General features: G+C 71.8%; 54 protein-coding genes, 2 rRNA genes and 1 riboswitch (2 of these 57 only partly in view). Of the genes, 32 read left to right on the top strand and 24 right to left on the bottom strand.

All coding sequences use genetic code 11. The features are described 5' to 3' along the window. The 7 genes from OG422_RS18155 to OG422_RS18125 form a co-directional block, all read left to right on the top strand. Window positions 1-262, top strand: the 3' portion of a protein-coding gene (locus OG422_RS18155) for a DUF3099 domain-containing protein (RefSeq protein WP_143943863.1). 17 nt of this gene lie to the left of the window's left edge; the window shows 262 of its 279 coding nt (coding positions 18-279); the start codon falls outside the window, past its left edge; it ends in the stop codon at window positions 260-262. A 316-nt stretch (window positions 263-578) separates the two neighbouring features. Further along, the gene (locus OG422_RS18150; RefSeq protein ID WP_143943864.1) at window positions 579-1166 is read left to right on the top strand and encodes an FABP family protein; all 588 of its coding nucleotides are present in this window, start codon (window positions 579-581) and stop codon (window positions 1164-1166) included. Between the two features lie 84 nt (window positions 1167-1250). Then, window positions 1251-1334: riboswitch (cobalamin riboswitch) on the top strand. Window positions 1335-1450: 116 nt separating this feature from the next. After that, window positions 1451-2551, top strand: a complete 1101-nt coding sequence (locus OG422_RS18145) for an iron ABC transporter permease (RefSeq protein ID WP_143943865.1) — start codon at window positions 1451-1453, stop codon at window positions 2549-2551. Further along, window positions 2551-3417 carry an ABC transporter ATP-binding protein gene (locus OG422_RS18140; RefSeq protein WP_405743716.1) on the top strand — a complete coding sequence of 289 codons (867 nt, stop codon included), beginning with the start codon at window positions 2551-2553 and terminating at the stop codon, window positions 3415-3417. The genes OG422_RS18145 and OG422_RS18140 overlap by 1 nt, the downstream gene beginning before the upstream one ends. 7 nt (window positions 3418-3424) lie before the next feature. After that, the gene (locus OG422_RS18135) at window positions 3425-4438 is read left to right on the top strand and encodes an ABC transporter substrate-binding protein (protein WP_405743715.1); all 1014 of its coding nucleotides are present in this window, start codon (window positions 3425-3427) and stop codon (window positions 4436-4438) included. A gap of 36 nt (window positions 4439-4474) precedes the next feature. Then, window positions 4475-4939, top strand: a complete 465-nt coding sequence (locus OG422_RS18130) for a Fur family transcriptional regulator (protein WP_143944163.1) — start codon at window positions 4475-4477, stop codon at window positions 4937-4939. Window positions 4940-5095: 156 nt separating this feature from the next. Beyond that, window positions 5096-6061, top strand: a complete 966-nt coding sequence (locus OG422_RS18125) for a YgfZ/GcvT domain-containing protein (RefSeq protein WP_405743714.1) — start codon at window positions 5096-5098, stop codon at window positions 6059-6061. 82 nt (window positions 6062-6143) lie between these two features. Here OG422_RS18125 and dtd read toward each other — a convergent pair whose 3' ends face one another. After that, the gene (dtd, locus tag OG422_RS18120) at window positions 6144-6569 is read right to left on the bottom strand and encodes a D-aminoacyl-tRNA deacylase (protein WP_405743713.1); all 426 of its coding nucleotides are present in this window, start codon (window positions 6567-6569) and stop codon (window positions 6144-6146) included. 174 nt (window positions 6570-6743) lie between these two features. On the opposite strand from dtd, the gene OG422_RS18115 reads away from it, so the two are divergent. The 4 genes from OG422_RS18115 (at window position 6744) to OG422_RS18100 (ending at window position 9945) form a co-directional block, all read left to right on the top strand. Beyond that, window positions 6744-7430: an ABC transporter substrate-binding protein gene (locus OG422_RS18115; protein ID WP_405743712.1), complete on the top strand. Its 687-nt coding sequence runs from the start codon at window positions 6744-6746 to the stop codon at window positions 7428-7430. A gap of 54 nt (window positions 7431-7484) precedes the next feature. Further along, window positions 7485-8483: an asparaginase gene (locus tag OG422_RS18110; protein WP_143944167.1), complete on the top strand. Its 999-nt coding sequence runs from the start codon at window positions 7485-7487 to the stop codon at window positions 8481-8483. A 229-nt stretch (window positions 8484-8712) separates the two neighbouring features. Then, the gene (locus tag OG422_RS18105; protein ID WP_143944168.1) at window positions 8713-9144 is read left to right on the top strand and encodes an ankyrin repeat domain-containing protein; all 432 of its coding nucleotides are present in this window, start codon (window positions 8713-8715) and stop codon (window positions 9142-9144) included. A 222-nt stretch (window positions 9145-9366) separates the two neighbouring features. Continuing rightward, entirely contained in the window at window positions 9367-9945 is a 579-nt protein-coding gene (locus OG422_RS18100) for an NADPH-dependent FMN reductase (RefSeq protein WP_405743711.1), read from the top strand. A gap of 111 nt (window positions 9946-10056) precedes the next feature. On the opposite strand, the gene OG422_RS18095 is transcribed toward OG422_RS18100, so the two are convergent. The 9 genes from OG422_RS18095 to OG422_RS18055 form a co-directional block, all read right to left on the bottom strand. Next, complete coding sequence (locus OG422_RS18095; RefSeq protein ID WP_405743710.1) at window positions 10057-11043, bottom strand: aldo/keto reductase; 987 nt, start codon at window positions 11041-11043, stop codon at window positions 10057-10059. A 140-nt stretch (window positions 11044-11183) separates the two neighbouring features. Beyond that, a complete protein-coding gene (locus OG422_RS18090) occupies window positions 11184-11942 on the bottom strand; it encodes an SDR family NAD(P)-dependent oxidoreductase (RefSeq protein WP_143944603.1) in 759 nt (252 codons plus the stop codon). Between the two features lie 118 nt (window positions 11943-12060). Next, a complete protein-coding gene (locus OG422_RS18085) occupies window positions 12061-12918 on the bottom strand; it encodes a helix-turn-helix transcriptional regulator (RefSeq protein WP_143944602.1) in 858 nt (285 codons plus the stop codon). A gap of 106 nt (window positions 12919-13024) precedes the next feature. After that, on the bottom strand, window positions 13025-13807 hold the full coding sequence (locus tag OG422_RS18080) for an ABC transporter permease (protein ID WP_143943813.1): 783 nt from the start codon (window positions 13805-13807) through the stop codon (window positions 13025-13027). Then, the gene (locus OG422_RS18075; protein ID WP_405747858.1) at window positions 13804-14841 is read right to left on the bottom strand and encodes an ATP-binding cassette domain-containing protein; all 1038 of its coding nucleotides are present in this window, start codon (window positions 14839-14841) and stop codon (window positions 13804-13806) included. Before OG422_RS18075 ends, OG422_RS18080 begins: the two co-directional genes overlap by 4 nt. A gap of 82 nt (window positions 14842-14923) precedes the next feature. Continuing rightward, window positions 14924-15769 carry a DUF4097 family beta strand repeat-containing protein gene (locus OG422_RS18070; RefSeq protein WP_405743709.1) on the bottom strand — a complete coding sequence of 282 codons (846 nt, stop codon included), beginning with the start codon at window positions 15767-15769 and terminating at the stop codon, window positions 14924-14926. 167 nt (window positions 15770-15936) lie between these two features. Then, window positions 15937-16452 carry a hypothetical protein gene (locus tag OG422_RS18065; protein ID WP_405743708.1) on the bottom strand — a complete coding sequence of 172 codons (516 nt, stop codon included), beginning with the start codon at window positions 16450-16452 and terminating at the stop codon, window positions 15937-15939. A 372-nt stretch (window positions 16453-16824) separates the two neighbouring features. Beyond that, window positions 16825-17562: a DUF4232 domain-containing protein gene (locus OG422_RS18060; RefSeq protein WP_405743707.1), complete on the bottom strand. Its 738-nt coding sequence runs from the start codon at window positions 17560-17562 to the stop codon at window positions 16825-16827. A 102-nt stretch (window positions 17563-17664) separates the two neighbouring features. Further along, window positions 17665-18918, bottom strand: a complete 1254-nt coding sequence (locus OG422_RS18055) for an MFS transporter (protein ID WP_405743706.1) — start codon at window positions 18916-18918, stop codon at window positions 17665-17667. Window positions 18919-19058: 140 nt separating this feature from the next. On the opposite strand from OG422_RS18055, the gene OG422_RS18050 reads away from it, so the two are divergent. After that, window positions 19059-19511, top strand: coding sequence for a winged helix-turn-helix transcriptional regulator (locus OG422_RS18050; protein WP_405743705.1), 453 nt, complete (start codon window positions 19059-19061; stop codon window positions 19509-19511). A gap of 113 nt (window positions 19512-19624) precedes the next feature. Here OG422_RS18050 and OG422_RS18045 read toward each other — a convergent pair whose 3' ends face one another. After that, on the bottom strand, window positions 19625-19903 hold the full coding sequence (locus OG422_RS18045) for a hypothetical protein (protein ID WP_405743704.1): 279 nt from the start codon (window positions 19901-19903) through the stop codon (window positions 19625-19627). Window positions 19904-20144: 241 nt separating this feature from the next. On the opposite strand from OG422_RS18045, the gene OG422_RS18040 reads away from it, so the two are divergent. The 3 genes from OG422_RS18040 (at window position 20145) to OG422_RS18030 (ending at window position 21738) form a co-directional block, all read left to right on the top strand. After that, a complete protein-coding gene (locus tag OG422_RS18040) occupies window positions 20145-20576 on the top strand; it encodes a helix-turn-helix domain-containing protein (RefSeq protein WP_405743703.1) in 432 nt (143 codons plus the stop codon). 47 nt (window positions 20577-20623) lie between these two features. Continuing rightward, entirely contained in the window at window positions 20624-21295 is a 672-nt protein-coding gene (locus tag OG422_RS18035) for a hypothetical protein (protein ID WP_405743702.1), read from the top strand. Window positions 21296-21393: 98 nt separating this feature from the next. Next, window positions 21394-21738, top strand: a complete 345-nt coding sequence (locus OG422_RS18030; protein WP_185994021.1) for a DUF2516 family protein — start codon at window positions 21394-21396, stop codon at window positions 21736-21738. Between the two features lie 173 nt (window positions 21739-21911). On the opposite strand, the gene OG422_RS18025 is transcribed toward OG422_RS18030, so the two are convergent. Further along, window positions 21912-23210, bottom strand: coding sequence for a helix-turn-helix domain-containing protein (locus OG422_RS18025; protein ID WP_405743701.1), 1299 nt, complete (start codon window positions 23208-23210; stop codon window positions 21912-21914). Between the two features lie 233 nt (window positions 23211-23443). On the opposite strand from OG422_RS18025, the gene rfbB reads away from it, so the two are divergent. Genes rfbB through OG422_RS18005 form a run of 4 tightly spaced genes read left to right on the top strand, consistent with a single transcriptional unit; the run spans window position 23444 to window position 27028 of the window. Continuing rightward, entirely contained in the window at window positions 23444-24460 is a 1017-nt protein-coding gene (rfbB, locus tag OG422_RS18020) for a dTDP-glucose 4,6-dehydratase (protein WP_405743700.1), read from the top strand. Window positions 24461-24465: 5 nt separating this feature from the next. Then, window positions 24466-25461: an ATP-grasp domain-containing protein gene (locus OG422_RS18015; protein WP_405743699.1), complete on the top strand. Its 996-nt coding sequence runs from the start codon at window positions 24466-24468 to the stop codon at window positions 25459-25461. Continuing rightward, entirely contained in the window at window positions 25458-26597 is a 1140-nt protein-coding gene (locus OG422_RS18010) for a DegT/DnrJ/EryC1/StrS family aminotransferase (RefSeq protein WP_405743698.1), read from the top strand. Before OG422_RS18015 ends, OG422_RS18010 begins: the two co-directional genes overlap by 4 nt. Then, window positions 26594-27028: a low molecular weight phosphotyrosine protein phosphatase gene (locus OG422_RS18005; protein WP_405743697.1), complete on the top strand. Its 435-nt coding sequence runs from the start codon at window positions 26594-26596 to the stop codon at window positions 27026-27028. Before OG422_RS18010 ends, OG422_RS18005 begins: the two co-directional genes overlap by 4 nt. Window positions 27029-27033: 5 nt before the next feature. Here the strand turns inward: OG422_RS18005 and OG422_RS18000 are convergent, their stop codons facing one another. The 3 genes from OG422_RS18000 to OG422_RS17990 form a co-directional block, all read right to left on the bottom strand. Then, a complete protein-coding gene (locus tag OG422_RS18000; RefSeq protein WP_405743696.1) occupies window positions 27034-28215 on the bottom strand; it encodes a UDP-N-acetylglucosamine--N-acetylmuramyl-(pentapeptide) pyrophosphoryl-undecaprenol N-acetylglucosamine transferase in 1182 nt (393 codons plus the stop codon). Between the two features lie 112 nt (window positions 28216-28327). Next, a complete protein-coding gene (locus tag OG422_RS17995; RefSeq protein WP_185994153.1) occupies window positions 28328-29719 on the bottom strand; it encodes a PP2C family protein-serine/threonine phosphatase in 1392 nt (463 codons plus the stop codon). A 439-nt stretch (window positions 29720-30158) separates the two neighbouring features. Then, window positions 30159-31427: an NlpC/P60 family protein gene (locus tag OG422_RS17990; RefSeq protein WP_405743695.1), complete on the bottom strand. Its 1269-nt coding sequence runs from the start codon at window positions 31425-31427 to the stop codon at window positions 30159-30161. Between the two features lie 375 nt (window positions 31428-31802). Between OG422_RS17990 and pstS the strand changes: the two genes are divergently transcribed. The 4 genes from pstS (at window position 31803) to pstB (ending at window position 36043) form a co-directional block, all read left to right on the top strand. Then, the gene (pstS, locus tag OG422_RS17985) at window positions 31803-32930 is read left to right on the top strand and encodes a phosphate ABC transporter substrate-binding protein PstS (protein ID WP_405743694.1); all 1128 of its coding nucleotides are present in this window, start codon (window positions 31803-31805) and stop codon (window positions 32928-32930) included. 125 nt (window positions 32931-33055) lie between these two features. Continuing rightward, window positions 33056-34045: a phosphate ABC transporter permease subunit PstC gene (gene pstC, locus OG422_RS17980; protein WP_405743693.1), complete on the top strand. Its 990-nt coding sequence runs from the start codon at window positions 33056-33058 to the stop codon at window positions 34043-34045. After that, window positions 34042-35133: a phosphate ABC transporter permease PstA gene (gene pstA, locus OG422_RS17975; protein ID WP_405743692.1), complete on the top strand. Its 1092-nt coding sequence runs from the start codon at window positions 34042-34044 to the stop codon at window positions 35131-35133. The genes pstC and pstA overlap by 4 nt, the downstream gene beginning before the upstream one ends. Window positions 35134-35266: 133 nt before the next feature. Next, entirely contained in the window at window positions 35267-36043 is a 777-nt protein-coding gene (gene pstB / locus OG422_RS17970; RefSeq protein ID WP_143943699.1) for a phosphate ABC transporter ATP-binding protein PstB, read from the top strand. 139 nt (window positions 36044-36182) lie between these two features. Here the strand turns inward: pstB and OG422_RS17965 are convergent, their stop codons facing one another. Beyond that, window positions 36183-37181: an inorganic phosphate transporter gene (locus OG422_RS17965; protein ID WP_143943700.1), complete on the bottom strand. Its 999-nt coding sequence runs from the start codon at window positions 37179-37181 to the stop codon at window positions 36183-36185. A gap of 9 nt (window positions 37182-37190) precedes the next feature. After that, the gene (locus OG422_RS17960) at window positions 37191-37811 is read right to left on the bottom strand and encodes a DUF47 domain-containing protein (RefSeq protein WP_030286220.1); all 621 of its coding nucleotides are present in this window, start codon (window positions 37809-37811) and stop codon (window positions 37191-37193) included. A 194-nt stretch (window positions 37812-38005) separates the two neighbouring features. On the opposite strand from OG422_RS17960, the gene OG422_RS17955 reads away from it, so the two are divergent. Beyond that, entirely contained in the window at window positions 38006-38407 is a 402-nt protein-coding gene (locus OG422_RS17955) for a metal-sensitive transcriptional regulator (protein WP_405743691.1), read from the top strand. Between the two features lie 18 nt (window positions 38408-38425). Here OG422_RS17955 and OG422_RS17950 read toward each other — a convergent pair whose 3' ends face one another. Next, window positions 38426-38611 carry a hypothetical protein gene (locus OG422_RS17950; RefSeq protein WP_384598149.1) on the bottom strand — a complete coding sequence of 62 codons (186 nt, stop codon included), beginning with the start codon at window positions 38609-38611 and terminating at the stop codon, window positions 38426-38428. A gap of 317 nt (window positions 38612-38928) precedes the next feature. Continuing rightward, complete coding sequence (locus OG422_RS17945) at window positions 38929-39777, bottom strand: hypothetical protein (RefSeq protein WP_405743690.1); 849 nt, start codon at window positions 39775-39777, stop codon at window positions 38929-38931. Between the two features lie 201 nt (window positions 39778-39978). Here OG422_RS17945 and OG422_RS17940 point away from each other — a divergent pair, with 201 nt between their 5' ends. Beyond that, window positions 39979-40212, top strand: a complete 234-nt coding sequence (locus OG422_RS17940; RefSeq protein ID WP_405743689.1) for a hypothetical protein — start codon at window positions 39979-39981, stop codon at window positions 40210-40212. 228 nt (window positions 40213-40440) lie between these two features. After that, entirely contained in the window at window positions 40441-42033 is a 1593-nt protein-coding gene (locus OG422_RS17935) for an FAD-binding oxidoreductase (protein ID WP_405743688.1), read from the top strand. Between the two features lie 97 nt (window positions 42034-42130). On the opposite strand, the gene OG422_RS17930 is transcribed toward OG422_RS17935, so the two are convergent. Both OG422_RS17930 and OG422_RS17925 read right to left on the bottom strand, forming a co-directional pair. Then, window positions 42131-42949 carry a phosphatase PAP2 family protein gene (locus tag OG422_RS17930; protein ID WP_251076908.1) on the bottom strand — a complete coding sequence of 273 codons (819 nt, stop codon included), beginning with the start codon at window positions 42947-42949 and terminating at the stop codon, window positions 42131-42133. Window positions 42950-43172: 223 nt separating this feature from the next. Further along, a complete protein-coding gene (locus OG422_RS17925; RefSeq protein ID WP_405743687.1) occupies window positions 43173-44180 on the bottom strand; it encodes an NlpC/P60 family protein in 1008 nt (335 codons plus the stop codon). Window positions 44181-44797: 617 nt separating this feature from the next. On the opposite strand from OG422_RS17925, the gene OG422_RS17920 reads away from it, so the two are divergent. The 6 genes from OG422_RS17920 (at window position 44798) to OG422_RS17895 (ending at window position 52601) form a co-directional block, all read left to right on the top strand. Beyond that, complete coding sequence (locus tag OG422_RS17920; RefSeq protein ID WP_143945021.1) at window positions 44798-45106, top strand: hypothetical protein; 309 nt, start codon at window positions 44798-44800, stop codon at window positions 45104-45106. A 550-nt stretch (window positions 45107-45656) separates the two neighbouring features. Continuing rightward, on the top strand, window positions 45657-46508 hold the full coding sequence (locus OG422_RS17915) for a hypothetical protein (protein ID WP_405743686.1): 852 nt from the start codon (window positions 45657-45659) through the stop codon (window positions 46506-46508). Further along, window positions 46498-47784, top strand: a complete 1287-nt coding sequence (locus OG422_RS17910) for a hypothetical protein (protein WP_405743685.1) — start codon at window positions 46498-46500, stop codon at window positions 47782-47784. The genes OG422_RS17915 and OG422_RS17910 overlap by 11 nt, the downstream gene beginning before the upstream one ends. Then, window positions 47781-49340 carry an SCO6880 family protein gene (locus OG422_RS17905; RefSeq protein WP_405743684.1) on the top strand — a complete coding sequence of 520 codons (1560 nt, stop codon included), beginning with the start codon at window positions 47781-47783 and terminating at the stop codon, window positions 49338-49340. Before OG422_RS17910 ends, OG422_RS17905 begins: the two co-directional genes overlap by 4 nt. A gap of 28 nt (window positions 49341-49368) precedes the next feature. Continuing rightward, the gene (locus OG422_RS17900) at window positions 49369-50835 is read left to right on the top strand and encodes an ATP-binding protein (RefSeq protein ID WP_143944382.1); all 1467 of its coding nucleotides are present in this window, start codon (window positions 49369-49371) and stop codon (window positions 50833-50835) included. A 233-nt stretch (window positions 50836-51068) separates the two neighbouring features. Beyond that, window positions 51069-52601, top strand: coding sequence for a type VI secretion protein (locus OG422_RS17895; protein WP_405747855.1), 1533 nt, complete (start codon window positions 51069-51071; stop codon window positions 52599-52601). 28 nt (window positions 52602-52629) lie between these two features. Here the strand turns inward: OG422_RS17895 and OG422_RS17890 are convergent, their stop codons facing one another. The 3 genes from OG422_RS17890 to OG422_RS17880 all read right to left on the bottom strand — a co-directional run. Then, a complete protein-coding gene (locus OG422_RS17890; RefSeq protein WP_143944857.1) occupies window positions 52630-53154 on the bottom strand; it encodes a GNAT family N-acetyltransferase in 525 nt (174 codons plus the stop codon). 118 nt (window positions 53155-53272) lie between these two features. Continuing rightward, window positions 53273-53389 (bottom strand): 5S ribosomal RNA (gene rrf / locus OG422_RS17885). A gap of 74 nt (window positions 53390-53463) precedes the next feature. After that, window positions 53464-55168 (bottom strand): 23S ribosomal RNA (locus OG422_RS17880); it runs 1416 nt beyond the window's last position.

Raw genomic sequence — 55168 nt, 5'->3', positions numbered from 1 at the left:
TCCCCGACGCCGTCATCGTTGGTACTTCGTGATGATGGGGGTGTGCCTCACCCTCTTCGTCCTGGCCTGGAGCGTGGTGCGGCTGTGGTCGGTGACGGCAGCGGTGGTGATGTGCGTGATCGCGATGGTCATCCCGCCGGTCGCGGCGATCGTCGCCAACCGCCGGGGCCCCGACGAACGCTGGTGGGACGAGTCCGGCGACCCGGAGTCGGACCGCTGGTGGCGTGAGCTGGACGACCGCGACGACCACCACTCGCGCTGAGGGGACGCGGTGCCCCCGGCCCGCCGCCGCGCTCACCGGCCCCGCAGTTGCCGTGCCCGCCGCCCCGGTCCCCGGGCGGGGAACCTCACAGCGCCGCCGCGAACGGCGCCGACTAGACTCGTCCACGGTCCGTTCCACCCCACTCCGTCCAAGGAGCACGACGTGCTTGAGGCAGTCTTCACCACCCTGCTCGTCCTGGTCGGCGTCGGCGTCATCGCCTTCGCCGGTCTGACCTACAAGAAGCTCTACCAGGGTCAGCGCTGACGACCGCCTCCCGCCGTGCCGCCCTGTCCCTCCCCACAGATCGCCTGAGCTGATGATCGAGATCCCCTCCGACCTGAACCCGGCCCTCGTTCCCCTGGCCTTCCTCCTCGGCAACTGGGAAGGCGCGGGCGTCGCAGACTTCCCGGGCGCCGAGAAGTGCAACTTCGGGCAGGAGGTCACGTTCACCCACGACGGCCGTGACTTCCTGGAGTACACGTCGCACAGCTGGGTCCTGGACGGCGAGGGCAAGAAGGTCCGCCCGCTGGAGACCGAGAGCGGCTACTGGCGCATCGACAAGGACCGCAAGGTCGAGGTCGTCATGATCCGCGACCAGGGCATCGTCGAGGTCTGGTACGGCGAGCTGGCCGACCGGAAGCCGCAGATCGACCTGGCCACCGACGCCGTCGCCCGCACCGCGGCCGCCGGTCCGTACACCGGTGGCAAGCGGCTCTACGGCTACGTCAAGAGCGACCTGATGTGGGTCGGCGAGAAGGCCACCCCCGAGGTGCCGCTGCGGCCGTACATGTCGGCGCATCTGAAGAAGGTCGCCGGCCTCAAGGAGTGGGCGGAGAGCCTGCCGGCCGACACCCCGGACGGCGTCTCGTTCTTCAACGCCGACGGCACCCCGTACGAGGGCTGAACCACCGCTCGACGGCGTACGGGGCCCAGGACGTCCGCAAAGCCCCATGCGTCCCACCACCGCATACGTATGACGCGCCCCGCGGGGGAAGTCCGGTGAGAGTCCGGCGCTGACCCGCAACGGTAAGCGGAGCCCCGCCCTGGGGACCGTCCGCAAGCCCGATCGCCCGCGGCGGCGCACGTTCCTGTAGAACTCGCCGTGGACTGCGAGGGGACGCCCGCCGCGCCACCCGCGCCGGGCCGTTTCTTCACCGTAGGACGGCCCGAGCCGAAGGCGGACCGTCCGTGGAACCGACGCCCTCCCAGGCCACCGCGCCCCGTGCCCCGCGCCCGTACGACGCGCCCGCGCGCCGCCTTCCCGTACCGCCGCTGGCCGCGGCCCTCGCCGCGCTGCTGCTCGGCTCCGTGGTGTGCGGCGTCGGCCTCGGCTCCGCCGGGGTGAGCTGGGGCGAGACGGTGCGCTACCTCGCCGCCGGGGTGACCGGCGGGACCCTCCCGGCCGACGAGTTCGCGGGCTACACCGTCGTCTGGGAGCTGCGCTTCCCCCGGGCGCTGCTGGCCGCCGTCGTCGGCGCGGGGCTGTCCGCCATCGGCGTCGCCGTGCAGGCGCTGGTCCGCAACGCGCTGGCCGATCCGTTCGTCCTCGGCATCTCCTCCGGCGCCGCCGTCGGCGCCAACGCCGTCCTCCTCTTCGGCGCAGCCGGGGCGCTGGGCGTCTGGGCACTCTCCACCTCCGCATTCGTCTGCGCGCTGCTCGCCATGGCCCTGGTGTACGCCGCCGCCCGCACCCCGCACGGCCTCACCCCGCTGCGGCTGGTCCTCACCGGCACCGCGATGTACTACGGCTTCTCCGCCGTGACGACCCTGATGGTGTTCTCCGCCGACCGCGGGGAGGCGGCCCGTTCGGCGGTGATGTGGCTGCTCGGCAGCCTGAGCGGCGCGGGCTGGCCGTCGGTGCCGCTCGCCGCCGCCGCGGTGGCGGTGGCGGTGGTCCATCTGTGGCTGGCCGCGGGCCGGCTGAACGCGCTGGCGATGGGCGACGAGACGGCCGCGGCCCTCGGCGTGGACGCCGGGCGACTGCGGCGGGAGCTGTTCCTGGTGGTGGCGGCGGTGGCCGGGGCGGTGGTCGCGGTCAGCGGCGCGATCGGCTTCGTCGGGCTGCTGGTGCCGCATGTGACGCGGATGCTGGTGGGCGCCGACCACCGCCGGGTGATGGCGGTGGCGCCGCTGCTCGGTGCGGTGCTGCTGGTCTGGGCGGATGTCCTGTCGCGGGTGCTGATCGCGCCCGTCGAACTGCCCGTCGGGGCGATCACCGCGGTGCTCGGCGTCCCCGGCTTCGTGCTGCTGATGCGGCGGAACGGCTACAGCTTCGGAGGGGGCGTCTGATGCGCGTCGACATCGAGGACCTGGCCGTGGAGGTCGCCGGGCGGCGGCTGCTCCACGACGTGACGCTGCGGGCGGCGGACGGGCAGCTGATCGGGCTGGTCGGCCCGAACGGCAGCGGCAAGTCCACGCTGCTGCGCTGCGTCTACCGGGCGCTGCGCCCGGCGGGCGGCACCGTCCGGCTGGACGGCGCCGATCTGCACGCCATGGACGCCCGCGAGGGCGCCCGGCTGCTGGCCGCGCTGCCGCAGGAGGCGCAGGCCACCTTCGATTTCACCGTCGCGGAGATCGTGGCGATGGGACGGCTGCCGCACCAGCGCGGCAGCGGCCGGGCGTCCGCCGCCGACGCGGAGATCTGCGCGCGGGCGCTGGCCCGGGTCGGCGCCGGGCATCTGGCGCACCGCGGCTTCCCCGGGCTGTCCGGCGGCGAGAAGCAGCGGGTGCTGATCGCCCGCGCGCTCGCCCAGGAACCGCGGGTGCTGGTGCTGGACGAGCCCACCAACCACCTCGACATCGCCCAGCAGCTGGAGGTCCTGGCGCTGGTCCGCGACAGCCGCCTGACGGTGCTGGCGGCGCTGCACGACCTCAACCTGGCGGCGCGGCACTGCGATGCGCTGTACGTCCTCGACGGCGGCCGGATCGTCGCCGCCGGGGAGCCGCACGAGGTGCTCACCGCCGGTCTGCTCGCGGACGTCTTCGGCGTCCGCGCCCACCGCGTCCGCCACCCGGAGACCGGCGCCGTCCAACTCCTCTTCGACCGGCTGGCCGAGGGGGCGGGGAGGCGGGACGGGGCGGACGCCGACGGCCCGGCGCCACCCGGCCCGGTCACCCCGCCGGACGATGCCCCTTCCCTCCCCACCCCCCGTTGAGGCCGCCATGTTCCGCCGCCCCGCCGCCCTGCTCTCCGTTCTCGCGCTGGCCCTCACCGGCTGCGGCGCGAAGGTCGCCCCCGACGGCGCCGCCGACCGCAAGGACGCCGCCGGTTACCCGGTCACCGTCAAGAACTGCGGCACCGGCCTGACCTTCGACCGGAAGCCGTCCCGGGTCGTCACCAACGACGTCGGCATCACCGATCTGATGCTGGCGCTCGGGCTGGAGGACCGGATGGCCGGGTACGTCATGCCGTCGTACCGGGGCCGGATCGACCAGGTCGCCTGGCGGGACGCGTACGACAAGGTGCCGTGGCTGTCGAAGAAGGCGATCACCAAGGAGATCGCGCTCGACGCCCACGCCGATCTCGTCCTCGCGGGCTGGAACTACGGCTTCGGCGAGGGCAACGACCTCACGCCCGCCTCCCTCAAGAAGCTCGGCATCGGCGCGTACGTGCTCACCGAGTCGTGCCGCAACGGCGGCTCCGGCAGCGCCCGCGGGGTGATGCCGCCGCTGGAGGCGCTCTACACCGACCTGGCGAACCTCGGGAAGATCTTCCACGTCGAGGACCGCGCCGCGAAGCTGGTCAAGGAGTACCGCGCGCAGATCGCCGAGGTCCGCGCCGCGCACGCCGCGGACGGGAAGAAGCCCTCCGTCTTCCTCTACGACAGCGGCACCGACAAGCCGCTGACCGCGGGCGCCTTCGCCGGGCCTGACGACATCATCACCAAGGCGGGCGGCGTCAACATCACCAAGGACCTCAAGGACACCTGGACCACCGTCGGCTGGGAGACCGTCGTCGAACGCGACCCCGACGTCATCGTGATCAACGACTACGGCTCCCCGACCGCCGCGCAGAAGAAGGACTTCCTGCTCCACTACAAGCCACTGGCGCACGTCTCCGCCGTCAAGCACCGCCGGATCTTCACGCTGGACTACGCCGACCTCGTCGAATCGCCCCGCAACCCGGCGGCGGTCCGCTCCCTGGCCCGCTACCTCGCCGCCGGGCGCGCCGACTGACTCCTCGGGCGGCCGGGCGCTCCCTACACTGGGGGCGTGGTGAGCACCGACTGGCAGAGCGACCTCCGCAAACGCGGCTACCGGCTGACGCCCCAGCGTCAGCTCGTGCTGGAAGCCGTCGACAGACTGGAGCATGCGACCCCGGACGACGTCCTCACCGAGGTGCGCAAGACCGCGGGCAGCGTGAACATCTCCACCGTCTACCGCACGCTGGAGCTGCTGGAGGAGTTGGGGCTGGTCAGCCACGCCCACCTCGGGCACGGCTCGGCGACGTACCACCTCGCCGACCGCCACCACCACATGCATCTGGTCTGCCGGGACTGCACGGACGTGATCGAGGCGGACCTGTCGGTGGCCGAGCCGTTCGCCGCCGTGCTGCGCGAACAGTTCGGCTTCACCACGGACCTGAAGCACTTCGCCATCTTCGGCCGCTGCCGCGCCTGTACGGAGAAGGCGGCCCGGCAGCAGGACGCCGCGGAGGCGGCGGGCGGCGAGGCGTGAGAGCGGCGGGCGGCGAGGCGTGAGAGCGGCGGGCGGCGAGGCGTGAGAGCGGCGGGCGGCGAGGTATGAGGGCCCGCCGCGCGCCCGTCCCACGCCCGGCCGGGCGGCCCCGTACCGCGATCCCGTCGGCGGGCGGCCGGGCCGTAGGCTGGCAACATGAAGAGTTCCCTGCTGTCGCTGCCCGGCGCCGTCCCCGCCGAGGCCCCCGACGAAGGCGTCGCCGCGCACTACGGTGACCTCTTCCGCGAACAACGCGCGCTGGCGGACGGCTCCGGTTTCGTGGACCTCTCGCACCGCGGCGTCCTCACCGTCACCGGGGCGGAACGGCTGAGCTGGCTGCATCTGCTGGTCACCCAGCACGTCAGCGACCTGCCGCCCGGGCAGGCCACCGAGGCGCTGATCCTCTCCCCGCACGGCCACATCGAGCACGCGCTCTACCTCGTCGACGACGGGGAGACGACCTGGCTGCACACCGAGCCGGGCGACCAGGAGGCGGTGATCGCCTATCTGGAGAGCATGAAGTTCTTCTACCGCGTCGAGGTCACCGACCGCACCGCGGACATCGCCGTGGTGCACCTCCCGGCCGGTTCGATCACCGAGGCGCCCGAGGGCACGGTCGTCCGCGAGACGCCGCACGGCCGGGACCTGTTCCTGCCGCGCGCCGACCTGGACGCCTTCGCCGCCGCGCACGGTCCGGCGGTCGGCATCCTCGCCCTGGAGGCGCTGCGCGTCGAGGCGCACCGCCCGCGGCTGGGCCTGGAGACCGACCACCGCACCATCCCGCACGAGCTGGGCTGGCTGGAGACCGCGGTCCACCTCCAGAAGGGCTGCTACCGCGGCCAGGAGACCGTCGCCCGCGTCCACAACCTGGGGAGGCCGCCGCGCCGTCTGGTCTTCCTCCACCTGGACGGCAGCGAGGTGCATCTGCCGCCGCACGGCACGCCGTTGCGGCTCGCCGCCGACGGCCCCGAGGGCCGTCAGATCGGTTTCGTCACCACGTCGGCCCGCCACCACGAGCTGGGCCCGATCGCCCTCGGGCTGATCAAGCGGAACGTCCCCGTCGACGCCCCGCTGAGCGCCGAGGGCACCGCCGCGGCCCAGGAGGTCGTGGTCGCGCCGTAGGGCGCCCTCGCGTACGGCGACGGCCGCGGTCCCTCTTGCGGGGGCCGCGGCCGTCGTCATGCCGGGGCAGGAACGGCGGGTGTCACACCTCGACGAGCACCGTGAACGGCCCGTCGTTCGTCAGCGACACCTTCATGTCCGCGCCGAACCGGCCGGTCTCCACCTGGGCGCCGAGGGCCCGCAACCGGTCCACCACCTCGTCGACGAGCGGTTCGGCGACGGGGCCGGGCGCGGCCGCGTTCCAGGTGGGGCGGCGGCCCTTGCGCGCGTCACCGTAGAGAGTGAACTGGCTGATGACCAGCAGCGGGGCGTCCGTGTCCGAGCAGGACTTCTCGCCCTGGAGGATCCGCACCGACCACAGCTTCCGGGCGAGCTGCGCCGCCTTCTCCACCGTGTCGTCGTGCGTGACCCCGACCAGCACGCACAGTCCCTCGCCGACGATCTCGCCGACCGTCTCGCCGTCCACGACGACGCGTGCGCCGTCCACTCTCTGCACCACTGCTCGCATACCCGCCATCATGCCGGGCCCGTGAAGCGTTCGGACAGCCGTGCGCCTCCGGGGGCCGTTCGGGTGTCATGGCCCTGCATACGGACCGCCCAGAGTGGCACGATGCGTGCACGTGGTGCGTTTCATGGACAACATGCCCTGGATGCCGCACCGGACGAGGGGACGGAACCACTCATGAGCACTGCCGGCGCCGGGCGGATCCCCGGTCCCGTACCACCCGCCCGTACGACCCCGAGTGCCGCTCCGGCACCGGCCGCCGCCCGTTGGACGACCATGGCTACGGCCCCCGCCGACGGCGCCCGCACCGAGGATGGCCCCATGCTCCAAGCCGGCCGGTCGCAGCACCGCCCACCGCAGCAACGCGACCGCTTCCACCCGGTCGTCCAGCCGGATCTGACCGCCCCCGGCCTGCCCGAGCTACGGGTGCTGCGGCGTGACGCGCAGCGCGAGGAGGCCGATCTCAGCTATCTGCGGCGGCTGCTCCAGGGCCGGATCGACATCCTCCGGGCGGAGCTGGCCCGCCGGGCGGCGCCGCTGCCGCCGCTGCTGGACCGGCTGCCGGAGATCCTGGCGGACGTCCCCTCCCGCCACCGTTCGTCCGCCCGGCACGTCACGGTCGGCACGCCGCACGGTGAGGAGTACCGGCGGCTCGCCGACGACATGCTCGGCGAGGTCGAGCTGTCCGATCTGGGGGCGCGGACGGACGGTGAGCTGACGGAGGCGATGACCCGGCTGGTCCGGTACGAGCAGCAGGTCTCCGGGCGGCGGCAGTCGCTCCAGCGGATGGCCGACGATTGCAGCACCGAAATCGCCCGCAGGTACCGTGAAGGGGAAGCGCAAGTAGACGACCTGCTGTCCTGACCTGGGCCACAAGCCTTCCGGGGAGGGCCGGTCACGTTCCCGGAAGGCCCACCGATGTCTCCGTCCCGCCCGATATCCGACCGTCCGGAGTCCCCGGCCACTCCGGCCACTCCGGACGCCCCGGTCCTCGCCGAGGTCGTCCGCTCCGGTTTCGTCGAGGGGCGCCACCGCGGCTCGCTGGTGGTGCTGGCCGCCGACGGCAGCGTCGCGACCGCGCTCGGTGACGTCGACGCCCCCGTCTTCCCCCGTTCCACCAACAAGCCGATGCAGGCCGCCGCGCTGCTGCGGGCGGGCCTGGAGCTGTCCGGCGAACGGCTCGCGCTGGCGGCGGCCAGCCACTCCGGCGAGGCGTTCCACCTGGAGCTCGTGCGGACGATGCTCGACGAGTTCCGGCTCGACGCGGCGCAGCTCCAGACGCCGCCGGACCTCCCGCTGGACGCCGAGGAGGCCGAGCACTACCTCGCATCCGGGCAGGTCCGCTCCCCTCTCACCATGAACTGCTCCGGCAAGCACACCGCGATGCTCGCCGCCTGCGTCGCCAACGGCTGGCCGACGGAGACCTACCTCGACCAGGACCACCCGCTCCAGCAGCTGGTGCTGGAGAGCGTGCGCGCGGCGAGCGGCGAGGAGGTGGCGCACATCGGCACGGACGGCTGCGGCGCACCGCTGATGTCGCTGTCGCTGACCGGTCTGGCCCGGTCGTTCCGGAGCTTCGTCCTCGCCGAGCCGGGCACGCCCGAGCGGCGGGTCGCCGACGCGATGCGCGCGCACCCCGAGTACGTCGCGGGGACCCGGCGGCCGGACACCTGGCTGATGCGGGAGCTGCCCGGCACGCTGTCGAAGATGGGCGCGGAGGCGGTCCAGGCGCTGGCCCTGCCCGATGGCCGGGCCCTCGCCTTCAAGATCGACGACGGGAACACCCGCACCCTGGGCCCGGTACTGGCCCGCACGCTGCGCGGGATGGGCATCGAGGCGCCGGTGCTGGACCGGATCGAGGATGTGCCGCTGCTGGGCGGCGGCGTCCGGGTGGGGGAGGTTCGGGCGGCGTTCTGAGGCGCCCGGGAGCGGGGCGCGCCGGGGCCCGGTGGCAGGTGTCCGGCGCGGCCCCGCGTTCCCGCTGCGGCCCCGGCGTCCGGCCGTCCGTCCCGCGCCCGGCCGGTCGGCGTTCCGGTCGCGTGGTGTTCCCTCCTCGTACGGCGTCGGCCTGCACAACGGGCACGGGCCGTGCCTACAGTGGCGGCGACAGCCAGTTGGGGACGATCACAGCAGGAGGCCGGCGATCATGAGCGATGCGCACACCGGACCGCAGGGGCCCGAGGCGACCGAGCACGCCCACGACCCCGAGGTGCTACAGCTCGCGGCCAAGGTGTTCGATCTCGCGCGCCACGGCGACACGGACACCGTCGCCGCGTACGTGGACGCCGGGGTACCGGCCAACCTGACCGACGAGAAGGGCGATTCGCTGGTCATGCTGGCCGCCTACCACGGCCACCCGGCCACCGTGGAGGCGCTGCTGCGGCGCGGCGCCGACGCCGACCGCGCCAACGACCGCGGCCAGACACCGCTGGCGGGCGCGGTCTTCAAGGGCGAGGACGAGGTCGTGAAGGTCTTGGTGGCCCACGGCGCGGACCCGGCCGCGGGCACGCCGTCGGCCGTCGACACGGCCCGGATGTTCGAGAAGACGGAGCTGCTGAAGCTGTTCAAGGCGGGCTGATCGGGGCGGCGTCCCTGGGGTACGGGCCCCGGGCGGGGCGGGCACGGGCCGGGTGCGGCGCGGGGTCGCTTCCGGCCGGGGCTCTGCCATGTGCGGTGCGGGGTCCGGGCGACGAACGCCGGTTGACAGTTGACCTCAACTCCACTTGAGGTTCTAGCGTCGGTCCTGACGGCGGCACCCGCCACCGCCACTGCCATCCACGCTCTCCTCCGGAGGACCCCCGTGCCCGAAACCGCCTCCCCCTCCCGCCACACCCTCGCCGTCCTCGTCGGCTCCACCCGTGAGGGCCGCTTCGCACCGGTCGTCAGCGGCTGGTTCGCCCGGCACGCGGCCACCCACCCGCACCTCGACGTCGACGTCATCGACCTGGACACGGTCCGCCCGTACGCACTGCGGCCCGGGACCCCGGAGTTCGAGGAGTACGCGGGGCGCGTCGCGGCCGCCGACGCGTTCGTGGTGATCACCCCGGAGTACAACCACTCCTTCCCCGCCCCGCTCAAGCACGCCATCGACCTGCTGAACCCCCAGTGGCACGCCAAGCCCGTCGGCTTCGTCTCGTACGGCGGGATCTCCGGCGGGCTGCGGGCGGTCGAGCAACTGCGGCTGGTCTTCGCGGAGCTGCACGCCACGACGGTCCGCGAGACGGTCAGCTTCCCGCTGGCCTGGACCCTCTTCGACGAGAACGGCGAACTGGTCGACCCGGCGCCCGCCACCAAGGCGGCCGACACCCTGCTGAACCAGCTCACCTGGTGGGCCCTCACCCTGCGCGAGGGCCGCGCCCTGCGCCCGTACGGCGTCTGACGCGGGGGCGCGCGCAGGACCCGCGCGCGCCCCGCCGCTCAGCCCGTGCGCCGGGCCATCGCCACGTACACGGTCACCGTGGCCCGAGCCGTCCCCGAAGCCCCCGATCCCTCACTTCCCGACCAGCTTCAAGCTCCCCTCGTCGTACCGCGTACCGGCCACCCGCTCCGCGGGAGCCGCCGCATCGATGGCGGCCAGATCCTCCGCGGACAGTTCGACGTTCACCGCGCCGAGGTTCTCCTCCAGGTTCCGCTGCCGCCGTGTGCCGGGGATCGGCACGACGTCGTCGCCGCGGTGCTGCACCCACGCCAGCGCGAGCTGCCCGGCGGTCACCCCGCGCGCGGCGGCCAACTCCTCCAGCTTCCGGACGATCGCGAGGTTCTGCTCCAGGTTGCCGTCGGCGAACCGCGGCTGGGTGCGCCGCACATCGGATGCCGCGAGGCCCTCGACGGACGCGTAACGCCCGGTCAGGAAGCCCCGGCCGAGGGGCGAGAACGGTACGAGCCCGATGCCCAGCTCCCGGCAGACCGGCGCGATCTCCCGCTCCAGGTCGCGGGTCCACAGCGACCATTCGCTCTGCAACGCGGCGATCGGATGGACGGCATGCGCCCGGCGCACGGTCTCCGCGCCCGCCTCGGAGAGCCCCAGGTGACGCACCTTGCCCGCCGCGACCAGCTCCGCCATCGCGCCGACCGTCTCCTCGATCGGCACCTGCGGGTCGACGCGGTGCTGGTAGTAGAGGTCGATGTGGTCGGTGCCCAGGCGGCGCAGCGACGCGTCGCACGCCTGCCGTACGTAGGCGGCGTCGCCGCGGACGGCGGCCGGTTCACCGAGGCGGTTGACGAAGCCGAACTTGGTGGCGAGCACCACCTCGTCGCGCCGCTCGGCGAGCAGCCTGCCCAGCAACTCCTCGTTGTGGCCCGCACCGTAGTAGTCGGAGGTGTCCAGCAGCGTCACACCGAGATCGAGCGCCCGGTGCAGCGTGGCGAGCGAACGCTCGTCATCCGCGTCCCCGTACCCGTGGCTCATCCCCATGCACCCGAGCCCCTGAGCCGAAACCTCCAGCGCCCCGAGCCTGCGCGTGGGCATCCCCGTCATCTGTGCCACCTCCTGGCACGGCCCGGCGCCGGGACTCTCCCGGGACCGCGGCCGTCCCGACGACGGTAGGACGTGGAGTGCGCTCGAAGGCAACGCCGCTCGGTCACGGGCAGGTTGGCGCCGTCCGGCGCGCCGGACGCTCATGCCGCCGGGACCGATCCGACGAGACCGCCGTCGACGATCAGGTCCTGGCCGGTGATGTAGGACGCGTCATCGGAGGCGAGGAAGGCGACGGTCGCGGCGATGTCATCGGCGTGGCCGAGCGCGCCGAGCGGCACCTCGGCCGCGTTCCGGGCCTCGGCGTCCGGGTCTGTGTTGGCGGTCCGGTACATCTCGGTGTCGATGTAGCCGGGGCTCACCGAGTTGACGCGGATGCCGCGCGGGGCGAGGTCGGAGCCGAGCGTGCGGGCGAGGTTGTGCACGGCGGCCTTGGTGGCGGAGTAGACGGTGGCGATGGGCAGCCCGCGATGGAGGGTCCAGGAGGCGTTGAGGACGATCGCGCCGCCGTCGCGCAGCAGCGGCAGCGCCTTGTGGACGGTGAAGAAGACGCCCTTGAAGTTGACGTCCACCGAGCGGTCGAAGTCCTCCTCGGTGATCTCCGCGGTCGGCTTGAAGATGCCGGTGCCCGCATTGGCGAAGACCGCGTCGAGGCCGCCACGCCAGGTCTCGACGTCCCGCATCAGCGCGTCGAGATCGGCGAGGGACGCCACATCGGCGCGGACCGCGAGGACCCGCCCGGCGGGGGCGCCCAGCCGGGCCACGGCGGCGTCCAGCCGCGGCCGCTCGCGGCCGGTGATGGCGACGTACGCGCCTTCGTCGAGAAGGCGGCGGGCGGTGGCCAGGCCCATGCCGCTGGTGCCGCCGGTGATCAGGACCGTCTTGTTCGTGAATCGCTTCATGGCAACGATCCTGGGGCGGCGCGGCGCATCCCGGCAGTGCCGGATGAACCTGGGTCCGCCACCACCACCTTGAGCGCCGCTCCCGGGCCGGGGCGCCGGCCGCGCGGTGGTGAGATCGTCAGCCCGTCTGCTCCGCCGCGGCCACCAGGGTGGCCAGCCGGGCGGCGGTGCCGCTGTCCGGTACAGGGGTGTGCAGCAGCAGGCGGTGGCCGGGCAGTTCGGGCACCGGCAGCGAGGTGTACTCGAAGAGCAGCTCGCCCGCCTCGGGATGGTCCAGCGCCTTGATGCCCTGCGTGGCACTGCCCACCGGGTGTTCGGCCCAGATCTCCGCGAAGGCGGGGCTGGCGGCGCACATGTCGGCGGCGAGCCGCCCGAATTCGGGGTCTTCGGGGTAGCGGGCGGCGTCCGCCCGGAACTGGCCGGTGATCTGCCGGGCCGCGTCCGCCCAGTGACAGAGGGCTGCGCGGTAGCGGGCGTTGGTGAAGAACGTCACCAGGCAGTTGTGGTCGGTGTCGCCGTAGCCGAAGACGAGGCGGGCCGCGCGGTTGACGGCAACGAGGTTCCAGTGCCGGTCGATGACGTACGCGGGGCGCGGCAGCCAGCCGTCGATGACGCGGCGCAGCCCGTCGGGGACCGCGGCGTCCGAAGGGGCGGACCGCTGCGGCGGGTTGAGGCCCGCCAGCAGGTACAGATGGGCGCGCTCGCCGCCGTCCAGCCGCAGCACCCGCGCGACGGCGTCGAGGACGTCCGCCGACACGTTGATCTCCCGGCCCTGCTCCAGCCACGTGTACCAGGACACCCCCACCCCGGCGAGCACCGCCACCTCCTCCCGGCGCAGCCCCGGCGTCCGCCGTCCGCGCCCCGCGGGCATCCCCACATCGGCGGGCGTCAGCCGGGCGCGGCGGCTGCGCAGAAAGCCGCGTATCTCGGCACTGCGCCGCTGCCGTGCGTCTGCGGGGAGGCGGGTGAGATCCATGGGGCCATGCTAGGGAGGGGCGGGGGACGGTGATCCACCCCCCGCCCGAACGCCCCGGCGGGGCCGGATGTCCCCCGGCCGCCGAGGCCCCCACCGGGCCGCCCCCTCACCCCTTGGTGGCGCCGTTGAACAGCGACCGCGACCAGACGTAACCGATCAGCGTGATCCCCGCGCACCAGGCCAGCGAGATCCACCCGCTGTCGCCGATCGGTGAGCCGGAGAGCAGGCCGCGCAGCGTCTCGGTCATCGGGGTGAACGGTTGGTTCTCGGCGAACCAGCGCAGGCCCGGCGCCATCGAGTCGGCCGGGACGAACGCCGAGCCGAGGAACGGCAGGAACTGGATCAGCAGCGGCTTGTTGCTCGCGGACTCGACGGTTTTGGAGATCAGGCCGAGCGCCGCCGCCAGCCAGGTCACGGCGCACGCGATGGCCAGCAGAAGACCGGCGGCGGCCAGCCACTCCAGCGGGCCCGCATCCGACCGGAACCCGACGGCGAACGCGACGGCCACGACCAGGACGCCGCACACCATCGTCTGGAGGACGCTGCCGACGACGTGCCCGGTCATGAACGACGAGCGCGTGATGTTCATGGTGCGGAAGCGGTTGATGATGCCTTCGGTCATGTCGGAGCAGACCGCGACGGAGGTCGCCATCGAGCCCGCCGCCACCCCCATGACGATGATGCCGGGCGTCAGATACGCCAGATACGCGTCCCGCCCGCCGCCCATCCCCGCGCCGAGCGAGTCCCCGAAGGCGTACACGAAGAGCAGCAGCATCAGGATCGGCGTCAGGGCGCTGGCCAGCGACACGGAGGGGTAGCGCAGCGCGTGCTTGAGGTTGCGCCGCAGCATGGTCATCGAGTCGTGCACGGCGTAGGTGAGGGCGCTCATCGCGGGGTCTCCTTGGCGGGAAGCGGGGCGCCGGTCCGGGCTTGCGGGGCGCCGGTCACGGCTTGCGGGGCGCCGGATCCGGTGGCCTCGTCGCCGGTCAGGGCGAGGAACACGTCGTCGAGGTCGGGGGTGTGCACGGAGAGGTCGGCGGCCCGGAGACCGGCGGCGTCGAGCCGGTCGAGCAGACCGCGCAGCGCGTCGGAACCGCCGTCGCCCGCCACCCGCAGGGCCAGGTTCTCGTCGTCCCGGGCGGCGCCGGGGAAGGCCGTGGCGGCGCGCTCGTACCCGTCGGGCTCGGCGAACCGCAGCCGTACGTGGCTGCCGGGGATCTGCGCCTTGAGCGCGTCGGCGGTGCCCTCGGCGACGATCCGGCCGCCGTCGAGCACGGCGATCCGGTCGGCCAACTGGTCGGCTTCCTCCAGGTATTGGGTGGTGAGGAAGACGGTGGTGCCGCTCGCGACCAGCGCCCGCACCGTGTCCCACATGGTGCGGCGGCTCCGTGGGTCGAGCCCGGTCGTCGGCTCGTCCAGGAAGATCACCTGCGGGTCGCCGACCAGCGTCATGGCGAGGTCCAGTCGCCGCCGCATCCCGCCGGAGAAGGTCGCGGCCCGCCGGTGCGCCACGTCCGCGATGCCGAACCGTTCCAACAACTCTGCTGTACGGGAACGCCGTTCGCGCTTGCCAAGGCGGAGCAGGTCGGCCATGAGGAGCAGGTTCTCCTCGGCGGTGAGCAGATCGTCGAGCGCGGCGAACTGCCCGGTGACGCCGATCGCGGCGCGCACCCCGTCCGGCGCGGTGGCGACGTCATGGCCCGCGACGCGCGCCTGCCCGCCGTCGGCGGCGATGAGGGTGGACAGGATCTGCACGGTCGTGGTCTTCCCGGCGCCGTTGGGCCCGAGCAGCGCGAACACGGACCCGGCGGGGATGCGCAGATCGACGCCGTCCAGCACGGTCTTGTCGCCGTACGACTTACGCAGACCGGTGACGGCGATGGCGTCGGGCGCCCGCGCGCCCGCGTTTCTTGGTGTGGGCATGTCAGATGACATGACGCCCTCTCGTTCAAAGGCCGAGGCGAGTGGAGTGGAGGAAGTGCGTGGTGGGGTGCGGGGCGGGCGTTCAGGCGCGGGCGCGGAGGATGTCGATGTTGCCGTGGCGGGTGCGGGCGTGGACCTCGACGGTGTCCGCCGCCTTCTGCGGGGCTTCGGCGCCGGTGAGCGCGTTGCGGACCTGGCCGGAGGTGGAGGCGACGTCGATCCAGGCGGCGGCGCCTTCGCGGATACCGACCTCGATCGAGCCGGAGGACGTCTCCAACTGCACGCTGCCCCGGGCGACATCGGCCAGGCGCAGGGCGCCGTGGGCGGTGGTGGCGGTGACCGAGCCCTCGGCACGTGCGATGTCGATGTCACCGTGGGCGCCGCTGACCCGCAGATCCCCCGTCACGGCGGCGAGGGTCGTGGTGCCGTGCGAGTTCTTCAGCGTGGCCGGCCCGTCGACGGTCCCGACCCTGAGGCTGCCGGAGCTGGTGGCGATCTCGGCCGCACCCTCGACATGCCCGACCGTGACCGAACCGTGCGCGGCGGTCAGGTGCAGCGGCCCGGTCGCATCGAGGCGGACGTCGCCGGACGAGTTCTTGACGCGGACCTCACCGAGCCGCCCCTCGCTCAGCACCTGGACCCAGGCGCCAGTCATGTCGACGCGCGAACCCGCGGGGAGTTCGACGGTCACATCAACGGTGCCGGTACGGCCGAGGAGGTAGCGCGGCTTGGGCGACCTGACCGTCAACGTCCCGCTTGCGTAGGTGACTTCGGCCTGCTCGGCGGCGCGTACGTCCTGGTCACGCTTCGCGTCGCGGGGCCGTACCTCGACCACCGTGTCGCGACGGTCACCCGCCAGGAACTGTACGGAACCGGCGTCCAGATGAACGGTGACCGAAATCGGCTCGGGCGTATCGAAAGAAGGCATGCTGAACCGTCCTCGTGAGTCCTGGGAACGCCCCCGCCCATGCGGGGACGGTGTGTCTTCGATACCGGTACCGGCGTCGGTGTCGGTACCGGTGTCGGTACCGGTGTCGGTACCGGTGTCGGTACCGGTGAAGTGGTACGCGTACGGGTGCGGGTCCGGGCTTCGGGTCAGCGCACCCAGCCGGTGAAGCTCTGCCCGATCGTGCGAGCCCGCTGGGTACCGGTCGGCCGCGTACCGCCCTCCACCGCCGACGCGACCGCCCGCACCAACCACGCATTCACCGACAGCCCCTCACGGCCCGCGACCTCCTCGGCACGCGCCTTGAGAGCAGCCGGAAGCCGCAGATTGACCCGGGCCGTCCCACCCTCGTCACCGTCGACGGGCGGCTGCACCTTCAGCGGCTCCACCGGCGCGGCAACCTCCTCCGCAAGCCCTGCGGCGGGCGGCGGCGTCACCACGAAATCCGGATCCAACCCCCGCAACCGCACATCCACCGACCCCGGAGCCAACTCCCGCGTGATCTCATCCATCGCCGCAGACAGCACATGAAGCATCGCGAGCCTGCTCGCCGACTCCAACGGAGCCGTCAACCGCTCCGCCAACTCGCGGGCCTCCTCCCCACCGGCTTCAGCGGCCACCGCAAGCTCACGGCGCAGAGTATCGACATACGGGGTGAGATCCATGACGCCATAATGGCACCGCAATGGCGCCACATGCAAGCCCCTCCGGTTCCGCACCGTCGACGTGCTCCACCAAACCGACCGTGAGCTGGGAAAACGAGGGAGAAATCGCACCACATCAAGGCGCCGTCAGCCACCCGAAGCAACGCCAGGCGAACCCAAGTGGCGCCACATGGCACCGTCTGGCGCCACCTAATCCCCGATACCGAGCACCCCCGCGCCGGGAGTCTCCGCACCGGGACGCAGCGTGCGCCAACGGTTTTCCCCGTGCGCAGTGCCCTCCGCCCTCCGGCGGAAACCGAGAACGGCCGTTCCGGGCAGGTGCGCTGTCGGGCACCCGGCCTCGGAACGGCCGTTCTCGGTCTCGGGGAAGGGTCAGCCGATGGGGTTGACGAAGGTGACCGGGTGGGTGGCGGCGGACTGGTCGATGAGCGGGCCCCAGGGCCACTCGACCTTCAGCGAAGTGGTCTCGTTCGGCGGGGTGATCTCCGCGTAGGCGGGCATCCAGGTGCCGTCGTCGCCCTCGTGGGCCAGTCCGAGGTTGATCGTGAAGTCGGTGGTGTCGCCGGGGCCCAGGGTGATCGAGCTGTACTTGGCGGACGAGCGGACCAGCGACCAGGTGCCGCCGCCGTTCTCGGACGTGAGGTCCACACCGGGGAAGCCGCCGATCTTGCAGGTGCGACCGCTGGTGTTGGTCAGCGCGATGCTGGTGGTCGTCGCGCCCTCCGCGTCCGGGTCCGGGGCCGCGTCGCCGCCGGTGGCGAACGACGCCTTCAGGCCGGAGGTGTGGCAGCGCTCCCCCTGGGCGGCGGACGAGTTGGCGGCCTGCCCGCCCGAGGCCCCCGCCTTGGCGTCGGTCTTCGCGTCGCCCTTCGCGCCGCCCTTCGCGCCGGAGCCCGCCTGCGGCTCGCCGTTCTGCACCGTGGTGGAGGCCCCCGCGCCGGCGTCGACGTCCGTGGCGGCCGCGGCCGCATCCGCCTGACCTGCGGCCTTCGCCCCACCGGCGTCCGCACCGGAGCAGGCGGTCAGGGTCAGCCCGGCGGCCATGGTGAGAGCGGCGGCGGCGACACGCAGGGTACGGCGACGGGCGGTACGAACGGTGTTGGAGCGCATTTCGGGGTCCCCCCAGGGGCAGTCGGCGACGTGATCTCCTCGGTACGACACTCACCTTGCCCGCGGCCCCTGGCACGCGACTGCCGCGCGGCTAACACCCGGCTAACCCCTCGCGGGCGAGGGCTTGGTTCGCAGCTCCCGCCACCCACTCCCCACCCACACCACCAGCCCCAGGCAACTGAACGCCGCCCCCAGCACGCAGACCGCGCCCCAGCCCGCCACCGTGTAGAGGGAGGTCGCGGCGATGGCCCCGGTGGCGCTGCCGAGCGAGTAGAAGACCATGTAGCCGCCGATCAGGCGGCTGCCCGCATCCGGGTGGAGGGCGTAGATCAGGGTCTGGTTGGTGACATGGACCGCCTGCACGGCGAGGTCGAGGAGGATCACCCCGGCGGCCAGCGCCCAGAGCGAGCTGCGGGTGAAGGCCAGCGGCAGCCAGGAGGCGGCGAGCAGGGCGAGGGCGATGCCGGTGGTGCGGCGGGAGAGTCCGCGGTCGTTCAGGCGGCCCGCGACGGTCGCGGCCAGGGCACCAGCGACGCCGATCAGCCCCAGCGCGCCGATCGCGCGGTGCGGCAGGAAGTACGGGGCCTCGCTGAGCGGCAGCGCGACGCTGCTCCACAGGGTGCTGAAGGCGGCGAAGACCAGCAGGCAGTACACCGCGCGCAGCCGCAGCAGCGGTTCGCGCGCGAACAGGGTGAGCGTGGAGCGCAGGAGCTGCCCGTACCGCAGGGTGGTCGGCGCGGCGATGGGGCGCGGCAGCACCCGGTACAGGATCAGCGCGAGCACCGCGGTGAGCGTCGCCGAGGCGAGGTAGACGGAGCGCCAGCCCGCGAGGTCGGCCAGCAGGCCGGAGGCGGTGCGGGCGAGCAGGATGCCGATGACGATGCCGCTGGTGACGAGGCCGACGACCCGTCCGCGTCCGCCGGGCGGCGCCAGTGACGCCGCGAAGGCCACCAGCGTCTGGGTGACGACCGCGAGCAGCCCCGTCGCGGCCATGCCCGCGAGCAGCACCGCCGCCGTACGGGCGGTGGCGACCACGGCCAGCGCCACGACCAGCAGCGACAACTGCGCCACGACGATCCGCCGCCGGTCGGCCACATCGCCCAGCGGCACGAGGAAGAAGAGCCCGAGACCGTATCCGACGTGCGTGAGCGTGACGACACCGCCGACCAGCGCCGGGCTCATGGCGAGGTCGTGGCCCATGGTCACCAGGAGCGGCTGGGAGAAGTAGACATTGGCCACCGCGGCTCCGCAGGCGACGGCGAACAGGACGACCACGCCCCGCGACAGGACGTATGCGGCCCCCTCCCCGCCCCTGCCCTCGGTCCGTCGCGTCACGGCCTCACCCTTGCCGGACATCGGCACCCACTCCCCCACCATCCACCATCTGACGCCACCTGGTTTCATCTTGCTACCAATGAACGAGGGTGACGCTAACCGCTTTGGTAGCATGTTGCAACCACCGCCAGGAGGATCGACGGAACGGAACGAGGGACGCCATGGTGAGCAGGACACGCTTCGACGACAGCGACTGCCCCGTCGCCCGGTCCGTGGACGCGATCGGCGACTGGTGGTCCCTGCTGATCGTCCGGGACGCGTTCGACGGCAGCCGCCGCTTCGGGGAGTTCCAGCGCAGCCTCGGCGTGGCGAAGAACATCCTCACCACGCGCCTGCGCGCCCTCGTCGCCGGCGGCGTCCTCGCCTCCGTCCCCGCCTCGGACGGCAGCGCCTACCGCGAGTACGTCCTGACCCCGAAGGGCGAGGCGCTCTTCCCCGTCATCGTGGCGCTACGGCAGTGGGGCGAACAGCACTTCTTCGCCCCCGACGAACCCCACTCGGAACTGGTCGACCGCCGCGGGGGGCACCGGTTGCGGGTGCTGGAGGTCCGGGCCGAGGACGGGCGGCGGGTGGGGCCGGAGGACACGACTGTGCAGAAGGCGTCCGAGGGCTGATACGGACGGACGGCGGGGGCGGCACGGTGATCTCGTCGCGCTGCCGGACCATCACCGCCGCCGCCTCGGGGCTCGCAACTGACGCAGACTCACCGGCTCCCGGCCCCAGCGTTCTACGACACCCGCTCCAGCAGCCGTACCGTGCAGAACGCGTGCCACTTGGATTCCTTGGCGACTATCAGATACGTATCGCCGTCGGAGCCATGACGACAGACGGCCGTTGACACACCCTTCAACGCTGCGGGTGTGTATTTCTTCGCCTCACGGAGCAGCCGCTTCCGCGCGAACTTCGGATCCATCTCCCCCAGTCGCACGAGTGTCTTCATCCGGCGTTCCGCCCGTCCGCCCGCCACCTCGGTCATCTCCTCGACCACGATCAGCCACTTCGCCATGGACAACCCCACTCTCCGATGCCGTCTGCCCCGGCAACGTCCCGCCAGGGCCGTACGTTCCAGTGCCCTGTGCCCCGTAGCGCCGTCCTGACGACCGGCCAGGGCGGCGCGGAACAAGCACATCCCGGGCGCATGCGAACCGGCCGCGCGCCCCCATGCCCCGGAGCAGCCGCCCCGTCCCGTAACACTCCCGCAAGCACTCTGCTTGCAATAGTTAGCACCGGCGGTGCACGATGGGGCCATGGCATCGCTCAACGTCGGCAATCTCGGCGCGTTCCTGCGGGAGCAGCGGCGCACGGCGCAGCTGAGTCTGCGGCAGCTCGCGGCGGACGCGGGGGTGTCGAACCCGTACCTCAGCCAGATCGAGCGCGGGCTGCGCAAGCCGAGTGCGGAGATCCTGCAGCAGCTGGCCAAGGCGCTGCGGATCTCCGCCGAGACGCTGTACGTCCAGGCCGGGATCCTCGACGAGCGGCAGGGGCTCGACGGCGTCGAGGTGCAGACCGCGATACGCACCGACCCCGCACTCAACGAGAAGCAGAAGCAGGTGCTGCTGCAGATCTACGACTCCTTCCGCAAGGAGAACGGATACGGCAGCACCGACGCGGACGCCGCCCCGGCCGGTGACGCCCCGGCCGGTGACGCCCCGGCCGGTGTCGTCCCGGGCCACGGCTGAGCGCACGACATCCGAATCAGGACACCGAATGCAGGAGGAAGCACTTCATGGCCATCACCGATGACCTCCGCAAGACGCTGACCGACCCGACCCCGCTGTACGCCCTCGCCGGTACCGCCGATCTGGCGGCCGAGAAGCTCGGTGAGGTGCCCGTGCTGGTCGAGCGGATCCGCGCGGAGGCCCCCAAGCACATCGAGGCGGTGCGGGCCACGGACCCCAAGGACGTCCAGGCACGGGTCGCCCAGCAGGCCAAGGAGGCCCAGGGCAAGCTCAACGACCTGCTGGGCTCGCTCGACACCGACCTGAAGAAGCTCCGCGAGCAGGCGCAGGTCCTCGCGCTCCAGGGCGTCGGCCGGGCCGCCGAGTACGCGGTCAGGGCGCGGGAGACGTACGACGGACTGGCCGAGCGGGGCCGCGACGCGGTGCAGGGCTGGCGCGGTGACGCCGCCGACCACGTCGAGGAGCTGGCCGTGGTGATCGAGCCGGACCCGGCGCCGAAGGCCGCCCCGGAGCCGGCGAAGGCCAACGGCACGGCGAACGGCACCGCCAACGGCAAGGCCGCGGCCAAGCCGTCCCGGACCGGCGCGGTGCCGAAGCCGGTCACCAAGCCCGCCACCGCGAAGGCCGACGGCGCAAAGGCGGCCGAGGCGAAGTCCGCGAAGAAGGACCCGGCCCGCAAGCCCGCCACGCGTCGGAGCACCCCGCCGTCGGCTAAGTGACGTAGTTATCCACACGGGCCGGGCACGCGACGGCGGCCCGGCCCGTTGTCCGGGTACGGTGGGCCGCGACGGCCCGAGTCGACAAGGTGGTGCGCGGCGTGCTGGTGTACGGATTCCAGTCCCTTCTGGGCTGGGCACAGCTGGCCCTGGGCGTCTACGCCGCGGTGATGCTGATCGACGCGGCGGTGCGCCGCGACGACGCCTACCGCGCGGCCGACAAGCAGACCAAGCCGATGTGGCTGATCTTCCTGGCCCTCGCCACGCTGCTGCTCTTCGTCATGCCGCTGATGTCGTTCCTGCCGATCATCGGCGTGATCGCGGTGATCGTCTACACCGTCGACGTCCGCCCGGCACTCCGCCACGCCACCGGCGGCGGCGGGGGCCCGCGCCGCGGCGGCTCCAGCTCCGACGGGCCGTACGGGCCTTACAACGGCGGACGCTGAGCGGTTCCGGTCCGGCGCGGGCCGGGTCCGGCGCGGGCCCGCAGCCACCCTCATGGCTCCGGCGGTAGTTCGCTTTCATCGGAGCAGCGAACAGGCTCCGGTCGACCGGCATCGGCTACCGATTCATCTACGCGTCCGGACGGCGATGTCCGGCGACGGCATCCGGACCGCAGTCAGCTCGGCAGGGACCCCGTACGGATCGCGAACTCGCGGACGCCGGACACCCGGGCGGAGGCGTAGACGAGGTCGGCGGTCAGCGCACGGAGCGCTGGGCGCCGGACCTCCTGCGGCGCTTCCTGCTCGACGTGCCGCAGAGCCGCGAACGTCCGGGGGCCGTCCCGCAGCGCGTGCCACATGCGGGCGGTATCCGTCCAGGCGCGGGCGCGCCGCTCCGGCGTAGGCATGTTGCCGATGGAGATCCGCCGTGTGACTTCGACGCCCCCGTCCGGAGCGCCCAGAGCGTTGAAGACACCGATGCGGTACACGTCAACCTGGGCACGTGTCGCGTCGACGGTGAACAGGTCAGATGGTGCGGCCTCGCGCCGGGCGGTCTCTTCTTCCGCCGCTTCGAGGAGATCCAGTGCGGTCGTGCGGTCTCCCCCTGTCGCGGCGCTGTAGGCCGCGGTGAGCAGCAGCGTGGTGCGAACCGCCCCGGTCCGCTCCTGCCGGGCGTCGAGGTCCCGGGCCTCGTTGGTGAGGAGCCGCACGGCGGAGGGACAGTTGCCTGACCGGCGCATGGTGATCGCCAGCACGCGGGATGCTTCGCCGATCGGCACCGGGTCGCCGGATGCCCGGGCTGCGGTGAGGGCGCGGTCGGCGGCGGCCCACGCGGTGTCGCTGTGCCCTTTGAGCGCCAGTTCTGCGGCAAGGACGTAGGCGCGGGCGAGAGCGACGGCGGCCTTCTCCCGCGCGTGCCCGCGCGACTCCTGCCACGTTGACGACGCCGCGGCGAGAAGGCCGGGGAGCGAGCGGCCGAGGGAGGAGTAGCGGGCGGCGCGGAAGTCGGCCCGCGCCGTCTCTGTCGCCCGTGTCAGCCGCGTCACCGGTACGGGGGCGGCGGAGGGGAGCCGGAAGAGGTAGTCCTCCAAGGGTGCGACGGGGTCACCGGAACCGGCTGCGGCGCTGGCCGGTGAGGCGGCGCCGAAGGCCGCGGTGGCCCCAGCTGCCAACGCTCCCGTGAGCAGGTTCCTACGACGCACCGCATCCTCCTCGTCCAACGGACGCCCTACCGTACCGAGCGGGGACCCGTCGGGCACAGATCTTCCTGTCAGGCTGTCGGGCGAGATCCGGTACAGCTCGGCGAACGCCAGCAGTCGGTCGTAGCTCAGGCGCATACGGCCGGCCTCGATGCGGGAGATGGCCGACGCCGAGTAGCCGACCACCTGCCCGGCCTGAGCCTGCGTCAGGCGTGCGCGGCACCGCGCGCCTCTGAGCGCGTCCCCGATCTCTCGCGCGGTCCTCTCTAAGCCCATAGGTGCCTCCTTCGGAACGGCGGGAGGGCGACGCTAATGCCCACTCGGGTGCGTCGGCAGGGCGTACGGATGCACGCCGTGTGCGGGACCCGCACACGGCGTGCCGACCAGCTCCCGTTGCCTTCTGCTTCCCCAGGCCCGCCGAAATGGTGAGTACGTGCCCGGCCGATCGACCGGGCAGTTCCCGACGGCTCGGCCAACGCCCACCGTCACCTTCCACCGGGGAGGCATCCATGTCCCACGTACTCGTCACAGGCGGCGCGGGCTTCATCGGCTCGCACTTCGTGAAGCGGCTGCTCGCCGCCGACGACATCACCGCGGTGACCGTCCTCGACGCCCTCACCTACGCCGGACACACCGAGAACCTGGGGACCGCATTCCTCAGCCCGAAGCTGACGTTCGTCCACGGCAACATCCTCGACGCCACGCTCGTGGACAACCTCGTGCGGCGGAGTACGGCGATCGTGCACTTCGCCGCGGAGTCCCACGTCGACCGGTCCTTCTACGCGGCCGGTGCGTTCGTCGCGACAAACGTGCGCGGCACGCAGACCCTCCTCGACGCCGCGCTGCGTCACGGCGTCAAGCGGTTCGTGCACGTCTCGACGGACGAGGTCTACGGTCCGATGCCCGAGGGCACCGCGACGGAGGACTCCCCGCTCCGTCCGTCGGTGCCCTACGCCGCGTCAAAGGCCGCCGCCGACCTCATCGCCCTCTCGTACCACCAGACCTACGGCCTGCCGGTCTGCGTGACCCGCGCCTCGAACAACTACGGCCCCTGCCAGCACCCCGAGAAGGTCGTTCCCCTGTTCATCACCCGGCTGCTGCAGGGTGAGCCCGTCACCCTCCACGGCCACGGGGAGCACGTACGCAACTGGCTCCACGTCGAAGACCACTGCGCCGGAATCGACCTCGTACTCCGCGACGGCGCCCCGGGCGAGGTGTACAACATCGGCGGTGGCACCGACCGCACCACCAACGAGCTGACCGGCTCCCTCCTGCGCGCCTGCCACGCCACGTGGGACGCGGTGACCTACATCCCCGACCGGCAGACGAACGACATCCGGTACAGCATGGCCTGGCACAAGATCGCCGGCACCCTCGGATACCGGCCGGTGAAGGACTTCGAGGAGGGCCTGGCCGAGACCGTGCGCTGGTACCGCCGCAGCCCGGACCGGTGGGCCCCGCTCACGCCCAGGCCGAAGGCCGCACCGGCGATGCCGACGGCCCTTGCGGCCCAGGCCGGGAGGTGAGCGTGATGGCGAAACGCATTCTCGTCACCGGCGTCGGGGCCAACCCGGGTTTCGGCCTGGCCCGCAGCCTCACCCGCCTCGGGCAAACCGTCATCGCCGCTGACGCGCACCCTCTCGCCCCGGGCTTCCGGCTTCCGGCCGTCGAGCCCCGGGTCATCCCCCTCGCCACCGACCCCGCCTACCCCGACACCCTCGCGGCGCTCTGCCGCGACGCGCGCGTGGACGCCGTGGTGGCCGGCATCGAGCCCGACATCCCGCCGCTGGTGGACATGCGGGCCCGGCTCGACGCCGACGGCGTGCGCCTGTGGCTTCCGGATGCCGAGTCGGTGCGTACCTGCATCGACAAGGCGGTCTTCCACCAGGTGCTGACCGAGCACGGCATCCCCACCCCGGACACCTGGGGTCCCGAGGAGATCGACGAGGTGCCGGACGGCGTCGAACTGATCGTCAAACCCCGGAACGGCCATGGAGCCCAGAACGTCCACTTCGTCGACAGCAGGGAACACGCCCGCGTGCTCTGCGCACTCGTCCCGCACCTCCTGGTACAGAGGCGGCTTCACGGCGGCGAGTTCACCGCGGACTGCCTCGTCGACCGCTCCGGCCGCGCCTCGGTGATCCTGCGCCGCAGAGACCTGGTCAAGGCCGGTCTCGCCGCGGTCTCCACCACGATCGACGACCCGGTCGTGCGTGACCTCGTGGTGAAGACGCTGACCGCGGTCCGGGCAGCGGGCCTGTGCTGCGTGCAGGGGTTCGTCTCCGATAGCGGCGCGGTCACGATCACCGAGCTGAACGTACGGGTCGCGGGCGGCTTCCCTCTCACGGAGGCCGCCGGTGCGGACCTCGTCGGGCAGATGGTCAACGGCCTGTTCGGCCTGCCGGTCGACCACGGCCGCCTCACATACCGGGCCGGAATGTTCCTGACCAACTACACCGAGACCCTGGCCGTCGGCGACGCCGCCGAGCTGGAGATCGCGGCCACGGCGAAGGGAGACCCGTCGTGACCGTCTCGTCGGTGCCGGACGCCCGGCGCAACGCGAGCCCGTATCTGTACGGGCTGGAGGCCGCAGCGGTCACGAGGGTCCTGGAGGCCGGGCAGTATGGGCACACCGCCGTCACCGAGGAGTTCGAGCGCAGGGTCGCCGCGTTTCTCGGCGTCCCCGACGCCGTGGCCGTCGCCTCCGGCACCGCGGCCCTGCACGCCGCGCTGCTCGCGGCGGGTGTCGGGCCCGGCGACGAGGTCATCGTGCCGTCGATGACGTTCTGCGCGACCGTGCAGGCGATCGTGGCCGTCGGCGCCGTCCCGCGGTTCGTCGATATCGCCCCCGCCACCCTGTGCGTGACCGACCAGCTGGTCATGGAGGCGGTCAGCGGTGCCACCGCGGCCGTCGTCCCGGTCCTCTTCGGCGGGAGGCCCGTCGACCTCACCGCTGTCCGCGGGGAGCTGGCCGAACGGGGCATCGCCGTCATCGAGGACGCGGCGCACGCCTTCGGATCCCGCACCGGCACACACAGGGTGGGGGCGACCGGCGCTCTGACCTGCTTCTCCTTCGGACCGATCAAGAACCTCACCTGCGGCCAAGGCGGGATGGTCATCCCTCGGACAACGCGGGAGGCGGACCGGCTCCGGCGGCTGCGCCTTCTCGGCGTCGTCCAACCCCAGGACGAGCGCGCGAACGCGACCACCTACCGCGTGGACAGCTTCGGCCTGCGCTACCAGCTTTCGGGCATCAACGCCGCCATCGGCCTCGCCCAGCTCGACCACTTCGCCACCACCGAGCACGCCCGCCGTCGCCTGTGGCGTGCCTACCGGGACGCCCTCGCGCCGATGGACGGTGTGACGCTCGTCGATGCCGACGCCGACCGCGCAGTGCCGCACCTCTGCCAGGTCCGCGTGCCCGCCCCGCTCCGGGACAAGGTGTTCGCCAAGCTTCGCGCCAGGGACATCGGCGTCGGCGTCCACTACCCGCCTAACCACCTCCAACCGGCGTTCGCCGCCTGGCGGCGCCCCCTCCCGGCCACGGAGCGGGTCGGCGAGGAGGTCCTGAGCCTGCCCTTCCACCAGCACCTCACCAAGACGGACACCGCCCTCGTGGTCTCCGCGCTCGGAGAAGCCCTCACCTCTGCCGGAGGAGCATGATGCGCAAGCTGCTCGCTGTATGCCTGGGGAACTACTGCCGCAGCCCGTTCGCGGAGCTGGCGCTCGCCCGCAGGGGCGGCGCGGCCGTGACGGTCCGCTCTGCGGGCCTGATCGGCAAATGGCGGGACCAGCCCACCAACCCGTCCATGATCAACGCTGCCCGGCGGCTCGGGTTCGACCTCACCCTCCACCGGGCGCAGCAGATCACCCTAAAGATGCTGGAGTGGGCGGACGACATCCTGGCGATGGATGCCGCCGTACTCGACACGCTTCGCGCGGTGGCCGGTGAGCCGTACGCGGGCAAGCTCGGCCTCTACCTCGGCGACCGCGATGTCCCCGACCCGATGGGCCGGGGCGACGAGGTGTTCCACGACTGCGCGGTGCTGATCGAGGCCGGTACCGCACTCCACATCGGCCGGGACCGTCCGTAGGAAGGTCAGCTGGATGCGGCGGACAGGAGCACGTCCACGAGCCTGTCCGCCGCGTCCGGCCTGCCGTGTGCGCGTGCCGCCTGAGCCATGCCCGCCCGCCGTGCGGGGTCTGCGAGGAGAGGCCCGAGCGCGTTGTGCAGCCGCTCGGCAGTGACGTCGCCGGTGAGCGCCACGGCCGCGCCCGCCTCCTCCAAATGCCGGGCGTTGTACGCCTGTTCGTTCCCGGCCGCCGAGGCGAGCGGGACGAACACGGCGGGCTTGCCGAGGGCGGTGAGTTCGGCGAGGGTCCCCGCGCCGCTGCGGGAGACGACGATGTCGGCGAGCGCCAGGACGTCGGGAAGCTCCGGCCCGACGAACCCGGTCAGGTGATACCGCCCGGCGACGGCCGACGGCAGCGTCGCCGCGCGCGCTCGGAGCGGCTCGACGTTCGCGGGCCCGCACTGGTGCACCACGTTGGCGCGCTCCAGGAGCCACGGCAGCACGTCCCGGATGACACCGTTGATCTGCTGCGCGCCCTGTGCGCCGCCGGTGACGTAAAGCGTCGGGAGCCGCCGGTCGAAGCCCGCGAGGCCGAGTGCGGCGATGGCCTTGTCCGCGTGCCCGCTCAGGACTTCCGGCCGTACCGGGTTTCCGGTGACGACCGCCGCGGGGCGTACGGACTCCGGGAGGAGCGGCAGCGTCGACTCCGAGGAGAGGGCGATCCGCGTCGCCGATCCGGCGAGTTTCCGGTTCGCCAGGCCGAGCCGGACGGTCTGCTCGTGCAGTACCAGCGGGCGCTTGCACAGCCGGGCGGCGAGTCCGGCCGGGACGGCGACGTAGCCGCCGGTCGCCAGCACGACGTCCGGTGCGAACTCTGCGATCGCCTTCCGGGCCTGGGCGACACCGAGCGGCACCCGCGCCATGTCGCGCACGTTCGCGGGAGAGACCATTTTGAGGGGGTTCGAGGAGCGCCGGATCTTTCCCGTGGCGACCGTGGTGAACGCGATGCCCTCGGCCGGCGCCACCTTGGCCTCAAGCCCGTCGGGCGTACCGATCCAGAGGACATCGAGCGTTCCCCCGACGGTTGCCAACCGGCCCTGCAACGTGCGGATCGCGGTGAGCGCGGGATACGTGTGGCCGCCGGTCCCTCCGCCCGTGACGACGAGACGGAACGTGGCCGGGAGCGGAGAGCGAGCAGCTTCATTCACGCGGCGCACCCTAGCGGTTCTCGCCGACGGGACGGGGAACGTGAGGACCCCCTCGGCGCCCTGAGCCCAAGCCCCTGGCCTCAGCACACACGGCCGCCGGCACCAGCCCCGCTCACCCCCGCCCGCGGTCCAGCAACAGCACCGCCACGTCGTCGGTCAGCTCGCCGCCGTTGAGGTCGCGGACCTCATTCAGGGTGGTGTCCAGCAGGTCCTCGCCGGTCAGGCCCGCAGCCATCCGCCGGGCGACCAGTTCGGCCATGCCCTCCTGGCCCAGCCGCAGCCGGCCCTCCCCGACGTGCCCCTCGATCAGGCCGTCGGTGTACATCATCAGGCTCCAGGCGCCGCCCAGCTCGATCTGGTGGCGCGGCCAGCGGGCGTGCGGCAGCAGGCCGAGCGCCGGGCCGCCGAACTCGTACGGGAGCAGCCGCGGCGGGCCGCCCGCGCGGGAGAGCAGCGGGGCCGGGTGGCCCGCCAGGCAGAGTCCGGCGCGGCGGCCGTCCGGGGAGATGTCGACGGTGCAGAGCGTCGCGAAGATCTCGTCGTCGGCGCGCTCGTGCTCCAGGACCTTCTGGAGGGTGGAGAGCAGTTCGTCGCCGCAGAGTCCGGCGAAGGTCAGCGCCCGCCAGGCGATGCGCAGCTCCACGCCGAGCGCCGCCTCGTCGGGGCCGTGCCCGCAGACGTCGCCGATCATCGCGTGGACGGTGCCGTCCGGCGTGCGGACGGTGTCGTAGAAGTCGCCGCCGAGCAGCGCGCGGCTGCGGCCGGGGCGGTAACGGGCGGCGAAGCGCAGGTCGGAGCCGTCGAGCAGCGGGGTCGGCAGCAGGCCGCGCTCCAGCCGGGCGTTCTCCTGGGCGCGCATCCGCGACTCGGTGAGCTGGCGCTGTGCGAGGTCGGCGCGTTTGCGTTCGACGGCGTAGCGCACCGCGCGGCTGAGGACCGCGCCGTCCAGTTCGTCGCGGAAGAGATAGTCCTGCGCGCCGACGCGGACGGCCTCGGCGGCGCGTTCCGCGTCGGTCTCCGGCGTCATCACCAGGACGGCGTGGGCCGGGGCCATCCGCAGCACCGCGTGGAGCGCGCCGAGGGTGTCGGCGGCGCCGTCCGCCACCGGATCGTCGGTCTCCTTGGCCGGGGCGAGGTCGAGGAGGATGCAGTCGACGTCGTGGGTGAGCAGCCGCGTCGCCTCGGTGAGGTTGCGGGCGGTGCGCAGCCGGACCTTGCGGCCCGCCCAGTCCCACATGTCCGGGACGGTGCTGCTGGGGTCGTCGCCGATGAGGAGGACGGTCAGGCCGGGCCCGGAGCCGTTGTCGGCGGGCGTCTCGGGGCGGCGGGCGCCCGGGATCGACGCCCTGGTCTCCGCGGGGGCCGTGGCGAGAAGGTGCGCGGGCGCGGCGCCGACGTCCGCCGTGCCGTCCGCCGTCCGGCGTGCGGCGGCGCAGACGTCACGGGCCGGGGCCGCCTGCTGCGACAGCACGGCCGTTCGCCGGTGCGGTACGGGTACGGACATGGCTCTGCTTCCTTCCCTCCCCCTGGGTCGTGGTGGCCGACATGAGGCCTGGCTCGCGGGGGGCCGCCCTGACGGGCGGGCGAGACCACGGCGACGGCGCTCCCGAGGGTGCCGGGGCGCGCCGTCCGGCGCACCAACGTGCCCGGTCGTGCGCCGCTCGTGGGGGGGGTGAGCGGTGCGCCGCCGGGCACCGGGAGTGCGACCATAGCGCCACCGGACACGTGTGCGGAATGACCCGCGGCACACGGTGTGCGTCATATGCCGCCGCGTATAAGCCATTTGACCTGGAGAGACCGGGAAAAGACGGAAAGGGAATGACGAATATCACCCCGTCGGGGTCGGAACCGATCGCAATGTGCCACGGCCCGGCAACCGTCCGATAACGACCTCACCCGCGACGCCGCTGACCATCGCGAGTGAGGTCGTCACCCTCATCCCGTCATTTATCGGGACGTACGACACCGAGGATCGGCATCGAACCTGCCCCGGCGATCGTGACCTGTCGGCCCGGTCGCGGCGCGTGCACGATCGCGCCGTCGCCCAGATACATCCCGACATGGCTGGCATCGGAGAAATAGATGATCAGGTCACCCGGGCGCATATCCGTGACGGCGACGCGGGGCAGCCGCCGCCACTGCTCCTGTGAGGTCCGCGGAATCGTACGGCCCCCCGCCTGCCAGGCACGCAGGGTCAGCCCCGAGCAGTCGAAGGTGTCCGGTCCCTCGGCGCCCCACACATAATCCTTGCCGATCTGCGCGGTCGCGAAGGAAACGGCTTTCTTTCCGGCACCGGACGCTCTGTTGTGGATCTCCTCCAGGATGCCGGTGTCGAGCCATTTCTGCTGTTCGGCGCGGGCCCGGGATTCCTCCAGCTCTTTCAGCCGGTTCTTTTCCGCGGCGGCCAGGCGGGATTCGATTTCCTTCGCCTCATCGAGCTTTTTCTTGATGTCGCGCCGCGCTTTTTCCTTCTTCGCGCGTTCGGCGTCGAGGCGTTCCCAGCGGACGGTCGCGGAGTGCGCGTCGTCCCGCAGTCCGGCCGCCAGACGGTTCAGTTCACCGGCGACGCCGGTGGCGGCGCGCTGGGCCTTGCGGGCCAGGACCGCGTTGTCGAGGTACCCCTCGGGGTCCGCGTTCAGCATCAGCCGCACCTCGTCCGGGACGCCCCCGGCGCGGTACTGCGCGCTGGCCAGCACGCCCGCCTGCCGCTGGAGCGCGTCGCGGCGGCGCTGCGCGCTGTCGATGCGGCGGGCGAGATCGACGATCTTCTTCTGCTCGTCCTCGACCCGCTCCTGCGCGGCGTTGTACGCGTCGGTGGCGCGCTCGGCGGCGCGGTAGAGGGCCTCGATCCGGCGGTGCACCCGGTCCAGCCGGTCCGCGCCGGGGCCCGCCTCGCCTGCGTCCGGCCCGTCCGCGTCCGGCCCTTCCGCCGTACGTTCCGCCGCCTCCCGCCCGGCCGCGCGCCCGTCCGGCCCGTCGGCCACCCGCCCGGCCGACGCGTACACCGCCGGGGCCACCGGCCCGAGCAGCCCCAGCGCGCAGAGCACCACGACGGCGCGGGCGACGGCCCGGCCCCGCGGGGCGCGGCGGCCGGACACGGAGCCGGGCACGGCCGCGGAGCCCGCCCCGCCCCGCCCGGCCCCGGCCCCGGCCCCGGAACCTGCACCGTCACCCGCCGCGGCGGCACCCCGTACGTCCCTGGCATCCGCCATGTCCGCTCCGCCCCGCACGGCGTCCCCTGCCCCCTGAATCCCCACCCGCCACCTCCGGTCGATGCGCACCGATTCGTGTCGCCGTCGTCGTTGGCGCGGATCGTGTCATACCGATCGGTAAGCCGACAGAGGGCGGCGCAATTCCCCGTTTTCCGGTGACCGATGCATGTCATGGCGGGCCGCCCCCAGCTGACGGATGAGGTTCACCGTGCGTTCACTCTTCCCCATCGGTCGCTTCACTTGATCTGCCTAATTTCAGCCGTACCGAGTGCGCGTCGCCACCGCGAACCGATATGGGCTCCGGCTGGCTCCGCACTCTCCTGACACACCTCGCACGCCGGTGAAGCGGCGCGCCCCAGGAAGGAACTCTCGACAGTGAAGCTTCAGCGCAAGAACCGGGTTCGCGCCCTCGCGGTGGGCGCTCTCGCCGTCACCGGTGCCCTGGCCCTGACGGCGTGCGGCTCCGACGACACCAGCGCCTCCGGCGGTGGCGCGGGCAACGCCGCCAAGGCCGGCAGCATCAAGTGCGAGGGCAAGGGCAAGCTGCGCGCCTCCGGCTCCTCGGCGCAGAAGAACGCCATGGACGTCTGGGTGCAGAACTACGCCGGTGCCTGCAAGGACACCGAGATCAACTACCAGCCGACCGGCTCCGGCGCGGGCATCACCACCTTCCTCCAGGGCCAGACCGCGTTCGCCGGTTCCGACTCGGCCCTCAAGCCCGAGGAGGTCGCCAAGTCGGAGAAGGTCTGCAAGGGCGGCAAGGCCATCAACCTGCCGATGGTCGGCGGCCCGATCGCCGTCGGCTACAACGTGCCCGGCGTGGACAACCTCGTCCTCGACGCACCCACCCTCGCCAAGATCTTCGACTCGTCGATCACCAACTGGAACGACGCGGCGATCAAGAAGCTCAACCCGGGCGCCTCGCTCCCGGACCTCAAGATCCAGGCGTTCCACCGCTCCGACGACTCGGGCACCACCGACAACTTCACCAAGTACCTCAAGGGCGCCGCCCCCGGCGCCTGGAAGCACGAGCCCGCGAAGACCTGGGAGGGCAAGGGCGGCCAGGCGGCCTCCGGCTCCGCCGGTGTCTCCTCGCAGGTCAAGCAGACCAGCGGCGCGATCTCCTACTTCGAGCTGTCGTACGCGACCGCCGGGAAGATCCCCACCGTCAAGATCGCCACCGGCGCCAAGACCCCGGTCGAGGCCACCGTCGACAACGCCTCCAAGGCGATCGCCGAGGCCAAGCAGGTCGGCAAGGGCGACGACCTCGCCCTCCAGCTCAACTACGGCACCAAGGCCGAGGGCGCCTACCCGATCACCCTGGTGACGTACGAGATCGCCTGCGACAAGGGCAACAAGGCCGAGACCCTCCCGGCCACCAAGTCCTTCCTCACCTACATCGCCAGCGAGGACGGCCAGAACGCCCTGAAGGACCTGGGCTACGCCCCGCTGCCCACCGAGATCGCCGACAAGGTCCGCAAGACCGTCGCCGCCCTCGCCTGATCCACCGGGCGGCGGCCCTGACCACGCCGTACGGCCCGGGTCACCCCGCCGTACGGCCCCCGGGCCGCCGCCCTTCCGGTGCACCGCCGCGCCAGGAGCCCCGGGCTCCGCAGACCGGAGAAACCATGACCCCCTCAGCAACCGCGACACCCGACGCCGCGCCCCCACCGGCCACGGCCCCGGCCTCCCCCGTCTCGGGAAAGGCCCGGCGCCCCGGTGACCGGATCTTCCTCGGGCTCTCCCGCGGATCCGGTATCGCCCTCCTGGTGATCATGGCGGCCATCGCCGCCTTCCTCACCTACCGGTCCGTGCTCGCGATATCGGGCGACCACGCCAACTTCTTCACCACCCTCGACTGGAACGCCACCGGCACCGAGCCCAGGTTCGGCATCGCGGTCCTGGCGTTCGGCACCGTCGTCAGCGCCCTCATCGCGATGGTCATCGCGGTCCCGGTCGCCGTCGGCATCGCCCTCTTCATCTCGCACTACGCCCCGCGCAGGCTGGCCTCCCCGCTCGGCTACGTCATCGACCTGCTCGCCGCGGTGCCCAGCATCATCTACGGCCTGTGGGGCGCGCTCTTCCTCGTCCCGCACCTCGGCGGGCTCTACGGCTGGCTCGACGACTACCTCGGCTGGACCGGCGTCTTCAGCTACGGCGGCGGCGCCGCCCGTTCGCTGTTCACCGTCGGCATCCTGCTGGCGATCATGATTCTGCCGATCGTCACCAGCGTCAGCCGCGAGGTCTTCCTCCAGGCACCGAGGATGCACGAGGAGGCGGCGCTGGCACTGGGGGCCACCCGCTGGGAGGTCATCCGGATGTCGGTGCTCCCCTTCGGCCGCTCCGGCATCATCAGCGCCTCCATGCTGGGCCTGGGCCGCGCGCTCGGCGAGACGATGGCCGTCGCCACGGTCCTCTCCCCCAGCTTCCTGATCAACACCAGCCTGCTCGACCCGGGCGGCGGCACCTTCGCGCAGAACATCGCCGCGAAGTTCAGCGAGGCCGACACCTTCGGCCAGGACGCACTGATCGCCTCGGGCCTCGTCCTCTTCGTGATCACCCTGCTCGTCAACGGCGCGGCCCGCCTGATCATCGCCCGGCGCAAGGAGTACTCGTGAGCGACGTCATGACGGAACGGCAGGCTCTCGCCGATCGGCCCGGCGGCACGTCCGTACCGGTCTCCCTCAAGCAGGCCCGGCTCCCCCGCTGGACCCCGGCGGCCCTCGCCCTCGCCTCGGCCGCCGTCGGCTGCGGCATCGGCCTCGCCGCCGGTCTGGACAGCCGCGTCCAGTGGGGTCTGATCGCCGCGCTGCTCTTCGTGGTCGGCACCTTCGTCCTGTCCGCCGCCGTCGAGGGCGCCCGGCAGGCCAAGGACCGCCTCGCCACCGGCCTCGTCTGGATCGCGTTCCTCCTCGCCGTCATCCCGCTGGCCTCCCTGCTGTGGGAGACGGTCGCGCGCGGCAGCAAGGTCCTGGACGGCTACTTCCTGGCCCACTCGATGGGCACCCTGCCGGACGCGCTGCCCGGCGGCGGCATCTACCACGCGATCATCGGCACCCTGGAGCAGGTCGGCCTCGCCACGCTGATCGCCGCGCCGCTCGGCCTGTTCACCGCGATCTACCTGGTGGAGTACGGCCGCGGCCGCCTCGCCAAGGCCGTCACCTTCTTCGTCGACGTGATGACCGGCATCCCGTCCATCGTCGCCGGCCTCTTCGTCCTCTCCATCTGGATCCTCATCCTCGGCTTCGGCCCGTCCGGCTTCGCCGGGGCGATGGCGCTGGCGATCCTGATGGTGCCGGTCGTGGTCCGCTCCACCGAGGAGATGCTCAAGCTCGTCCCCAACGAGCTGCGGGAGGCGTCCCTCGCCCTGGGCGTGCCGAAGTGGCGCACCATCCTGAAGGTCGTCCTGCCGACGTCGATCGGCGGCATCACCACCGGCGTGATGCTCGCCGTCGCCCGGATCGCCGGCGAGACCGCGCCGGTGATGCTGCTGGTGTGGGGCGCGAAGACGATCAACACCAACCCGTTCCAGGACGCCCAGCAGTCCCTGCCGCTCTACGTCTTCCAGCAGTGGCAGCAGGGCTCCGAGGCGTCGTACGACCGCGCCTGGGCCGCGGCCCTCGTCCTCATCGCCTTCGTGATGATCCTCAACCTGGTGGCCCGCGGCATCGCCCGCTGGAAGGCCCCTCGCGGAGGACGCAGTTGAGCTGCAGCGGAGGTGGGGGGTCGTACCCGAGGAACGAGGGTGCGGCACCCGGCCGGAGCGGAAGCGAAACGAAGTCCGACCATTCCACACAGACGGCCCGCTGACCGCGCGTCCAGAAAGAAGCAGTGATCCCATGGCCAAGCGAATCGATGTCAGCGGCCTCTCCGCCTTCTACGGCAACCACAAGGCCATCGACGACATCTCCATGAGCGTCGAGCCCCGCTCGGTGACCGCCTTCATCGGCCCCTCCGGCTGCGGCAAGTCAACGTTCCTGCGCACCCTGAACCGTATGCACGAGGTCACCCCCGGCGGCCGCGTCGAGGGCAAGGTGCTCCTGGACGACGAGGACCTCTACGGTCCCGGCGTCGACCCGGTCGCGGTCCGCCGCACCGTCGGCATGGTCTTCCAGCGGCCCAACCCGTTCCCCACGATGTCGATCTTCGACAACGTCGCGGCGGGTCTGCGGCTCAACGGCACCACGAAGAAGAGCGACCTCACCGACATCGTCGAGAAGTCCCTCAAGGGCGCCAACCTCTGGAACGAGGTCAAGGACCGCCTGAACAAGCCCGGCTCCGGCCTCTCCGGCGGCCAGCAGCAGCGGCTCTGCATCGCCCGCGCCATCGCCGTCGCACCGCAGGTCCTGCTGATGGACGAGCCGTGCTCGGCGCTCGACCCGATCTCCACACTCGCCGTCGAGGACCTCATCGGCGAGCTCAAGGAGCGCTTCACGATCGTCATCGTGACGCACAACATGCAGCAGGCGGCGCGCGTCTCGGACCGTACGGCGTTCTTCAACCTCTCGGCGGTCGGGCAGCCCGGCACCCTCGTCGAGATCGACGACACCGAGCGGATCTTCTCCAACCCGTCCGTCCAGGCGACCGAGGACTACATCTCCGGCCGCTTCGGCTGAGCCGCCCGCCCGGCGGCCCCACCCACGTCCTGCGGTGCTGCATGGCGGTGCCACCGCACGACGAAGGGCCCGCCCCTCCACATCGGGGGGCGGGCCCTTTCCTTCCGTACGGGTGCGCCGGGCCGGGGCCCGGCGGCGGTCAGCCGAAGGCCAGCTTGATCACCCAGTAGACGAACGCGGCGACGATCGCCGCCGCCGGCATGGTGATGAACCAGCCCATCACGATGTTCTTGGCGACGCCCCAGCGCACCGCGCGCGGGCCCTTGGTCGAGCCCACACCCATGATCGCGGAGGTGATGACGTGCGTGGTGGAGATCGGCGCGTGGAACATGAACGACGCGGTGTACATCACCGACGCCGCCGTGGTCTCCGCGGCGAAGCCCTGCGGCGGGTCCAGCTCGATGATCCGCCGCCCCAGCGTCCGCATGATCCGCCAGCCACCCGCGTACGTACCGAGCGACAGGGTGATCGCACAGGCCAGCTTCACCCAGACCGGGATGGCGGCGCTGGCGTCCTGGACATCGGCGATGACCAGCGCCATCACCACGACACCCATGGTCTTCTGCGCGTCCTGGAGGCCGTGGCCGAGGGCCATGCCCGCCGCCGAAACGGTCTGCGCTATGCGGAAGCCGCGCTTGGCGCGGTGCGGATTGGCGCCGCGGAACAGCCAGAGGATGACGACCATCACCAGATAGCCGAGCACCAGGCCGATCACCGGCGAGATGAACATCGGCAGGACGACCTTGTCGATCACCCCGGACCAGATCACCTTGGTGCCCCCCGCGAGCGCCGCGCCGACCATGCCGCCGAAGAGTGCGTGAGAGGAGGACGAAGGCAGACCGAAGTACCAGGTGACGAGGTTCCAGACCACCGCGCCGAGCAGCGCGGCGAACAGGATGCCCATCCCCTTGCCACCCTCAGGGGTGGAGATCAGCCCCTCGCTGACCGTTTTGGCGACCCCGCTGCCCAAAAAGGCACCGGCGAGGTTCATCACGGCGGCCATCGCCAGCGCCGCCCGGGGCGTCAGCGCCCGGGTCGACACCGAGGTGGCGATGGCGTTCGCCGAATCGTGAAAGCCGTTGGTATAGGTGAAACCGAGCGCGACCGCGATGGTCACGACAAGCGCGAAGGTGTCCATGGCCGGGGCTCAGGACTCCTTGACCGCGATGGTCTCGACGGTGTTGGCCACGTGCTCGAAGGCGTCGGCCGCCTCCTCGAGGATGTCCACGATCTGCTTGAGCTTCAGCACCTCGATGGCGTCGTACTTGCCGTTGAAGAGGTGGGCGAGGAGCTTGCGGTGGATCTGGTCGGCCTGGTTCTCCAGACGGTTGACCTCGATCCAGTACTCCGTGAGGTTCGACATCGTCCGCAGATTCGGCATCGCCTCGGCGGTCAGCTCGGCCGCCCGCGCCAGCACCTCGATCTGCTGCTCGACGCCCTTCGGCAGCTCCTCCACCTTGTAGAGGACGACGAGATCGACGGCCTCCTCCATGAAGTCCATGATGTCGTCGAGTGACGAGGCGAGGTTGTAGATGTCCTCGCGGTCGAAGGGCGTGATGAACGAGGAGTTCAGCTGGTGGAAGATCGCGTGGGTCGCGTCATCCCCTGCGTGCTCCGCCGCCCGCATCCGTTCGGCGATCTCGGCCCGCGCGGAGGTGTCCGCCCCGAGCATTTCCATCAGGAGCTTCGAGCCGGTGACGATGTTGTCCGCGGACGCGGCAAACATGTCGTAGAAGCTCGTCTCCCTGGGGGTCAGACGAAAGCGCACGTGAAATCCTCGGGGTGCATCGGTTCCGGTCGAGTTGATGTTAGGCGCATCATCCAGCCACTGCTTACCAGCATTCCTTCAGTGTCGCCCATCGGGCAGCATGCTCTGCACGGGGTACCTCCGGTACCCGGAAAATTCGGTACCATATACCCACCAGGGGTATATGGATCGACGGGATACCACGGGAGACGGCCATGACGACGACGGACGCCGGTACGGACGGCACCACCGAAACCGCCGCGGTCGACCCCGCCTCCGCGCCGAAAACCGCCCCCCAGGGCGACCCGGACGCCGTCACCGACCACGACCGCGGCATCCACGGCTACGCCCACCAGAAAAACGCCCACCTCAAGCGGCTGCGCCGCATCGAGGGCCAGATCCGCGGCCTCCAGCGGATGCTGGAGGAGGACGTCTACTGCATCGACATACTCACGCAGGTCTCGGCGAGCACGAAGGGACTGCAGTCCTTCGGGCTCCAGCTCCTGGAGGAGCACCTGCGCCACTGCGTCGCCGACGCCGCGGTGCACGGTCCCGAGGCCATCGACGCCAAGGTCCAGGAGGCCACCAAGGCCATCGAGCGGATGCTCCGCACCTAGGGCACACCGGCCGCCGGATCACCGCCCGGCGGACCGCTCCCGCCGGTGTCCGTCGACGTCCAGCAGTTCGTCGATACGGTCCGGGCTCAGCCGCTCCTCGCTCGCGGCGGCCGCGGCGATCATCAGCTCGCCGGTCAGCTCGATCTCGACGAGAGCCACGCGGTCCTGAACCGTCGCATCGCAGGTCACGGTCACGGACGACACCTTCCTTCGCGCGCCTCCCCCTCCGAGGCGGACACCGCCCAGCGTAGGGACGGCGCCACCCGCCGCCCATGGCACGGAAGGACCATTTCCGCCACCCCGCCCGGGTACCGGCCCCTTCTTCGACCCGCTCCGGAGACGGCCGAAAACCGACGGTCGAGAGGGCGATCTTCCGGCCCGGCGACCGTTCCGGAGCCCGCTCCGGCGGCCGCACCCGGCCCCCGCACCCGGCACCCGTACGCGCCCCCTCGCCGTCCGGCCCGGCCCCGCACCCGACGCCTCACCACCCGGCGCCCCGTCACCCACCGCCCCCCGGCCCCTCACGAGCCCGTGGTCGCGATCCGCCCCGCGTAGATGGCGTCCCGCGGCGGCAGTGCCACCTCCGGCCTGCGGCCGAAGTCGTCGAGCCGGGTCGTCGACGTCACCGCCGCGCCGCGCGGCGAACCGTTGGCGAAGCGGTAGTGCTGGCTGACCTTGCGCAGCCGCCCCGCCGCGTCCAGATACGCGTCGAACGGCACCCGCCGCGTGGTGAACCCTTTTTCCGCCGCCGTCAGCACCGGCCGCGTCCGCTCCGCCGCCGCCCCGGCGGCCGCCGCGATGTCCGTCGTCCCGCTGTAGTGCCGCACCGCGACGCCGTCGACCCGCGCCTCGCCCCGGTACGTCACCTCCCGCGCGCCCCGCAGCAGTTCGGCCGCGGCCAGCGGGTCGGTGGCCCCGCCGGTGACGAGATTGCCGTCCGCGAGGCCCGTCGCATCGATCCGCACCCATTTGTCCGCGGGCACCCCGGCGCCGCGGTTCTTCATGTACAGCGCGCCCGGCACCAGGATCTCGGTGACCGGCGGCCGTGGCCCACGCCCGTCGCCCGCCGGGTCCGGCAGCGTCAGCCGCAGCCGCCCCGTACCGCGCCGGAAGTCGTACTCACCGCTGCCCCGGATCGCCACCCGGGTGCCGCCGCTGATCGTCTCCATCGTCGAGGTGACCCGCGCCCCGCCGGCCCGCAGCAGCGCGTCGGCGCTGGCCCGCACCGCCCGCTCGGCCGCCGAGGAATCCGCACCCGGCAGCCCGTCGGCGGACGCACCGCCCGCCGAACACCCCGCCGTCAGCAGCCCCGCCCCGCACACCAACGCCGCGACGACCGCGCCCGTCTCCCGCCTGACCTGCGCCACCATCGCGTACGAGCCCCTTCGGCCGCTTCCCCTGGGCGGACCCGGAACGGCCGGTACCGGAGGCCGCCGACCGGGCGCTCCGCTCACCGGCGGTCCGCGCCGGGCGGCCCGTTCCGGACGGCCGGTCACGCACCGGCCGCCCCGTTCAACGACCGTTTCCGGGGCCCGTCACGCCCCGCCACCCGGGGCGCGTAGCGTGGCGGGGTGACCGATCGCGCCCCGCGCCCCCACCCGTCGGGCCCCTCCGTCCCCGGCCCCGCGCCCGCCGCCGACGGCGCCCCGGCCGACGGCGCCGGGCACCACACCTCCACCTCCGAGCGCGGGTCCTTCATCTCGGCGGGCTGCTCCTGCGGCTGGCGTGGCGCCGCCCGCCGCGCCCGTTCCCAGGCCCGTACGGACGCCGAACGCCATCTGACCGCCGCCACGCCGCCGGAATGATCCCGCGTCCGGGAACCGTCAACTCCCCTGCCGCATCTGGGTAGGGAGAGAACAACGGCACCGGGCACCGGCCGGCGCACCGCACCTGACCGACCTTCAGGCCGCGCGCGCCGCATCCGGAACGCCACCCCCACGGCGGCGCCTCCCGCCCCGGTACCGCACCCCTCGGCCACCGGCCGGACCCGTGGCCGTACGGGGACGCCGATCACCACGAGGGGACATTTCCCAATGAAGCGCCGCACACTCCTGCAAACCGGTGGCGGTCTCGCGGCCACCTCGGTCGCCTGGGCCACCGGCTGCACCACGAACGGCGCGGCCTCGGGCTCCTCCGCCGCCCCGGCCACGGCGGGCGGCGCACTCAGCGCCACCGCCTCCTCGTCCACGAAACCTGCCGCCACCAAGGCCGGTTGGAGCGCACTCGCCAAGAGCCTCGACGGCAAGCTCATCCGCCCCTCGGACGCCGCGTACACGACGGCCGGGCGCCTGTACAACACCCGCTACGACACCCTGAAGCCGTCGGCGGTCGCCTACGTCGCGCACCCCTCGGACATCGCCGAATGCCTGTCCTTCGCGCGCCGCTACCGCACCCCCGTCGCCATCCGCAGCGGCGGCCACTCCTACGCGGGCTACTCCAGCGGCAACGGCAAGCTCGTCATCGACGTCTCGTCCCTCGACACGGTCGGCGCGCCCTCGGGCGGCGAGGTCGCGATCGGCGCGGGCGCCAAGCTCATCGACATCTACACCGGCATCGGCGCGCACGGCGTCACGCTGCCCGGCGGCTCCTGCCCGACCGTCGCGATATCCGGCCTCACCTTGGGCGGCGGACACGGCGTCACCTCCCGTGCATACGGCCTGACCTGCGACAGTCTCGTCGGTGCGACGGTGGTCACCGCCGACGGCAAGACCGTCGACTGCGACGCCTCGCAGCACCCCGACCTCTTCTGGGCGCTGCGCGGCGCCGGGAACGGCAACTTCGGCGTCGTCACCGAACTCCGCTTCCGTACGCACCCCGCGCCGCGTTCGGTCATGGCGTACATGACCTGGCCGTGGGCGAAGGCGGCCAAGGTGCTGGGCTCCTGGCAGCAGTGGGGCCCCTCGCAGGCGGACGAGATATGGTCCGCCTGCCATCTGGACGCCCGCCCCGGCGGCACCCCCTCCGTCTCCGTCGCGGCGTTCTCCATGGGCGGCTACCGCGACCTCCAGAACGCCGTCGACCAGCTCGCCGACCGGCCCGGCGGCCCGGGCCCCGCGGCCACCGTGCGGCTCACCCCCATCGACCACCTGGACGCGATGGAGGCGTACGCGGGCTGCTCGTCCAAGACGACGGCGCAGTGCCACGCGCCGGGCGCGCTGCCCGGCCAGACCACCCCGGGCCAGCTGGGCCGCGAAACGTACGCGGCGCGCTCGCACTTCTTCGACCGGCCGCTGTCCGCGTCGGGCATCCAGACGGCCCTGGCGCAGGTCGAGAGCGGCGGCCACAAGGGCGTGACCGGCAATGTCGCGTTCACCGCGCTGGGCGGCGCGATCAACCGCGTCGCCGCCACCGACACCGCGTTCGTCCACCGCGGTTCACGCTTCCTCGCGCAGTACCTGGCGTCCTGGCCGGCCGGCGGTTCGTCCGCCTCCCGCACCGCCTGGCTGGACGCCTTCCACGGCGCGATGCGCCGCCACTCCTCGGGCGCCGCCTACCAGAACTACACCGACCCGTCCCTGACGAACTGGAAGTCCGCCTACTACGGCCCGGCCACCGACCGCCTGGACAAGGTCAAGCGGACGTACGACCCGCAGCGGCTGTTCAGCACGTTCCCGCAGGCGTTGTAAGCGGCGTACGGGGCGGGGGCGCCGGGCTCCAGGCGCGCCCGTGGACGGACGGGCGCGGGCCCCAGGGGCATACGGGCCGGGGCCTGCCGCCCCGGCCTCACGCCGCCAGGTCGCGTTCCTGTCCCTCGCCGCCGGGCAGCGCCGCCCGGCCCCGGGCCGCCGGGGCGGTGGGCGCTTCCTCCGGTGCCGGGTGCCCGTCGTCCGCCGGGGCGTACCGCTCGCCGTAGGTCTCCGTGAACGCCTGCGCGTACGCCGCCTCGACCGCCGCCCGGGCATCGGGCGTCTCCGCCGTCTCGGGGACCCCGGGGGCCCGCACCAGGCGGCCCACGCGGGAGCGGCCGAGCCGGGTCATCAGCGGTACCAGCAGCGCCTGCGCGGGCGGCGCGAGCAGCAGCACCACGGCGGTGCCCAGCGCGAACCCGCCGATGACGTCCGTCGGGTAGTGCACGCCCAGGTAGATCCGGCAGAACCCTTCGAGCAGCGCCAGGCCGATACCGATCAGGCCGTAGGAGCGGCGGACGAGGAAGAGTCCGGCGCCGACCGCCATGGCGAGCGTCGCGTGGTCGCTGACGAACGAGAAGTCGGTCTTCCCCGGGACGAGGACCGTCAGCCCGGCGTGGTCGTGGAACGGGCGGGGGCGGCCGACGATGGCCCGGATGGGGGCGTTGGCGAGCAGCGCGAGACCGGCGGCCAGCGGTGCCCACACCAGCCCGGCGACCGCGGCGGGCGCCCCGGCGCGGCGCCGCACGGACCACCAGGCGAGCACGCACAACACGGCGAGCGCGGCGAGGACGCCGTATTCGCCGAGATACTCCATCGCGTGGTTGACCCACCGCGGAGCATCCTTCGCGAGGCCGTTGATGCCGCCGAGCACGTCGGCATCCGGGTCCGGCCCCTCAAGTGCGAGTCCAGCCATCTGCTGTGACCCCTTATCTTCCGCGCGCGCGAGCGCCGTGTGTGTGCTGCCGGCCCCCGTGGTCGTCCTGTTCCGCCGCACCGTCACGACGGGCGCGCCCCCGCGTCCGGCCCGCCCGACGCCAGGAGAACGCGCGCGTCATCACGGTCGTTCCGCACGCCACCGGATGATCACCAGCCTGTCGTCCCAGCGTGACCCACCCCGGGCGCCGGGCGCCTCATGTTCACGCGGTGTTCGCAGCGGGCAGCGCTTTCGCGCCATCGGAGGTGACGCGGGTGGCGCCGATGTAGTCCGGCACATCGATCTTGTCGAACCGGATCAGCGCGCCCGTGTGCGGCGCGTTGATCATGTATCCGCCGCCGACATACATCCCGACGTGATGGATCGACCGAGGGTCCGTCAGATCGTTGGCGAAGAACACCAGATCGCCGGGGAGCAGCTCATCGCGCTTGGGGTGCGGACCGGCGTTCCACTGGTCGTTCGCCACCCGCGGCAGCTCTATGCCGACCGAGTGGTACGCGGCCTGCGTCAGCCCGGAGCAGTCGAACCGGCCGTTCTGCGCGGCGGTGCCCGTACCGCCCCAGAGATAGGGCGTGCCGAGCTTCGCCTGCGCGTAGTAGATGGCCCCGGCTGCCTGCTTGTTCGACGCGACCGGCGCGGTCGGCGCCTCGAAGCTCTTGGCGAGCGTGGTGATCGACTTGACGTAGTTCTGCGTCTCGCCATAGGGCGGGACGCCGTTGTACTGGATCACGCGGTAGGCGCCCGCGTTGTACGCGGCGAGCATGTTGTGCGTGGCGTCGCCCGGCGCGTCCTTCACGTACTTCGCCAGCTCACAGTCGTACGACGCGGCCGACGCGATGGCGTCCGCCGGGTCCCAGACGTCCTTCTTGCCGTCGCCGTTGCCGTCGACGCCGTGGGTGGCCCAGGTACCGGGGATGAACTGCGCCATGCCCTGCGCGGCGGCAGGGCTCTGGGCCCGAGGGTTCCAGCCGCTCTCCTGGTAGAGCTGCGCGGCCAGCAACGAGGGGCTTATCGCCGGACAGAGCTGACCCCACTTCTGCACCAGCGGCTGATATTCGGCGGGCACCGCCCCCTTGGCCAGCCCGAGCGCCCGCCCACCGGCCGCACCGACCAGCCCGGCGGCCGCGGTGTACGTGCCGATCACGAGCAGCGCGAGGAGACAGAGCATCAGCCCCGCCCCGATACCACCTGCTATCCAGAGTTTCCGCACGCCCCAACCCTCCCCCATCCGGGCTCACTTCGCCGCCGATTCCCCGCCACCCCTGGAAGTTCCCACCGCACGGCGGCGCACACCTCGGCGCAGGGGGCGCTCATCGGGGAGCGGCGTACGGCCGAGAGGTTACCGGGCGCGCCCGGCCCCGGCTCAGCACCGGGCACCACCGCACGCCCCCTCCCTCTCCGCGATCCGCCTCGTGGCCCTGCCGATGATCCTTGTGAGGTCCTCTGTACCGAAGTGACGGTGCGACACGGAACCACCGCGCCCCGGGCCACGTCCCTCCTCCCGGGAAGGGACGCACACCCCCGGACCTGCCCCGACGACCCCATCCCGGCCTACCCCCCGACCTGCTCCGGCCCACCTCACACCGGGCCGCCCTTCAGTCCATCATTGCTCACGGTTATCATACGTGATACATAGGGTGACACCATAGGTGTGATGGGTGACGTGGAGCGCCGTGCGGGCCGATCCTCACCCCGCCCCTACGAGATCCGCGCAAGAATGCCGCCAAGTCGACATCTGATGGTGTCTTTGTCGGCGAAGATGGAGACTGACTCCTGTCAGCACATACAGGGGACCACAACTACCCATAAAGGGGCGGTGAGTTCAAAATGTTCATTGCGGCCGGCAAAGGCGACATCAACACCATCATCGGCGGAATCGCCCCGGATTGGGGCCCGTTCGGCACCCTGGGCAACGAAGCGCGCGTGATGGTCGAGGTGGTCATGGCCGTCGCGATCCTGCTCTGCCTGGGCATCGCCATCTGGGGCGCAGCCAAGCAGCGCATCGGCGCGACCGCGCTCCGCGACACCTTCAGCGCCGAGCAGGGCAAGGGCCTGATCGTCGCCGGCCTCACCGGCGTCTTCATCATCGGCTCCCTCGGCACCCTCTTCACGATCGTCTACGGCATGGCCGTATAGCGCACACCGGACGCGCCCCGGCCGCCCCGCACGGCGACCGACGGGCCGTCACCTGCCCGCCCCCGCACGCCCCGCGGCCCCCGCCGGGCGCCGCATCCCGAGCCGGGCCGGACCGCCACCGGCGCCACCGCATGCGCCCCGTCCGCCGCCCGTATGCCTCCATCCACCCCCCGACGGCTCCACCTCCCGCGCCGAGGCCCCATGCTGACGTCCGCCCACCCGCGTACGGCCGGACCCCCGGCCGGCCCCGGCACGCCCGCGACCAGCGGACCGGTTGGGGCGGCCACCCCGTGGGGACAGGTCCGTCCGGAAGGAAGAAGGTCACGGCGGCAGGCGGCGAAGCGGGTGCACGCCAAGGGGGCAAATGCCCTGCAGTACCCCATTCACCCCCACCGCACAGCAGCTGAGGACCCGTCACGGTGAGATGTACTCGTACCACTTCACCCGAGCCGCCCACCACGCGGCTACGGTCATACGAGGGCAGACCCCCAACGGCGGGGACGGCGAAGACGGTGGAGACGGCAATGGCGGTTGAGGGGGCACGTACGCGATGAGCAGCGACGACGACGGCTACGGCGGTGGCGACTACACGAGTCCCACCGGCCAGACCCGCACCAGACTTCCGGACAGCGAGAGCGACGCCTTCGGCTCGGGACGCCGGTCCCGGACCGGCCTGTCGAGCCGCAACCTCATCGCCGTCGTCGGCGTGGTGGTCCTCCTCATCGCCGCCATCGCCTTCGCCAACCGCGGCTCCACCTCCGCCCGCACCGACGACACCGCGGACGGCACCCCCAAGAGCGGCCCCGCCGCCCGGCCCACCGCCCCCACCGGCACCGCCCCCGTCGACAGCAAGAACGGCACCATCGCCTCGGGCTTCGCCAAGACGCAGCAGGGGGCGCAGTCGGCGGCGGCGAATTACGCGGTGGCGCTCGCCGGAGTCGGCATGTATGCGCCCGCCAGCCGCCAGCAGATCGTGAAGGCCGTGTACGCGCCGCCGGTGGCCGCAGCGCGGAAGAGCGCCCTCGACAAGATCTACGCGGACCCGAACTTCCTGGGCCGGATCGGCCTGAAGCCTGACGGCAGCGCGCCCAAGGGCATGACGTTCGTGTCACGCGCGATCCCCGTCGGCACCGAGCTCGAATCGATGAAGGACGACACCGCGAAGGTGGCGGTCTGGTACTCGGCGCTTTTCGGTCTCGCCGGGGTGGAATCCAAGAACCCCGTGTCTGAGAGCTGGTACACGAACACCTTCGAGCTGAAGTGGACCGGCGGGGACTGGAAGGTCACCGACTTCACGCAGAAGGACGGCCCGGCCCCCGTGGGCCGGGACCAGGCGGCCGCATCGGCCGAGGACATGTCCAAGGCCGTGGAAAGGTTCGGAGGGTTCACCTATGCCCGCTAACAACCGTCGCCGTCTCCTCTCCCTCGCAGGGCTGGTGACATCTGTTCAGACCGCGGTGGTCCTGCTGTCCGCCCGCGCCGTGGCCGCACCGGACCCCAAACCGAGCGACAACCCCTGCGATCTCATCCGCGGCCCCGCCCAGGACTACTGCCTGGACGGCGACAAGGCCCCCGGCACCCCCACCCCCGGTCTCTCCGACAACAACCCCCTCGACCCCCTCACCTCCCTGGCCAAGGGCTGTGCCAAGGCCGCCGCCTGGATCGTCGACAAGCTGGCCGACGCCGTGAAGGCGACCTCGCAGGTCGACTTCACCAACTCCGCGTTCCTGCGGCAGTACGCCGTCGTCTTCGCCGCCTCGACCGTCCTCACCCTCGTCCTGTGGCTCCTCGCCGTCGCCAAGCGCGCCGTGCGCGGCGTACGGCTCACGGAGGCGATCAGCGAGGCCATCGGGTTCCTCTGGCTGACCGTGCTCGCCTCCGCGTTCACCCCGCTGATCCTCTACACCGTGGTCTCGGCGACCGACGGCGTCACCGAGATCATCGCGAAGGGCACGGGCGCGAAGACCGACACGTTCTTCGGGGCGTTCTCCGGGGCGCTGACGAAGGGCACCGACATCGGCGGCGGCCCGATCATGCTGATCGTCGTCTCGCTGGTCTCCGTACTCGCCGCCGGTGTGCTCTGGCTGGAGCTGGTGATCCGCGCCGCGCTGCTGTACGTCGGCGCGCTGCTGGGCACCGTCGTCTACGCCGGGCTCGTCGACAAGAACATGTGGGGCCACGTCCGCCGCTGGGCCGGGATCATGATCGCGGTGATCATGGTGAAACCGGTGATCGTGATCGTCCTCGGCATCGCCGGCGCGCTCTCCTCCGACGAGGGCCCCAACGCCTTCTCCGCCGTCGTCTCCGGCCTCGCCATCATCGTCCTCGCGATCTTCGCCAGCGCGATGATCTACCGCTTCGTCCCCGGCTTCGGCGACGAAATGATCTCCGCCCGGACGAACAAGGGCCGCGCCACCGACGGCAGCCAGGCCGCCGCCATGGTCTCCTCCCCCGCCGCCCTGGTCTCCCAGGGCATCAAGACCCACAGCACCCGCAAGTCCGACGGCGGCGGCCAGTCCCAGGGCGGCGGAGGCGGCCAGTCCCCCGCGAACGGCGTGGCCGGCGGCGTCGCCGCCCACAGCACCCGCACCGCCCCCCCGGCCCCCCGTACCAACCCCGGCACCGGCGCCCCCGGCGGCTCCCGCACCGGCAAGTCAGCAGGAGGTGAGGGGCGGTGACCACACCCCATCCGATCGCGCCCCGCAGGACGTATCTGATCGGCCGCGCCCGGCCCAACGCCGTCGTCGGCAAGAACCGCGAGACCGGCGAGATCGCCCTGATCATCGCCGGCGCCTTCCTCGGCATGGTGTGCGGCCTGATGGTGAAGGTCCTCGCCCTGCGGATCGCCGCCCTCACCGGCTTCCCGGTGCTGGGCCTGGCCGCCGTGTACGTCCCGTACAAGGGCCGCACGTTCTACAAGTGGTTCGAGATCCGGCGCAGCTACCGCCGCACCCTCCGCCGCGGCACCGCCTACCGCTCCGCCGCCGCCGAGGCCGGCATCCGGCTCGACGGCCGCGAGGTCGAGATCGGCCCGCCGCCCGGCATCGGCCGCATCAACTGGCTCGCCGCCCCCTTCGGCCCCGACGAGATCGCCGTCCTCCTCCACGCCGACCGCCGCACCGTCACCGCCGCCATCGAGATCGAGGGCCCCGGCGTCGGCCTGCGCGACAGCGAGGACCAGGAGGCGCTGGTCGACCGCTTCGGCACGCTGCTCAAGCACGTCGCCAACGGCGACGGCTTCGTCACCCGCCTCCAGATGCTGGCCCGCACCCTGCCCGCCGACCCGGACGCGCACGCCAAGGACGTCGCCCAGCGCGGCGACACCGCCTCCCCCGCCTGGCTCCAGGAGTCGTACGACCAGCTCCAGTCGATGGTCTCCACCTCCTCCGAGCAGCACCGCGCCTACCTCGTGGCCTGCATGCACTACGACCGCGAGCTGGCCGCCGAGGCGATGACGATGGCCCGCGCCGCGGCGGCCCAGCGCGGCGGCACCTCCCGCGGCAAGCTCGACCGCGACGCCGGGCTCGCCGTCGTCATGGCCCGCGAGCTGACCGACATCTGCGCCCGCCTCGCCGAGGCCGACATCCGCGTCCGCCAGCCGCTCGGCCAGGCCCGCCTCGCCTCCCTCGTGCACTCCATGTACGACCCGGACCACCCCATCGACCACATCCAGGCGATGAGCAAGCGCAACACCTGGCCCGCCGAGCTGGACGCGATGGAGCCGACCTACCTCCAGGCCAAGACCCGCGAGTCGACGACCCGCGCCCCCTGGTGCCACGCCACCGCCTGGATCAAGGAGTGGCCACTGACCCCGGTGGGCGTCAACTTCCTCGCGCCGCTGCTGGTGCACACCCCGGACGTGATCCGCACCGTCGCGGTCTGCATGGAACTGGAGCCCACCGAGATCGCCATCGAGCGGATGCTGACGGAGAAGACCAACGACGACGCCGAGGCCAGCCGCGCCGCGAAGATGAACCGCGTCGTCGACCCCCGCGACGTCGCCCACCACGGGCGCGTCGACCAGCGCGGCGAGGACCTCGCCTCCGGCGCCGCCGGGGTCAACCTCGTCGGCTACCTCACGGTCTCTTCCCGCTCCCCCGAGGCGCTCGCCCGCGACAAGCGCACCATCCGCGCCTCGGCCGGAAAGTCCTATCTCAAGCTGGAGTGGTGCGACCGCGAGCACCACCGGGCGTTCGTCAACACCCTGCCGTTCGCGACCGGAATCCGCCGCTAAGCCGCTGGGAGGCGCGTACGTCATGGCCATGCTCGATCCGCTCGGAGCGCTCACCGACGCCTTCACCACCTTCCTGTTCGGAAAGGTGGAGACGACGCGGCTGCCCGTACGCACCTCCACGGGGCAGGCGCAGGCCGTCTACCTGCCCACCGCCGCCCCCGGTCTCGGCGACTCCGGCGTCATCATCGGCCGCGAGGTCTACAGCGGCAAGGGCTACATCTACGACCCGTTCCAGCTCTACGGCCAGCAGCTCCCGGCCCCGCACTGGCTGGTCCTCGGCGAGTCCGGCAACGGCAAGTCCGCGCTGGAGAAGACGTACGTCCTGCGCCAGCTCCGCTTCCGGGACCGGCAGGTCGTCGTCCTCGACGCCCAGGGCGAGGACGGCGTCGGCGAGTGGAATCTGATCGCCGAGCAGCTCGGCATCACCCCCATCCGCCTCGACCCGACCGCCGCCCTCAACGGCGGCATCCGCCTCAACCCGCTCGACCCGTCGATCACCACCACCGGCCAGCTCGCGCTGCTGCGGACGATCATCGAGGTCGCGATGGGCCACGGCCTGGACGAGCGGTCCGGCTTCGCCCTCAAGGTCGCCCACTCCACGGTGCTCGGCGAGTTCGGCGGCGGTGACGACGGCTCCGGCCCGCCCCGCCAGCCCGTCCTCACCGACATCGTCGAGCAGCTGCGCCACCCGGAGGCGGAGGCCGCCGAGGCGATGAACGTCGACATAGACGACGTCCGGGCGTGGGGCCTGGACGTCGCCCTCGTCCTCGACCGCCTCGTCGACGGTGACCTGCGCGGCATGTTCGACGGCCCGACGTCCGCCGGGATCGACCTCGACGCCCCGCTGATCGTCTTCGACCTCTCGCACATCGACCGCAACTCCATCGCCATGCCGATCCTCATGGCGATCGTCGGCGTGTGGCTGGAGCACACCTGGATCCGCCCGGACCGCAAGAAGCGCATCTTCCTGGTGGAGGAGGCGTGGCACATCATCAACTCCCCCTTCGTCGCACAACTCTTCCAGCGCCTGCTGAAGTTCGGCCGCCGCCTCGGCCTCTCCTTCGTCGCCGTCGTCCACCACCTCAGCGACGTCGTCGACGGCGCCGCCGCCCGCGAGGCCGCCGCCATCCTCAAGATGGCCTCCACCCGCACCATCTACGCCCAGAAGGCCGACGAGGCGCGCTCCACCGGCCAGGTCCTGGGCCTGCCCCGCTGGGCCGTCGAGATCATCCCGACCCTGACGCCCGGCATCGCCGTATGGGACGTCAACGGCAACGTCCAGGTCGTCAAACACCTCATCACCGAGGCGGAACGCCCGCTGGTCTACACCGACCGCGCGATGACCGAGGCGTCCGAGGTCTCCGCGGCCTCGGCCCTGCCCACGGACGAGGCCCGCGCCCTGGAAGCCGCCGCCGACGCCGAGGCCGAACAGCGCGCAGAGGCCCTGGCCCTGGCCCGCCAACTCCAGGACGAGTCGAGCGAGACGGTGGCGTGACTCCCCCACACGACTCCCACCCGGGGGCGTACGACAACGATGACGCGCCCCCCGGCGGCCGGTACGGCCACGACCCGCGAGGCGGTGATCCGGGGGCGTACGACGGCCGTACAGGGGCGTACGACGGCCGGTACTACCCGCACGGCGCCCGGTACGACTCCGGTCCGCACGGCCCCCGGTACGACGCCCCCCGCGACCCGCGGCCCGACCGCGGCCCCCGGCAGCACGGCGGCATCCCGGACTCCCTCCTCATCGGCCTGCTGGCCTTCCTCCTCGGCCTGAGCGTCCTGATCTGGACGGCGACCGGCCTCGCCGGACTCCTCAGCCACGGCGCCTGGCCGGACGGCGTCACCTACTCCGGCACCCCCACGGCCCTGCGCCACCTCATCACCGAACCCCACGACCTCCCCGGCGCCTGGCCCGCCACCCCCAAGTCCCAACTCGCCGGCTACGGCCTCTTCTGGGGCCTCCTCATCGGCGAGCTGATGGTCCTCCTGGTCCTGACCCTCTTCGCCCTGGGGACGCTGACGCGCTACCGGGCGGTGCGGCGGGCCCGGCGCGCGGGGGCACTTCCCGGGCCGTCCCAGCAGTCCCCGACGTCCCCTAAGGGAGCGGGCGCGCAGGCGGTTCCGGGGCCGCCTCCGCGGACGACGTCGAGGGCTGCCTCGGCCTCTGATACCGGCTCAGTTCCTGGTACGGGTACGGCCCCAGGCCCGGCTTGCGGCACGGACCCAGCCACCTCTCCCCTCGCGGACCCGGCCCCCGTCCCGGCGACCACCATCGCCCCGCTCCCCGCCATCGCTCTCGCCACCCCCACCGAGGCCACCGAACCGCCCCTCCCCCGCCTCCACTTCGGCACCGACCGGGCCGCCGCCACCGCCGCCGCGCTGGCCGCCGTCACCGCCGCGCCGGGCCCCGTCGTCGTCGCGACCACCGATCCGTTCCTCTGGTCGGCCACCAAGGACGCCCGCGCCAAGCTCGGCCCGGTCCTCGTCTACGACCCGGCGCACCGCCTCGACACCCCGTCCCGGCTCCGCTGGTCGCCGACGACCGGCTGCGAGGACCTCGCCACCGCCGCCTCCCGCGCGGCCGCGCTGCTGGCCCCCGTACAGCCGCACAGCACCTTGGACGCGGCCGTCGCCGACGCCGCCCGGACGCTGCTGCGCTGCTGGCTGCACGCCGCCGCGGTTGACGGACGCCCGTTCCGCCAGCTGCACCGCTGGGCGCACGCCGGCGGCGGCGCCCAGGAGCCGGTCCGCATCCTGCGCACCGACCCGAAGTGCGCCGCCGGTCAGGCGGGCGAGCTGGAGTCGGTGCTGACGGCCCACCCCCAACGCCGCGACGAAGCGAAGGAGTTGGCGAGCCGGGCCCTGTCCGCCCTCGGCTCCGTCCACATCCGGGACGCCTGCAACGCCCAGCGCGCCGACGTCCTCGTCCTCGACTCCTTCCTCGACGAGGGGGGAACGCTCTACGTCGTCGGCGAGGCGCTGGAGGACCCGCGCACCGACCCGGGCGCGATGCCGCTGCTCACCGCGCTCCTGACGCAGGTCGTCGAGCACGGCCGCCGGCTGGCCGCCCGCTCCGCCACCGGCCGTGTCGACCCGCCGCTCACCCTCGTCCTGGACGACATCGCCGCACTGGCCCCGCTGCCCGCCCTGCCGGACCTCCTCCGCACGGACCCGCCCCGCGGCCTGCTCACCCTCGCCACGATGCGCTCCCCGGAACAGGCCCGCGCCCGCTGGCCCCACGCCGCCCTGCCCCTCTGAGCCGCACGGCCCCGGGGCGGGCACCCGCCTACAACCGGGGCAGCGCCATCTCCCGCTCGACGGCCGCCCGGTTCTTCGGATCCCCCGCCGTCCGCCCCGTCGGTACGAACCCCAGCGCCCGGTACAGCCCCTCCGCCGGGGCGTTCTCCTCGTGCACCCACACCCGTACGCGGCCCACCACCGGCTCCGACAGGCTCCACGACCAGCCGAGCGCCGCCTCGAACAGCTCCCGCGACAGCCCCGTCCCCCGGTGCTCGGGCCGTACGTACACCGCGACGACCTCCGTCTGCGGCACCTCGGCCTCGGCATCCAGGACGACCACGACCATTCCGCCCCAGCTGCCGTCCGGGCCCTCCCCGATGAGCGTCAGCGTGGTGCCGCTCTCATCGCTCCGCGCGGCGCGCCGCTGCCAGTACTCCGCCGGCTGCGCCGCCGCCTCCTCGAACGTCTGGTGAAACGCCACCCGCGCCACGGGATCGGCCAGCGCCGCCAGCCTCAGCTCCTTGAGCCGCTTCCACTCGTCCGCCGTCACCGGTCTGATCAGGTACGCCATCGCCTCAGCATCGCAGCGCCCGGCCCCCGCTGACCAGTGAAATCCGGACCCCGAACGCAAAAATGCTCCGGTCTCCGGAAACCACTAACTGGTTTCCGGGAACCGGAGCTCAAAAATTGTTCGGCGGCGTCCTACTCTCCCACAGAGTCCCCTCTGCAGTACCATCGGCGCTGAAAGGCTTAGCTTCCGGGTTCGGAATGTAACCGGGCGTTTCCCTAACGCAATGACCACCGAAACACTATGAAGTTGACCAACCCGGCATCAACACAGGTCGTTACTTCAGAACCTACACAGTGGACGCGAGCAACTGAGGACAAGCCCTCGGCCTATTAGTACCAGTCAACTCCACCGGTTGCCCGGCTTCCATATCTGGCCTATCAACCCAGTCGTCTACTGGGAGCCTTAACCTCTCAAGGAGGTGGGAGTACTCATCTCGAAGCAGGCTTCCCGCTTAGATGCTTTCAGCGGTTATCCTTTCCGAACGTAGCCAACCAGCCATGCCCTTGGCAGGACAACTGGCACACCAGAGGTTCGTCCGTCCCGGTCCTCTCGTACTAGGGACAGCCCTTCTCAATACTCCTACGCGCACAGCGGATAGGGACCGAACTGTCTCACGACGTTCTAAACCCAGCTCGCGTACCGCTTTAATGGGCGAACAGCCCAACCCTTGGGACCGACTCCAGCCCCAGGATGCGACGAGCCGACATCGAGGTGCCAAACCATCCCGTCGATATGGACTCTTGGGGAAGATCAGCCTGTTATCCCCGGGGTACCTTTTATCCGTTGAGCGACGGCGCTTCCACAAGCCACCGCCGGATCACTAGTCCCTACTTTCGTACCTGCTCGACCCGTCAGTCTCACAGTCAAGCTCCCTTGTGCACTTACACTCAACACCTGATTGCCAACCAGGCTGAGGGAACCTTTGGGCGCCTCCGTTACTCTTTAGGAGGCAACCGCCCCAGTTAAACTACCCACCAGACACTGTCCCTGATCCGGATCACGGACCCAGGTTAGACATCCAGCACGACCAGAGTGGTATTTCAACAACGACTCCACAACCACTGGCGTGATCGCTTCACAGTCTCCCACCTATCCTACACAAGCCGAACCGAACACCAATATCAAGCTATAGTAAAGGTCCCGGGGTCTTTCCGTCCTGCTGCGCGAAACGAGCATCTTTACTCGTAGTGCAATTTCACCGGGCCTATGGTTGAGACAGTCGAGAAGTCGTTACGCCATTCGTGCAGGTCGGAACTTACCCGACAAGGAATTTCGCTACCTTAGGATGGTTATAGTTACCACCGCCGTTTACTGGCGCTTAAGTTCTCAGCTTCGCCATGACGAATCATGACTAACCGGTCCCCTTAACGTTCCAGCACCGGGCAGGCGTCAGTCCGTATACATCGCCTTACGGCTTCGCACGGACCTGTGTTTTTAGTAAACAGTCGCTTCTCGCTGGTCTCTGCGGCCACCACCAGCTCACCGAGTAAATCGGATCACCAGCAATGGCCCCCCTTCTCCCGAAGTTACGGGGGCATTTTGCCGAGTTCCTTAACCATAGTTCACCCGAACGCCTCGGTATTCTCTACCTGACCACCTGAGTCGGTTTAGGGTACGGGCCGCCATGAAACTCGCTAGAGGCTTTTCTCGACAGCATAGGATCATCCACTTCGCCACAATCGGCTCGGCATCAGGTCTCAGACTATATGCACGACGGATTTACCTACCGTGCGTCCTACACCCTTACCCCGGGACAACCACCGCCCGGGCTGGACTACCTTCCTGCGTCACCCCATCACTCACCTACTACCACCTTGGATCAGCGGCTCCACCACTCCCCTCAACTCCGAAGAGATCAGGGCGGCTTCACGGCCTTAGCATCAGAGGGCTCGATGTTTGACGCTTCACAACGGGTACCGGAATATCAACCGGTTGTCCATCGACTACGCCTGTCGGCCTCGCCTTAGGTCCCGACTTACCCTGGGCAGATCAGCTTGACCCAGGAACCCTTAGT

The sequence above is a fragment of the Streptomyces sp. NBC_01525 genome (assembly GCF_045040405.1).
In the GTDB taxonomy this organism is placed as follows: Bacteria; Actinomycetota; Actinomycetes; order Streptomycetales; family Streptomycetaceae; genus Streptomyces; species Streptomyces benahoarensis.
Note: the sequence above shows the minus strand (reverse complement) of the source record. Positions and strands in the feature narration are given on the sequence as shown.

What these genes read in the sequence shown, in the direction of transcription:
- OG422_RS18135 (WP_405743715.1), top strand. Translation starts at nt 3,425, where the DNA reads ATGTTCCGCCGCCCCGCCGCCCTGCTCTCCGTTCTCGCGCTGGCCCTC.
- OG422_RS18090 (WP_143944603.1), bottom strand. Translation starts at nt 11,942, where the DNA reads ATGAAGCGATTCACGAACAAGACGGTCCTGATCACCGGCGGCACCAGC.
- OG422_RS18085 (WP_143944602.1), bottom strand. Translation starts at nt 12,918, where the DNA reads ATGGATCTCACCCGCCTCCCCGCAGACGCACGGCAGCGGCGCAGTGCC.
- pstC (WP_405743693.1), top strand. Translation starts at nt 33,056, where the DNA reads ATGACCCCCTCAGCAACCGCGACACCCGACGCCGCGCCCCCACCGGCC.
- OG422_RS18080 (WP_143943813.1), bottom strand. Translation starts at nt 13,807, where the DNA reads ATGAGCGCCCTCACCTACGCCGTGCACGACTCGATGACCATGCTGCGG.
- OG422_RS18150 (WP_143943864.1), top strand. Translation starts at nt 579, where the DNA reads ATGATCGAGATCCCCTCCGACCTGAACCCGGCCCTCGTTCCCCTGGCC.
- OG422_RS17900 (WP_143944382.1), top strand. Translation starts at nt 49,369, where the DNA reads ATGCTCGATCCGCTCGGAGCGCTCACCGACGCCTTCACCACCTTCCTG.
- OG422_RS17965 (WP_143943700.1), bottom strand. Translation starts at nt 37,181, where the DNA reads ATGGACACCTTCGCGCTTGTCGTGACCATCGCGGTCGCGCTCGGTTTC.
- OG422_RS17930 (WP_251076908.1), bottom strand. Translation starts at nt 42,949, where the DNA reads ATGGCTGGACTCGCACTTGAGGGGCCGGACCCGGATGCCGACGTGCTC.
- OG422_RS18095 (WP_405743710.1), bottom strand. Translation starts at nt 11,043, where the DNA reads ATGACGGGGATGCCCACGCGCAGGCTCGGGGCGCTGGAGGTTTCGGCT.
- OG422_RS17910 (WP_405743685.1), top strand. Translation starts at nt 46,498, where the DNA reads ATGCCCGCTAACAACCGTCGCCGTCTCCTCTCCCTCGCAGGGCTGGTG.
- OG422_RS18060 (WP_405743707.1), bottom strand. Translation starts at nt 17,562, where the DNA reads ATGCGCTCCAACACCGTTCGTACCGCCCGTCGCCGTACCCTGCGTGTC.
- OG422_RS17935 (WP_405743688.1), top strand. Translation starts at nt 40,441, where the DNA reads ATGAAGCGCCGCACACTCCTGCAAACCGGTGGCGGTCTCGCGGCCACC.
- OG422_RS17890 (WP_143944857.1), bottom strand. Translation starts at nt 53,154, where the DNA reads ATGGCGTACCTGATCAGACCGGTGACGGCGGACGAGTGGAAGCGGCTC.
- OG422_RS18005 (WP_405743697.1), top strand. Translation starts at nt 26,594, where the DNA reads ATGATGCGCAAGCTGCTCGCTGTATGCCTGGGGAACTACTGCCGCAGC.
- OG422_RS18035 (WP_405743702.1), top strand. Translation starts at nt 20,624, where the DNA reads ATGGCCATCACCGATGACCTCCGCAAGACGCTGACCGACCCGACCCCG.
- OG422_RS17945 (WP_405743690.1), bottom strand. Translation starts at nt 39,777, where the DNA reads ATGGTGGCGCAGGTCAGGCGGGAGACGGGCGCGGTCGTCGCGGCGTTG.
- OG422_RS18075 (WP_405747858.1), bottom strand. Translation starts at nt 14,841, where the DNA reads ATGCCCACACCAAGAAACGCGGGCGCGCGGGCGCCCGACGCCATCGCC.
- OG422_RS18105 (WP_143944168.1), top strand. Translation starts at nt 8,713, where the DNA reads ATGAGCGATGCGCACACCGGACCGCAGGGGCCCGAGGCGACCGAGCAC.
- rfbB (WP_405743700.1), top strand. Translation starts at nt 23,444, where the DNA reads ATGTCCCACGTACTCGTCACAGGCGGCGCGGGCTTCATCGGCTCGCAC.
- OG422_RS18055 (WP_405743706.1), bottom strand. Translation starts at nt 18,918, where the DNA reads ATGTCCGGCAAGGGTGAGGCCGTGACGCGACGGACCGAGGGCAGGGGC.
- OG422_RS18110 (WP_143944167.1), top strand. Translation starts at nt 7,485, where the DNA reads ATGTCTCCGTCCCGCCCGATATCCGACCGTCCGGAGTCCCCGGCCACT.
- OG422_RS18015 (WP_405743699.1), top strand. Translation starts at nt 24,466, where the DNA reads ATGGCGAAACGCATTCTCGTCACCGGCGTCGGGGCCAACCCGGGTTTC.
- OG422_RS18115 (WP_405743712.1), top strand. Translation starts at nt 6,744, where the DNA reads ATGAGCACTGCCGGCGCCGGGCGGATCCCCGGTCCCGTACCACCCGCC.
- OG422_RS18025 (WP_405743701.1), bottom strand. Translation starts at nt 23,210, where the DNA reads ATGGGCTTAGAGAGGACCGCGCGAGAGATCGGGGACGCGCTCAGAGGC.
- dtd (WP_405743713.1), bottom strand. Translation starts at nt 6,569, where the DNA reads ATGCGAGCAGTGGTGCAGAGAGTGGACGGCGCACGCGTCGTCGTGGAC.
- OG422_RS17920 (WP_143945021.1), top strand. Translation starts at nt 44,798, where the DNA reads ATGTTCATTGCGGCCGGCAAAGGCGACATCAACACCATCATCGGCGGA.
- OG422_RS17990 (WP_405743695.1), bottom strand. Translation starts at nt 31,427, where the DNA reads ATGGCGGATGCCAGGGACGTACGGGGTGCCGCCGCGGCGGGTGACGGT.
- OG422_RS18050 (WP_405743705.1), top strand. Translation starts at nt 19,059, where the DNA reads ATGGTGAGCAGGACACGCTTCGACGACAGCGACTGCCCCGTCGCCCGG.
- OG422_RS17915 (WP_405743686.1), top strand. Translation starts at nt 45,657, where the DNA reads ATGAGCAGCGACGACGACGGCTACGGCGGTGGCGACTACACGAGTCCC.
- pstB (WP_143943699.1), top strand. Translation starts at nt 35,267, where the DNA reads ATGGCCAAGCGAATCGATGTCAGCGGCCTCTCCGCCTTCTACGGCAAC.
- OG422_RS18125 (WP_405743714.1), top strand. Translation starts at nt 5,096, where the DNA reads ATGAAGAGTTCCCTGCTGTCGCTGCCCGGCGCCGTCCCCGCCGAGGCC.
- OG422_RS17955 (WP_405743691.1), top strand. Translation starts at nt 38,006, where the DNA reads ATGACGACGACGGACGCCGGTACGGACGGCACCACCGAAACCGCCGCG.
- OG422_RS18040 (WP_405743703.1), top strand. Translation starts at nt 20,145, where the DNA reads ATGGCATCGCTCAACGTCGGCAATCTCGGCGCGTTCCTGCGGGAGCAG.
- OG422_RS18045 (WP_405743704.1), bottom strand. Translation starts at nt 19,903, where the DNA reads ATGGCGAAGTGGCTGATCGTGGTCGAGGAGATGACCGAGGTGGCGGGC.
- OG422_RS17995 (WP_185994153.1), bottom strand. Translation starts at nt 29,719, where the DNA reads ATGTCCGTACCCGTACCGCACCGGCGAACGGCCGTGCTGTCGCAGCAG.
- OG422_RS18140 (WP_405743716.1), top strand. Translation starts at nt 2,551, where the DNA reads ATGCGCGTCGACATCGAGGACCTGGCCGTGGAGGTCGCCGGGCGGCGG.
- OG422_RS18070 (WP_405743709.1), bottom strand. Translation starts at nt 15,769, where the DNA reads ATGCCTTCTTTCGATACGCCCGAGCCGATTTCGGTCACCGTTCATCTG.
- OG422_RS18065 (WP_405743708.1), bottom strand. Translation starts at nt 16,452, where the DNA reads ATGGATCTCACCCCGTATGTCGATACTCTGCGCCGTGAGCTTGCGGTG.